Genomic DNA, 57,671 nt, shown 5'->3' with positions numbered 1-57,671 from the left:
AATCGCAGATCACCTGCGATTCCGCCAGATAGCCATGCTCGGTTTGCAGATACGGCACCTTGCCAAGCGGCGAGCATTGCAGCAGCGGCTCTTCCTGGCTCGGAATGGACTCCGATTCCTCGAAGGGCACGCCCTTCTCGTACAACACAACCTTGACCTTGTTGTAGTAGTTGCTGATAGGAAATCCGTACAGCTTCAACATGATGTCTCCCATGCGGCACTGCTGGCGCCTTCGGCTTCGAGGCGCCAGGCGGGGTGCGCGATGTTCATGATGCGTCACAGATGCGCTGTCGCCCTCAGGGCGACGGCTCGTTAGCGGCCGGACGCGACCGGCGGCAAACCGAAGTGTACCGGCATCACGGGTCCATTCGCGAAGCACTGGCGTGACGACGTGTCCCGAAATCCGGCGGCAGCGGCCCTAAAGCCGATGGCGTGCCCATTGCGCGGGCCGACCGCGCAGCGGAACAAGCGCTGGCAGCGTGCGCCAGATCAGCGACAATAGCGGCAACGCATCAGGCGCATCGGTTTGCATTAGTCGCGAACTCGGCAGGAAATTCATTTCCCGACCGACCGGTCGGACGATAGAATGACGAGTCACGTTCGCGTGGCGTCCCCCACGACGTCCTTGCGATGCCGTTCCAGCGGCGCGACCGTACCTGCATGACGATTTCGATCGACGACAATCGACACCAACCTCGAGACACTCCGAATGACTGCATCCTCCGCATCCCCCTCCTCCGGCACGACCATCGACGTATTGGGCATCGTCGGCGCAGGCGCCATGGGCCGGGGCATCGCCCAGATCGCCGCGCAGGCCGGACTGCGCGTCAAGCTCTACGACACCAACGCGAAGGCCGTGCAGGCCGCGCTGGACGCGCTGCGTGACACGCTCGACAAGCTTGCCGCGAAGGGCAAGATCGAGGCGTCGAGTGTCGAGGCGACGATGGGGCGTTTGCAGGCCTGCGGCGCGCTAGAGGATCTGGCCGACTGCCAGCTCGTGGTCGAAGCCATCATCGAGAAGCTCGAGATCAAGCGCGATCTGTTTCGCTCGCTCGAAGGCATCGTGGCGCCCGATGCGATCCTCGCATCGAACACGTCGTCGCTCTCGATCACGGCCATTGCCGCGGCCTGCGAGCGCCCGGAGCGCGTGGCCGGCTACCACTTCTTCAATCCGGTCCCGCTCATGAAGGTCGTCGAGGTCATCGACGGGCTGCGCACCGCGCCCGAGGTCGGCGACGCCCTGCTCGCGCTGGGTCGTCGAATGGGCCACACCGCCGTACGCTGCAAGGACATGCCGGGCTTCATCGTCAATCACGCCGGTAGAGGCATGAACACCGAAGGCCTGCGCGTGGCCAGCGAGGGCATTGCGAGCTTCGCGGACATCGACCGTATCCTGCGCGAGCAGGCCGGCTTCCGTCTCGGCACGTTCGAGCTGCTCGACCTCACGGCGCTCGACGTTTCGCACCCGGTGATGGAATCGATCTATCACCAGTTCTATGAAGAAGCCCGCTTCCGCCCGTCCCCGATCACGGCGGTGCGTTTCGCCGGTGGCCTGCTCGGACGCAAGGTCGGTGAAGGTTTCTACCGCTATGTCGACGGCAAACAGCAGGTGCCGCCCGAGGCCAGCGCACCGAAAACACTGCCGGCGAGCGTGTGGGTAAGCCGTGCCGATTCGCGCGGCTTCGCGGCCGTGGTGGAGTTGCTAGGTGCCACGGGCGTGACCATCGAAGCCGGTGACAAGCCGTCGGACTCGGCGTTGATCGTCGTCACCCCTCTCGGCCTCGATGCGACGACATGCGCGGTCGAACAGGGCCTCGACGCCACGCGCACCGTAGCTGTCGACACGCTGCTGCCGCTCGCGGGCGCCAAGCGTCACACGCTGATGACCACGCCCGTGACCACGGTCGACGCGCGCGACGCGGCACACGCACTGTTCGCGCATGATGGCACGCCGGTGACCGTGATTCGCGACTCGGCCGGATTCGTCGCCCAACGGGTGATCGCCACGATCGTCAACATCGGTGCGGACATCGCACAGCAGCGCATTGCCTCGCCGGGCGATATCGACCGGGCGGTGACGCTGGGTCTGGGCTACGCCAAGGGACCGCTCGCGCTGGGCGACGCCGTGGGCGCGCGCCAGTTGCTCACGGTGCTGCGCAATCTGCAATCGTTCTACGGCGACCCGCGCTATCGTCCGTCGCCGTGGCTCACGCGCCGCGCGCAACTCGGCGTGTCGCTGCTCACCGAAGAACAGTGATCCGGAGATTCGCCCCATGAGCGCCGAACTGCTTGCCGAACGCATCGACCATACGCTGGTGCTGACGCTGTCCAACCCCGGAGCGCGCAACGCGCTGCATCCGGACATGTACGCCGCGGGCGTCGAGGCGCTGGCCACGGCCGAGCGCGATTCGTCGATCCGTGCGGTGGTGATCACCGGTGCCGACAACTTCTTCTGCGCCGGTGGCAATCTCAACCGTCTGCTCGAGAACCGGCAGAAAGACCCGTCCGTGCAGGCCGCGAGCATCGACGCGCTGGCCGAGTGGATCGAAGCACTGCGCGCCTGTCCGAAGCCGGTCATCGCCGCCGTCGAAGGCGCCGCCGCGGGCGCGGGCTTCTCACTCGCCCTTGCCTGCGATCTGCTCGTGGCGGCCGACAACGCCAAGTTCGTGATGGCGTATGTCAAGGTCGGCCTCACCCCCGACGGCGGTGGCTCGTGGTTTCTCTCGCAAGCCCTGCCGCGGGCGCTGGCCACCGAGATCCTGCTCGAGGGCAAGCCGGTGGCTGCGTCGCGTCTGGCGGCCGCGGGTGTGGTCAACCGCGTGGTCGCGCCGGGTCAGGCACGCGCCGAAGCCCTGAACTGGGCTACCGATCTCGCGCAGCTCTCGCCGAACGCCGTAGGCCGTATCAAGTCGCTCATCGAGAGCGGTGCCAGCGATTCCCTCACCTCGCAACTCGGGGCCGAGCGCGACAACTTCGTCGCATCCCTGCACCATGCAGACGGTCTGGAAGGCATCAGTGCCTTCCTCGAGAAACGTCCGGCAAAATACACCTGATCGCGCGAACGACGACGGCGCGGGCGGCACGGGCGCCCCGTGCTCCCCCGCCGTCGTCCCACGCGCGTCCGCCACCCCGGGGTGGCGGACACCGGTATATCCCCATACCCCGTTCAGGAGATTGACCGCATGAGCGCTCTCGGCCACCCCGGCACCGCCGCCGGCCCGCTGACTTTCACTCCGCCCGCGCGTCGCCGCATCTATCTGATGCGCCACGGCGACGTGACCTATTTCGACGACAGCGGCAAGCCCGTCGACGCCGACACCGTCCCCCTGAACGCCCTTGGCCGTGAGCAGGCAAGCGCCGCCGGCCGAGCGTTCGCCGCCGAGAATATCCGTTTCGACCGCGTGATCGTGAGCGGCCTGCCGCGCACGCGCGAGACCGCCGAGCGCGTGCTGGCCGAGACGGGGCAGCGGATCGATATCGAGACGTGGACCTGCTGGCAGGAAATTCGCGCGGGCAGTCTTGCCGACGTGCCGCCGGCCGAGTTGGCGCAGGCGTTCCTGAGTGCCTTCGACGGCCTGGTACCGGAAGAGACCCGCTTCATGAACGGCGAGTCGGTGAGAGAGCTGCTCGATCGCGTGGTGCCGCCCCTGGCGGAGTTGCGTGCCGACCCATCGTGGGACACCGTGCTGCTGGTGCTGCACGGCGGCGTGAACCGTGCGATTCTCTCGCATGCGATGCATCCGGACGGACGGCTATTCCTGGGGCAGCTCGCCCAGACGCCCGCATGCATCAACGCCCTCGACGTGGGCGACAAGCCACAGGACTGGGTGGTACGGTTGATGAACTTCGCGCCGCCGCAGCCGCTGCATCGCGACAACCGGCTCACCGTCATGGAGAAGATCTTCGCGTCGTTCCTGCGCACACGCCGGCGGGACTGAGCGCGGCCGAACGCGGCGCATCTCGCCGGGTAGTCGTCGAGTTACCGAATCGTAGCAATCGTCCCGATCCACGTTGCACCGGAAATGCAGGAGACAGCATGGCCGAGGAGCTTCCACAGGACTTTTCCGCATTCGCGGGCGAGCGCGCCCTGGGTTCGCGCGCGCCTTTCGACGCCGCCGCGCTGGAGCGCTGGCTCGTTGCGAACGTCGACGGCTTCGCCGGGCCGCTCGCCATCACGCAATTCAATGGCGGCCAATCGAATCCCACCTACCGCCTGAGTACCCCCGGCGCGGCGTACGTGCTGCGCACCAAGCCCGCGCCGGCGGCCAGACTGCTGCCGTCCGCGCACGCCATCGAGCGCGAGTATCGCGTGATGGATGCGCTCGCCGGCACCGATGTGCCGGTAGCGCGCATGCGCGGTCTGTGCGAGGACGAAGGCGTGATCGGTCTCGCGTTCTACGTGATGGACTTCGTCGAGGGGCGTGTCCTGTGGGATCCGGCCCTGCCCGGCATGACGGCGCCCGAACGCGGCGCCATCTACGACGAAATGAACCGGGTGATCTCGGCGCTGCACCGCGTGGACTACCGGGCGATCGGCCTCGAATCGTACGGCAAGCCCGGCGACTATATCGCCCGCCAGATTGCGCGATGGAGCAAGCAATACCGCGCGTCGGAGACCGGGACCATCGACGCCATGGATCGCCTGATCGCGTGGCTGCCCGAGCATTTGCCCACCGACTCGCCCGAGCGCACCACCATCGTGCACGGCGACTTCCGGCTGGACAATCTCATCTTCCATCCCAGCGAGCCGCGCGTGCTTGCCGTGCTCGACTGGGAACTCTCGACGCTGGGCGACCCGCTCGCCGACTTCAGCTACCACTGCATGGCCTGGCATGTCAGTCCGGGCGTGTTTCGCGGCATTGCCGGTCTGGATCGGGAGACGCTGGGCATTCCCGACGAAGCCGACTATGTGGCGCGTTACAGCGAGCGCACGGGGATCGCGCGACCGTCGCAATGGAACTTCTACCTCGCCTACAACATGTTCCGCATCGCGGCGATCCTGCAAGGCATCATGAAGCGCGTGAGCGACGGTACCGCCGCGAGTCAACAAGCGCTGGACGCCGGCCGACGCGCCCGCCCGATGGCCGAACTCGCCTGGCAGTACGCCCAGCGCAGCGATGCGCAACGTGCGTAAGGGCGCACCGCGGCTTCACACGCTTCGTGCCCGCTCGATGCCCGCACCGACCCTGATTTACAAAGACTTCGCATGCCCTTCGCACCCATAGTCCGCCACTGACCGGAGACGTCATGGATTTCAGCTACAGCCCCAAAGTCGACGCGTTGCGCGCGCGTCTGAGCGCGTTCTTCGATGAACACATCTTTCCGAACGAGCGCCGCTATCTCGAGGAAATCGACATCGCGCGGCGTCAGGGCGACGCCTGGCAACCGTCGCAGGTCATCGAACGCCTCAAGCCGCTGGCACAGACGGCGGGCCTCTGGAATCTCTTCCTGCCCGACTCCGCGCGCGGCGCCGGCCTCACGAACGTCGAATACGCGCCACTGTGCGAGATCATGGGACAGGTGCCGTGGGCGCCCGAGGTGTTCAATTGCAATGCGCCCGACACCGGCAACATGGAAACGCTGGAGCGCTACGCCACGGACGCCCAGAAGGCGCAATGGCTGGAGCCGCTGCTGCGCGGCGAGATCCGGTCGGCGTTTCTCATGACCGAGCCGGACGTGGCGTCGTCCGACGCCACCAATGTGCAATGCCGGATTCGGCGCGACGGCGACGACTATGTCATCAACGGTCGCAAGTGGTGGTCGACCGGTGCGGGCGATCCGCGCTGCGCGCTGTATATCGTGATGGGCAAGACCGACCCGGACGCGCCGAAGCACGCACAGCAGTCGATGATTCTGGTGCCGGCGGACGCGAAGGGCGTCTCGCGCGTGCGACCGCTCACCGTGTTCGGTTACGACGACGCGCCGCACGGGCATATGGAAATCGTGCTCGACGACGTTCGCGTCCCGGCCAGCAGCATCCTGCTCGGCGAGGGCCGCGGCTTCGAGATTGCGCAAGGCCGCCTCGGGCCCGGACGCATCCACCATTGCATGCGACTCATCGGCCTGGCCGAGCGCGCCTTGTCCCTCATGTGCCAACGCACGCTCTCCCGGGTGGCGTTCGGCAAGCCGATCGCCGCGCAGGGCGTCACACGCGAGCGCATTGCCGAGGCGCGCTGCCTGATCGAGCAGGCGCGTCTGCTCACGCTCAAGGCGGCGTACATGATGGATACCGTGGGCAACAAGGCGGCGCGCGCCGAAATCGCCATGATCAAGGTCGTGGCGCCCAACATGGCGTGTCAGGTGCTCGACTGGGCGATGCAGGCGCACGGAGCGGCTGGCCTGTCGGGTGATTTTCCGCTCGCGTACGCCTACGCGAGCGCACGCACGCTGCGCTTCGCCGATGGCCCCGACGAGGTGCATCGCAACGCCATCGCCAAACTGGAACTGGCACGCCACATGACGGCCGACGGCAACGCTTCGGCGGGCGATGCGCGAGGCTGACCCCGCGCCCGGCAGAAAAAAACGTTCTGTGGTGTAATTTCCGGGCAGTTTTCCCGAGGGTGCCTGATGCGCGCCCTCGTCCTGTTTCGTCATCCGTGTCGTCACGTGCCGGGCGCCTGGCGGGATCGTCGCAGCGCCGGACGGGGAGACCGTCGTCCGCCCGCGCGGCGACACCCCAGACGGCCCAACGAGGAGTCGCAATTGATTCAGGTCTATTCCTGGGCCACGCCGAATGGCCACAAGGTCCACATCATGCTCGAGGAGTGCGGCTTGCCGTACCACGCCCATGCCGTCGATATCGGAGCGGGCGACCAGTTCAAGGACGAATTTCTCGCCATCTCCCCGAACAACAAGATCCCGGCCATCGTCGACGAGGACGGTCCCGACGGCAAGCCGATCTCCCTCTTCGAATCCGGGGCCATCCTGCTCTATCTGGCGGGCAAGACCGGACGATTCCTTCCCGAGGACGTACGCGGCAAGTACGAGACGCTGGAATGGCTGATGTTCCAGATGGGCGGCGTGGGGCCGATGCTCGGCCAGGCGCACCATTTCCGCATCTACGCCCCGGAGAAGATCGACTACGCGATCAAGCGCTACACGAACGAGGCGCGCCGGCTTTATGGGGTGCTCGACAAGCGTCTGGGGCAACACCCCTATGTGGCGGGCGACATGTACACCATCGCGGACATCGCGATCTGGCCGTGGCTGCGCTCCTGGAAAAATCAGGGCGTGGAGTTGTCCGATTATCCCAATGTGCAGAAATGGTTCGAGGCGATCGAAGCGCGCCCGGCCGTGCAGCGCGGTGTGAAAGTGCTCGCCGACGCCCGTAAGCCGCTGCAGGACGACAAGGCCCGTGAAATCCTGTTCGGTGCCACGCAGTACGCGCGACGATAAGCGTCGCGTGGACCGACGAACGGACGATGATTGGCCTGCCGCGAGGCGAAGCGCTGCCGGCGGCAGGCCGACGATCCGCCCGAGATCCGCTTGATATCCGCCGGAGATCCGCCTGGGCTCCGTCGGCCAGGGGCGGCGGATCGCCGGACGATCCGCGACCGGCACGTCGGCGGCGATTGGCCGCCGCAGCGCTGCGGCGCGTGGCAGGGTTTACACTTCGAAACAAAGTGCGGTTTCGCCCGGGCGCGCGCGGTGCTAATCTAGGCGCTGTCCACACGGTGCGTACGCCTTACGGACAAGGGTGAAGCCGGCGAGCCGGTTCCCATCGCTTCGGGCTGGCGCGATTTGCATGCGTCGGCCGCGTCCGGCGCTGGCCGTGCGCCGCCGTCCCCCAGTCGTTCGCAGTTCCTCGCCGCTGGCTTTTGGAAGATCCGGGAGATCCACATATGTCAGGCAAGTTCGAACTCAAGCGCAGCCCCAACGGGGAATTCCACTTTCATCTGCTGGCCGACAGCGGGCAGATCATTCTCTCCTCCGAGACCTACAAGGCGCGCGCGTCGGCGCAAAACGGCATCGAGTCCGTGCGCAAGAACGCCGTCGACGACCACCGGTTCGAGCGCAAGACGTCGACGTCCGGCCGACCGTATTTCGTGCTCAAGGCCCGCAACGGCGAGATCATCGGCCAGAGCCAGATGTTCTCGACCGCCGAGCAGATGGAGGACGGCATCTCGCAAGTCAAACGCGATGCCCCTGCGGCGTCGGTGAGCGATCTGTCGCACACCTGATCCGTAGCGGTATTGCGGCACCGGCAACTGCACCGCGCTTAGCAGGACGTCGTCAGCCAAAAAAACGACGCCACTTGCCTCGTCGGAACTCGCCTCGCGTCGAAATGCAAGCCGGTGCATGTCCAGTTGAATCCCAGAATGTTTGCATGCCGTGGGTCTCGCCTCGGCGCCGGTGACTGATGGCGAATCCCTGCGACTGGCCGGAATTTTCCATGAAGACGACAGGCGTTTAGTCCGGCGCACGCGGCACCCAGCACCTGTCGCAGCCCGTTGTTGTATGCCCTGTCCGAGTGAGAGTCGATGCGCACTTCGAAAGGGGTCACATCGGTCGCTTCGCGTCGCGATGCGATAGTCATGGGCACCTCCCGATTGTCGACTCGATGCCGTTGCATGGCATGAGTGCGCAAACACGGCGAACAACTGTCAACGTTGACAGTTACCCGATACGTCGCGTCCCCGCGAAGGTCTAGCGGACTTGCCCGGATCGGTGTACCGGCAGTCGTCGCCGGAAGGCAAGCGATATCTGGTAGTCCCGCCCGGGCAGGCGCCGCCAACATGGCGCGAACCCAGCCCGTGCCCCGTCGCCGGTTCACGAGCGTCCGATCCCTCTCGCCGGAACCGATATCGCATGCCTCGTCTGAACGCATACCCATCAGTCGTGCCGATTTCGGTGCCAACCGACCGTCGCGCCGATCTTGTCGCCTGCGGATCATCGACCGTGGCCGCCGGCCCGCTCGATGCGCCCAACGGGGCCGACGTCCTCCAGTCGCTCTACACGACGACGCCGCACACCGAAGTGCTGCGCTGGAGATCGGCACTGGAAGACGTCTACGGGAGGTACGCCGGCATTCGCACCAGCCTGCCTCTGTTGCTCAGCGATACGCCCTTGGGCGACATCACGCGCTTTCTCGACGGCGATATCAACCGACTCGCCGACGCGCTCAACACGTTCCCCGAGCTGTCTCGCGGCATTGCGGCGTCATGGGAAGGGGCGTTGGCAACGCGCCGTCCTTACGAGACGCTGGAAGAGATCGCGAGACGAGTGACTTCGCAGCGCAATCTTCGCAGCATTCAGCGCGCGTTCGAGCGAGCGGCGGCGCGCGAGATCGCCACGCAGGCGCAAGACTTCGATGCGCCCGGCGACCGTTGGGTCCATCGCGTGCGCGATGCCTTCCGCTGGTTCATCCTCGCCGGCAGCGGCCACGATCCCCGCTGCGACGGGAGCGCCCCCGCCCAATGGGCATGCACCCTCGCGCAAGACATGAGCGCCGGGCCTCCCGTGCTTCACTTCGAACGGCACGGCGCGGTGGGTGCACTCACCGGATTGCTTTACGCCTACGCCGGCGTGACGCAGATCGCGCGGGAGATCGGTCGTGCCGAACCGCTTCACGTGCTTCAGTCGCGACAATTCGCGCAGGACCTTCGCTTCGCCGAAGCGTTTGCAATGGAGCAACAAGGGTGGCATGCCGGCAGTGCCGGTCCTCGTCCACACGCCAGGTACGCGTGCTCGGCGAGCGCCACGGCCTCCGCGCTCGACGCGCAGTCCCCCCTGTCGGCGACCTCCACCGGCGCATTGTCCTTGCGCGAGGTCATCGGCAATGCCGTGGACGCGTGCCTGGCGTCGCTCGTGAGTGCCGCCAATCAGATCGGGCAAGTGGCACTCGCCCACGATCCCCTGCGGTTCCCTGCCGCTGACGCGATCGCGCCCGCCTCGCCACCTGTTCCCGAACCGAGTTGGCCCGACGAGGCCGTCGCGCATCGGATACGGCATGCCCCACATCACCCATCATCGGTCAGGCACGGCGCAAAAAGCGCCCCCTGGGAACCATCGGAGGCCGTACAACGCCTCACCGCGCTCGCAGACATCCAGACCGAGCGCGACGAAATGCGCACGCGGATCTCGGACACCCTCGCGCCCATGCTGAACCTGCGGAAGTTGCTCCATGAGGAACTGGCACAACACCTCGCACCCGACACGACATCATTCGACCCCGATGCGCTGTATCTGAACCGGTTCCGATATTTCACGCGGCCGGCGCACCTGAATCTGCCCCCGGGCGCATTCGCACGCCGGGGACTGCTCGACTCGATCACGCTGTCAGAAGCCGCCTCCCGGTTCTTTGCGGGACGCGACAAGGTGCGGGACACAACGCTGGAGTACGGCATCTACGCACACAATGTCACCGGGCATCCGTATGCCTTGCCGTCCGACGAATTCCCCGGTCTGTCCGTCGACGGCTTCGTCGCGGCCATCGGCGCGAGCCGGACGCGCTGGAACGCGAACCTCAAGGCAATGGCAACGTCAAGCATCGATACCGCGGGCCTGACCTCGATATACGAATGTGCGCTGAACGCGCTCGAACAGGAGGCGGTGCTCGCTTACAACGCCGGACGGCTCTCCATCGACGGGCTTGCCCTCGCGCAGATCGTCGCGTACGCGCCCAGCTCGGCGCGTCGCGCAGCGTCGTTCGACAGCGCCCTGAGCCACGTCAAGGGATACGGCGTCGCGATCGAGTTTCCCGGGCAGGACACGCCCGTGCACCCGGCCGGCATGTTTGCAATCGCGGAGAGTCCATCGACGCTCACAAGGCATCGGCAACGCGTACTCATGGTCGTTCCTGGCAGCGACTGGCCGCTCAGGGAGTATGCGTCCATGGACAGCCTGCTTGCCGACCTGGCGCGCGGCAACACTTCGCGTCTTTACCGCGAGCTCGTGCGGCGCCTGCCCCTGGACGTGCAGAACGTCGCCGCGGAAAACTCGCCCGGGCGCATTACGTTGCAAACGTGGCAGGAAGATCTTCTACAGATGTCCGTGCAAACCAGCGTTGACGTGATCCGTCGCGACGAGGCCCGCAGTGAGCCGCATCGGCTCGACGATCGTCGCAGTGAGGAATGGATATCGTGGCTGTCGGGCGCCGCGACCGGCACCGATGCCACACCGGCCGGCGACACGTCCCCCGTCGAGACCGGATTTCCGCACAGATTCCCTCCCGACGCGCTGAAACGCAGCGATCGTCTGACGGTCGACCTCACAACGATGCGGCAAGTGCGCCAGCTCGGTCAGTTGCGCCTGGAACTGTCGACGGCCCTGCCCGATATCGAGGCGGGTGCAGGGCAATACATGGCTGACCTCGTCGATCGCCTGGCGGGTGTGGCGATCGATGCGTCCCTCGTCTATCTGCATATCTATCGCAGCGGCATGTCGGCATCGGGTCAGCCAGCCACGGCCACGCACCGACGATTGCAATGCCTCGAGACCTCTTCCCTTCAGCAACTGATGACCGGTCTGGCGAACGGCAGCCGGCAAGCGACGCTGCCCGCCCGCACCGTGGCGATTTTCTCCATGGACGAGCATCCCGTCGGGGCAAAATCGATGGTCATCGGGCAACTAACACCTGCCGCGCTGCTCGCGGCCATCGACGTGAACGCCTTCGTAAACCAGCAATGCGATCTGTTCGATACATTCTGGTCGCAGCGCTCGCACGACGTATATCGATCGCTAAAAGGCGCGTTCATCATCGAATCGTTCGTGCAAGCGCGGGACGGCCGTTTGCCCACGCCGGCGGCGCACATCGCGCAACGGGTGTCCGGCCTCAGCCAGTCGCACACACTGGATCTCGGTGGCATCGACACGCCGGTCACCTCACCCGCGGGTATCCAAACGGGTTGGCTACGCGTTGGCACGGCTGTCTCAGATATCCAGGTCTTCGCCGACGCACACTCCGGCTGGCGGCTCGTCTATGCGCCGAACCTGCTGCCCGGCACGATAGCGGCCTTCGAGACGAGCGCTCAGCTCCGCGACTGGCTGCTCGGGCAGATTCGTATCCCAGACAGCCGCGAACGGCTCGCCAGTGCGTTTACGCTTGCCGATCGGCGCAACGCGCGCGACACGGGCATCTTCGCCATCACTACGCCCGACGCCCATGTCCCGCCAGGTGGACTCGCAATATCCGTCGCCCCATTCCGTCTCGACCCATTCGAGGCCTACTGGCACACACTCCGGGCGAGGGCCGAGACCGAAAACCGATCTGGCTCGCCGCGTGAAGCCGAGGGGCGTCTGGCCAGCCTCCTGCACTGGCTGGCCGCCACCAATTTCGTTACCGGCATGGGCACGTTCATGCGCACCCCATTGCCCGGCATGACACAAATGCATCTGGCCGTTTCGATGGGGAATTTTTTCATTGGCGCCACTTCGCTCGCCTTCGAGGATCCGAGGACTCGCAATGCCGCCGTCAATTCACTGGCTATCGGCGCGTGCGGCATTCCCGTTGGGTGGTACTACGCAGCCAACGCCGCCTTGCGCAGCCGCTTGCAGCGCTTCGTGACGGCCACGCCCCTGCGACGCCTGCACAGGCTCATGCCGAACCTCTATCGCGGCGAGCACGGCATGGTGCTGCGCTCCGGGGACAAGTACTTCGACGTCGAATACTCCGCTCGGGAGCGAACATGGAAGATGGTCGACGTCAAAAGCCCAGGGACGCCCGGCTCCCAGGTTCGGCAGAACGAACACTTCGAGTGGTACCTCGACGACACGCCAACCGTCTCGCCGGCCGCCCATGCAGCGCCGGAAACTGTCTTTCACGAGGCCGTGAATCGCAACTTCCTGGATATCGGTTACCGTTCGAAACTCACCGCACAACGCCAATCGGCATCGCTGGAGCATCGAACCGCCTTTGCCGCCGGACGCCGTGAGGCGCAACAAAGTCCGCTATTGCCGTCGGACACGGCCACGCCGGCGGAACTCCTCAAACTGGACTTCGTCGACCCGTCGCTGACCGATCCGAGGCTGCTTGGTATTCTCTCGCGCAGGATCGAGGAGGCAGAACGGGCCGAAGCGACACTGCGCGCGGCGATGAGCTCACGCATCGTTGCCAGCGAGGTCCGCGCGGCCGGCGGTCAGTTCACGGCACTGCCACAATCCGCCTACGTCAACACCAACGGCGACGGTCACACGGGATTCTGTCTACCGCTGGTGCGTCTGATGGCCGTGGCACGGCACACGGGACGGGAAGCCGAATTGATCGCCAAGCTCGAACGCGCCGTGCTCGCACCCGAGTCGAACGAAGCGCTCGAATTGCGGCAGCAGTTGGCGAAGCTGCACTCCAACGAGGCTGCCAGTGCGGCGGAAACGAACCTCGGGCTGCGCGACATCGGCTCGCTGAGCGATGCCATCCGCAGCGGTCCGGCACATGCCGCCTATATCGTGAGCACGCGCTCGCATTCCCTGTCCGTGATGGTGCAGCCGGGCAACGCCGCCTTCTACGATCCCAATTTCGGATTGGCGGAGTTTTCGCACACGGCGGATGCCGTTGCCGCCTTTGTCGCCCATCTTCAGCGACACGACCTGGCCCGCCTGTATCGGGCGTTCGATGGCGGCGGCGTCTGGCAATTCTCCCTCAGGCGCGCCCATCTCAAGGCGCTCGGCGAGGTCGACGTCGGCGGCAAGACGGTGATGGAGACCGTGCGTGCCGCGCCCGGGTGAGAGACGCTGGCGCTCAGGCGCCGCGCTTGCGGTACAGGCCCGTGCCGCGAAACCGGCAGACTTCCTCACCGTGCTGGTTGGTGGCGGTCCATAACTGGCGCACGATGCCCCGGTCCGGCCGGCTCTTCGATTCGCGCACTTCCAGCGTGCTGCTCGTCACGCTGAGGGTGTCGCCCGGGCGCACCGGCTTGAGCCATTCGATCTGCTCGACCCCCGGCGAGCCCATGCTCGACGAGCGCGACAGCAGCTTGTCGACGTTGAGCCGCATCATGATCCCGCAAGTGTGCCATCCGCTGGCCACAAGGCCCCCGAAGTGCGATTGCGCTCCGGCCGCTTCGTCGATGTGGAAGGGCTGCGGATCGAACTGCTGGGCGAAGCGCACGATCTCCTCGGCCGTGAATGTGTATTCCCCGAGATCGAAAGTGTCGCCCACGGAAAAGTCTTCGAAGTAATACTCAAGCGCTGTCATTCCATCCTCCTGCTTCTCGTGTCTGCAACGATGCACGGGGCGTGGGGTGCAAGGCTCCGTGCGCAACGAATCCTCCTGGACACTGATCTCGATACCGATACGAGACAGCCAAGCGACTATTGCAGCGTTTCCTTCACACTGTCGGGCAAAGGCAACGCCATGATGTCGATGCCTTCCTCGGCAAGCGCTTGCGCCTCTTCACGCGAGGCAGTGCCGCGAATGTTGCGCTCCGGGGCTTCCTGATAATGGATCTTGCGCGCCTCTTCGGCGAAATGACTGCCGACGTCCTCGGTGTTCGCGATCACATGGCGCACTGCCTTCATCCAGAGGGTCTGCAACGCGCGATGCGCCTCCACCGCGACCGGCGGCCGCGAGTCGCCCGCCGGGACCGGCTCGGTACGCGACGTGGCGCCAGACAGGTTCAATCGTGGCGCCGACGGCATGCGTGCCACCGCCGTATCGCCACAGACCGGACACGTGACGAGCCCGCGCGCCTGTTGCGAAAGATAGTCGTCCTCCGAGCCGAACCAGCCCTCGAAGGTGTGCTCGTGGGCACAACGCAGATCGAAAACCTTCATGATGCAATGCATGTCCTCCCGCTCGCGTCGTGCGGGCGCTCGCGGGTGCGGGATCGAAAAATGACCGGAAATCAGCGCAGCGGCGAACGCTCGTTCGGCTGCCAGACTCCAGATAATATCTTTTCCAGCCAGAACGCGCCGATGATCGTTTTGACGTCCGTGATGCGACCGTCGCGCACCCATTGCAGCAATTCGGTGGCGGGCATCCTGAACACGTCCAGGAACTCGCCTTCGTCGAGTTTTTGCTCGCCATGCGACAAATCGCGCGCCAGCCAGATATCAATGAACTCGGTCGAATAGGAGATCACCGGATGGATGCGCGTGAGGTAATCCCAGCGTCCCGCCCGGTACCCAGTCTCCTCGAGCAGCTCGCGCTGGCCGCAGGCCAGCCCGCCTTCGGCGTCGTCGAGCTTGCCCGCCGGCAGCTCCGTCATCACGCGCTCGAGCGGATAGCGATACTGGCGCTCCATGAGCACCTGCCCGTCGTCGAACAGCGGAATCACCATGACCGCGCCCGGGTGCGTCGTATATTCGCGCACCGCCTGCTTGCCATCCGGCAAACGCACCGTATCGCGCTTGATGGTCAGAAACGCGCCCTCGTACACCGTATCTGTCGCGAGACGCGACTCGATCAGATGCTGGTCGTCGACTAGACGTTGGGTCATATGCCCTCCACGGCAAAAAATTGGCGATTCCAAAAGCAAAACGCCGCCCCATGGGCGGCGTCTTGCGAAGCAGACATCTCAGGCGGCAGCCGCCGGTCGATGACGCCACAAATACCGGTAGACGAAGCCCGGAAACGCGAACACGACGAACAGACTCGCCGTCACGGCGTAAAACTCCCATCCCTGCGTGAACACATTGCCGATGCCGGCCTCGATCAGGTAGCCCAGCGCCCCCACTACGAAGTACGCCACCACCATCTCGATCAGACGCCACCACAATGGCTTGACCCGACGCCGTAGCGCGATCACGCCAAACAGGCGCTGGTTCACGAACGGCAGGTTCGCCCCCAGCAAGGCCAGCAGAATCACGAGCGTACCCCCTGCCGACATGCCCATCGCTGTTGTCTCCGTCAGTCCGTTCTTTCGTTCGTTCATTCTTTCGACGGGCGGCGACGCGGTCGATCCGACCACCCGCACCACCGCACCGTCGGCCCGACGCTTGCCCGCTCAGCTGGCCAGCGTCAGTTTGATGGTGCGCAGGCACCAGTCCATCAGCGAGCCGGGCATCAGGCCGAAATACAGCAACGCCAGGCCGTTGAGCGACAGCACGAAGCGCATCGTACCGCTGCCTTGCAGCGCGTTGGTGTCTTCCGGCTTGTCGAAGTACATGAGCTTCACGACACGCAGGTAGTAGAACGCGCCGATCAGCGAAGCGATGACCGCCACGACCGCCAGCCACACCATGCCGGCCTTGACCACCGCCTGCAGCACGGCCAGCTTGGCATAGAAGCCTGCCAGCGGCGGAATGCCCGCGAGCGAGAACATCAGCATCAGCATGACGAACGCAAACCATGGGCTGCGTTGGTTCAGGCCCTTCAGATCCGAGAGGTTCTCGGCTTCGAAGCCCTGACGCGAGAGCAGCAGCACGATACCGAAGGTGCCGAGCGTCGTGAGCAGGTAGATCACACTGTAGAACAGCGACGAACCGTAAGCGTCGGCGATGCCGTCGATCTTGCCGCCGACCACGCCCGCGAGCATGCCGAGCAGCACGAAGCCCATGTGCGAGATCGTCGAGTAAGCCAGCAGACGCTTGACGTTGGTCTGCACGATCGCCGTCAGGTTACCGACCACCAGCGAGAGCACCGACAGGATGATCAGCATCTGTTGCCAGTCGAGCGCCAGCGGCAGCATGCCTTCGACCAGCAAACGCAGCAGCAGCGCGAACGCACCCAGCTTCGGTGCGCCGCCGATGAGCAGCGTGACCGGCGTCGGTGCGCCCTGGTAGACGTCGGGCACCCACATGTGGAACGGTGCGGCGCCCAGCTTGAACGCCAGACCGGCGACGATGAACACCACGCCGAACACCAGCACGATCTTGTTCACCGCGCCGGAGGCGATCACCTCGAAGACCTTGGCCAGTTCGAGCGAACCGGTCGCGCCGTACATCATCGACATGCCGTACAGCAGGAAGCCCGAAGCCAGCGCACCCAGCACGTAGTACTTCATGGCCGACTCGGTCGCGTTCGTCGATTCGCGCCAGACGGCGGCCAGCGCATACAGCGACAGCGACATCAGCTCCAGACCGAGATACAGCGTCAGGAAGTTGTTGCCCGAGATCATCACCGACAGGCCCAGCAGCGAGAACAGGCTGAGGACGTAGAAGTCGCCACGGGCAAGACCGCGCGCTTCGAGATACTTCTGACCGTAGATGAACGTGACGAACGTTGCCAGGCCGCCGAAGGCCTTGAGCAGATTCGACATCGGGTCGGCCACGAACACGTTGCCGAACAGGTAATGCGATGCCGGATCGGCAGCATTGCACGCCCACAGCACGGAGACGACCGCGCTGGTCAGCAACGCCAGCACGTAGTTCAGCTTGCGCGTCTGGCCGAGGAACGCGTCGCACATCATGATCACGAGGATCATGAGCAGCAGGATGGCCTCGGGCAGCGCAGGCAGCAGATTGATGTTTTGCATGATCTAGATTTCCTCCCCGATTACGGCAGCTTGGTCTGCGCCACGTGGGCGAGGAGGTTAACCACTGAGGTGTGCATCAGGTCGGTGAAGGGCTTCGGATAGATACCCATGAACAGCGTCAGCGCAGCCAGCACGGCCAGCATGAAGAACTCGCGCTTGTTGACGTCGACCAGTTCGCGCACGTGATCGTTGGCGATGGCGCCGAAAATCACGCGCTTGTACATCCACAGCGAATACGCGGCACCGGTGATCAGCGAGGTCGCCGCCAGCAGGCCGACCCAGAAGTTCAGCTTCACGGCGCCCAGGATCACCAGGAATTCACCCACGAAGCCCGACGTCGCCGGCAGACCGCTGTTGGCCATCGCGAAGAGCATGAACAGCGCCGCGAACTTCGGCATCGTGTTCACCACACCGCCGTAGTCGGCGATGTTGCGCGAGTGCATGCGGTCATACAGCACACCGATACACAGGAACATGGCGCCCGACACGAAACCGTGCGAGATCATCTGCACCAGCGCACCCTGCATGCCGATTTCGCTGAACATGAAGAAGCCGAGAATCGCAAAACCCATGTGCGCGATCGACGAGTACGCCACCAGCTTCTTCATGTCCGTCTGCACCAGGGCCACCAGGCCGATGTAGACCACGGCGATCAGCGCAAGCGCGATCATGAAGCCCGACAGGTAGTGACTCGCGTCCGGCGCGATCGGCAGCGAAAAACGCAGGAAACCGTACGCGCCAAGCTTGAGCATGATGGCGGCCAGCACGACCGAGCCACCCGTCGGCGCTTCGACGTGGGCGTCGGGCAGCCAGGTGTGCACCGGCCACATCGGCACTTTCACCGCGAAAGCCATGAAGAAGGCCACGAACAGCAGGATCTGCACGTTCATCGGCAGCTTGGCGGCATACCAGTCCGTCAGCGTGAACGAGCCCGTCACGTTGTACAGATAGATCAGCGCGATGAGCATCAGCAGCGAACCGAGCAGCGTGTACAGGAAGAACTTGAAGGCCGCGTACACACGGTTCGGACCGCCCCACACGCCGATGATCAGGTACATCGGGATCAGCGTGGCTTCGAAGAACACGTAGAACAGCAGGCCGTCCTGCGCCGAGAACACGCCGATCATCAGGCCCGACAGGATCAGGAACGCGGCCATGTACTGTGCCACGCGCTCGGTGATCACTTCCCAGCCCGCGATCACCACGATGACCGTGATGAGCGCGGTGAGCACCACCAGCCACAGCGAGATGCCGTCGATGCCAAGGAAGTAGTTGATATGGAAGCGCTCGATCCAGCTCGATTTCTCGACGAACTGGAACGCGGCCGTATCGGCGTTGAAGTTCGAGATCAGCGGCAACGTGACCAGAAAGCTGGCCAGCGAACCGATGAGCGACAGCACACGTGCGCCCCCCGGGTTGCGGTCGTTACCCACCGCGAGGACAACGATCCCCGAAATGATGGGCAGCCAGATGGCCAGACTCAGAAGCGGTAGCGATTGCATTGTTATTGGCTCCCCCTATTACTTGCCGTTCAACGTCACAAACAGCGTCAGGAGCCCGAGCATGCCGATGATCATGGCGAACGCGTAGTGGTAGATGTAACCGGATTGCACGAAGCGGATGACACCGGCGAACCAGCCCACCAGGCGCGCGCTGCCATTGACCACGGCGCCGTCGATGAGACCCTGATCGCCCGCCTTCCACAGGCCGCGACCGATCTTGAGCGCGCCCTTGGCGAAGACCACTTCGTTGATCTTGTCCATGTAGTACTTGTTGTCGAGCAGGTTGTAGATGCCCGAGAACCGGTTCTTCAGCGCTTCCGGAATGTCCGGACGCTTCAGATAGAAGAACGCCGCGAGGAGAATGCCCAGCGCCGACAGCGCGATCGGCAGCGTGCCGAACGAGTGCAGCGCCATCGCCACCCAGCCGTGGAACTCCTGGCCGAGCTCTTCCATCGCCGGGTGATTCTCGCCGATGAAGATCACGTCCTTGAACGCCACGCCCTGCTTGAAGAAGTCGCCGAAGAGCATCGGGGCAATCGCGATGGCACCGATGATGACCGACGGGATGGCCAGCAGAATCAGCGGAATCGTGACGACGGCCGGCGATTCGTGAGGCTTCTGTCCCGGCGCCAGACCATGATGGTGGTCGTGCGAATCCTCTTCTTCCTCGTGGTGCGCGTCGTGATCGAGATGCGCGTGCGCCTGACCGAAACGCTCCTTGCCGTGGAAGACCAGGAAGTACATGCGGAACGAGTAGAACGCCGTGACGAACACACTGGCGACCACGGCGAAGTACGCGAAGCCCGAGCCCGGCAGATGCGAGGCGGCCACCGCTTCGATGATCGAATCCTTCGAGTAGAAGCCCGAGAAGAACGGCGTGCCGATCAGGGCAAGCGAGCCGAGCAGCGACGTGATCCAGGTGATCGGCATGTACTTCCACAGGCCGCCCATGTTGCGCATGTCCTGATCGTGATGCATGCCGATGATGACGGAGCCGGCGCCGAGGAACAGCAGCGCCTTGAAGAACGCGTGCGTCATCAGGTGGAAGATGGCGACCGGGTAGGCAGACACGCCGAGCGCGACCGTCATGTAACCGAGCTGCGAGAGCGTCGAGTAGGCCACGACCCGCTTGATGTCGTTCTGGATCATGCCCAGGAAGCCCATGAACAACGCCGTGATCGCCCCGATGATCGTGATGAACGACAGCGCGGTGTCCGACAGTTCGAACAGCGGCGACATGCGGCTCACCATGAAGATACCGGCGGTCACCATGGTGGCCGCGTGGATCAGTGCCGAGATCGGGGTCGGACCTTCCATCGAGTCGGGCAGCCAGACGTGCAGCGGAAACTGCGCCGACTTACCCATCGCACCGATGAACAGGCAGATGCAGGCCACGGTGATCAGGCGCCAGTCAGTGCCCGGGAACGACAGGGCCGCGACCTCGTTGGCCTTGGCGAACACTTCGCCGTAGTTCAGCGTACCGGTGAAGGCCAGCAGCAGGCCGATGCCGAGCAGGAACCCGAAGTCGCCGACACGGTTGACCAGGAACGCCTTCATGTTGGCGTAGATCGCGGTCGGACGCGTGTACCAGAAGCCGATCAGCAGGTACGAGACCAGGCCCACCGCTTCCCAGCCGAAGAACAGTTGCAGGAAGTTGTTGCTCATCACGAGCATCAACATCGAGAACGTGAACAGCGAGATGTACGAGAAGAAGCGCTGGTAGCCGGGATCTTCGGCCATGTACCCGATGGTGTAGATGTGCACCATCAGCGACACGGAGGTCACCACGCACATCATGGTGACGGTCAGCGTGTCGACGAGGAAGCCGATCTCGAGCTTCAGATCGCCGATGCGGGCCCATTCGTAGACCGTGGCGTTGAAGCTCGCACCGTTCATGACGTCGATGAACGTCATGACCGAGAGGACAAATGCGACCAGCACGCCGAGGATCGTGACCGTGTGGGCGCCCGCGCGTCCGACTTGCTTGCCGAACAGGCCGGCGATCACGGAGCCGACGAGCGGCGCCAGCGGGATCGCGAGCAGCAGGTTGGGATTCAATGTGGATGCCATAACAGCGTTCGCTTTTGTTAACCCTTGAGGCGGTCGAGATCTTCGACGTTGACCGTTTCGAGCTTACGGAACAGGGTGACCAGAATGGCCAGACCGATCGCGGCTTCCGCGGCGGCCACCGTAAGAATGAAGAACACGAATACCTGGCCGGCAATGTCGCCCAGGTAATGCGAGAACGCGACGAAGTTCAGATTGACCGCGAGCAACATCAGCTCGATGGCCATGAGCAGCACAATCACATTTCTGCGGTTGAGGAAGATACCGGTAATGCTGATCGCGAAAAGAATCGCACCCAGCACCAGGTAGTGCGCTAGCGACAACGACATCATCCTGTCTCCTTATTCCGCCGCCGGCGTGTCGGCGCCGGTGGACTGCTGCCGGGCTTCGGCGGGCATCGACACCAGACGCACACGGTCGCGCGCCTTCACGCGCACCTGCTGGCTCGGGTCGGTCTGTTTGTGATCCTTGCGGCTACGCATCGTGAGCGCAACGGCTGCCACGACGGCCACCAGCAGGATCAGACCTGCCACTTCGAAGGCAAAGATATAGTCGGTGTACAGCGCAATGCCCAGTGCCTTCGTGTTCGCCACGTCCGGCGCCGAGACCGCCTTGACCGGCGCACGCGTGGCACCGTAACCGCGCATGAGCACCAGCGCCGCTTCCACGATCATGATCGCGCCGACGGCGCTCGCCAGCGGAATGAACTTGCCGAAGCCGCGTCGCAGTTCGTCGAGGTTGATGTCGATCATCATCACCACGAACAGGAACAGCACCATCACCGCGCCGACATACACGAGCACCAGCATGATCGCCAGGAACTCGGCCTCGAGCAGCATCCAGATCGCCGCGGCGTTGAAGAAGGCCAGCACCAAGAAGAGCGCCGACTGCACGGGGTTGCGCGAGGTCACGACCTTCAGGCCCGAGACCACGAGGATCAGCGCAAACACGTAGAAAAGAAAGGTTGTGAATTCCATAATCACCGGGTGTCGCGAGAATTAGCCAACGTCAATTTGCCGTACCGGGGCGCGCCATCGAGACGCCGCGCCCTGCCCTGCTTAACGGTACGGCGCATCGGCCGCCTTGGCCGCCGCGATTTCGTTTTCGTAACGATCGCCCACCGCGAGCAACATCTCCTTGGTGAAGTACAGATCGCCGCGCTTCTCGCCGTGATACTCGAGAATGTGGGTCTCGACGATCGAGTCCACCGGGCAGCTCTCTTCACAGAAGCCGCAGAAAATGCATTTCGTCAGATCGATGTCGTAACGCGTGGTACGGCGCGTGCCGTCGTCGCGCACATCCGACTCGATCGTGATGGCCATTGCCGGGCACACCGCCTCGCAAAGCTTGCACGCGATGCAGCGTTCCTCACCGTTCGGATAGCGGCGCAGCGCATGCAGGCCGCGGAAGCGCGGCGACAGCGGCGTCTTCTCTTCCGGGAACTGCACCGTCACCTTGCGTGCGAACGTGTAGCGCCCCGTGAGCGCCATGCCCTTGAGCAGTTCCAACAACAGGAAACTGCCGAAAAAGTCCTTCATTGCCCTTACCATGGGATTCCTCTACTCCGTTCGCCTCAGCCCCAGATGTTCCAGGGAGACATGATCCAGACACCCACCACGATCACCCAGACGATCGTCAGCGGCAGGAACACCTTCCAGCCCAGACGCATGATCTGGTCGTAGCGGTAGCGCGGGAACGTCGCACGCACCCAGATGAATACCGACAGCAGCAGGAACACCTTGAACGCGAGCCAGAACACGCCCGGGATGAACGACAGGAAGCCGAACGGCGCACTCCAGCCACCCAGGAACAGCACCGAGGCCAACGCCGAGATGATGATCATGTTGATGTACTCGGCCAGGAAGAAGAGCGCGAAGCCCATGCCCGAGTATTCGATCATGTGACCGGCCACGATTTCCGATTCGCCTTCCACCACGTCGAACGGGTGACGGTTCGTTTCCGCAATGCCCGAGACGAAGTAGATGACGAACATCGGCAGCAGCGGCAGCCAGTTCCACGACAGCAGGTTCAGGCCCATGCCCGCGAACATGCCGTGCTCCTGCGAGCGTACGATGTCCGACAGGTTCAGCGAGCCGGCCGTCATCAGCACCGTGACCAGCGCAAAACCCATGGCGATTTCATACGAAATCATCTGCGCCGATGCACGCATGGCGCCAAGGAACGCGTATTTCGAGTTCGACGCCCAGCCGGCGAGAATCACACCGTACACTCCGATCGACGAAATCGCGATGGCGTATAACAAGCCGGCGTTCACGTCGGCCAGCACCGCGCCAGGCTGGAACGGAATCACCGCCCAGATGGCAAACGCGGGCAGCACGGCCATCACCGGCGCAATGGCATAAATACCTTTGCTGACCTGCGTCGGCGTAATGACTTCCTTGAGCAGCAGCTTCAACACGTCGGCAATCGGCTGGAGCAACCCGCCCGGGCCCACGCGGTTCGGACCGAGACGCACGTGCATCCAGCCAATGAGCTTGCGCTCCCACAGAATGAGATACGCCACGCACAGCAGCAGGATCACGGCCACGACGAGGATGCGGACCAGCGCCCACACCGTCGGCCAGGCCACGCCCAGCAACTGCGTGCCGTATTGATTGATGACTTCGTTCAGGCTCATTTACGCCTTCTCCACCGAAATTTCACCGAACATCGCGCCAAGCGCGGCAGACGCCGGCGTGGCTGCCGGTACGCGTACCACGTTGGCAGGCAGCGATTCCGAGCGCGCGGCCGGCAACGTGACCACGGCGTCGCCCTGACGCACGCGCACGGCGTCGCCGGCGGCCAGGCCGAGGCTGTCGAACAGCGCGGCCGGCAGCGTGGCGCGCAACGCGGCCTTGGCGTCGTTGGTCAGTTGCAGCGACGGGGCACGGCGCACCAGGGCGTCGGCCGAGTAGATCGGCACATCGGCCAGGCGCTCCAGGCCCTGACTCGCCGCCTTCGGCGCGACCAGCGCGGCCTTGGCGCGGTTGTCGAGCGCCGCTGCCGAGAAGCCGGCGAGCGCTTCGTCACGCACCTGCTCGGCGGTGTCCTGCTCGAAGCCTTGCAGCTTGAGGAGGTTGCCCAGCACGCGCAGCACCTTCCAGCCCGGGCGCGTTTCGCCCAGCGCGCGCACCACTCCGTTGAAGTGTTGCGGCAGGCCTTCGGCGTTGATGAACGTGCCAGCCGTCTCGGTGAACGGTGCGATCGGCAGCAGCACGTCGGCGTACTCGAGACCGTGCTTGAACGGCGAGAGCGAAACGACCATCTTCGCGGCGTTGAGCGCGGCGAGGGCCTGCTTCGCGTCGGCCGAGTCGTATTCCGGCTCGGCGTTGAGCAGCAGGTAAGCCTGACGCGGTTGTGCGAACAGTGCCGCCGCGCCGTTGGCATTCGTGGCCTTCACGACGTGACCGCCCACCGTGTTCGCGCCTTCCGTCAGGAACCCCAGCGATGCGCCCGTGATGTCGGCGATCACCTGTGCGATGGCGTGCAGTTGTGCGAATTGCGGGTGCTGCACCACGGCGTTACCGAGCAGGATCGCGCGGCGCTCGCCATTGATCAGCGATGCGGCGATGGCCTTGGCGGCATCGCTGGCGCTCACCCCGGCCAGCTCCGCCGGTGCGGCCACGCCCTTGGCGGCGGCAGCCGCGACGGCAATGCCGGCGAGCTCGCTCACCCAGGCGCTCGGCGCCGCGATGATCTTGTTGGCCAGCTTCACGAGCAGGTCGTCGTCCGCCGCGTGCAGGACATTGAGCTGACCGCCGGCCTTGACAGCCGAGCGCAGTCGCGACGCGAACAACGGGTGATCCTTGCGCAGGAACGAACCCACGACCAGCGCACTTTGCAGCTTGTCGAGCTCGGCGATCGGCAGACCGAGCCACGGCGCGCCTTGCGTGCCGCCCGAGACGTCCGTTTGACGCAGACGGAAATCGACGTTCTCGCTGCCCAATGCGCGCACGAACTTTTGCAGCAGATGAAGTTCCTCGACGGTGGCGTGCGGCGACGCCAGCGCGGCAACGGCGTCGGCGCCGTGGTCGCGGATGATGTCGGTGAGGCCATGGCCGACATATTCGAGCGCCGTCTGCCAGTCGACTTCATGCCACTCGCCGCCTTGCTTGAGCATCGGCCGGGTCAGGCGGTCATCGCTGTTCAGACCTTCGTACGAGAAACGATCCTTGTCCGAGATCCAGCATTCGTTGACCGCTTCGTTCTCGAGCGGGACCACGCGCATGACCTTGTTGTTCTTCACCTGCACCACGAGGTTCGCACCAACGCCATCGTGCGGGCTCACGGACTTGCGGCGCGAGAGTTCCCAGGTGCGGGCGCTGTAGCGGAACGGCTTCGAGGTGAGCGCACCGACCGGGCACAGATCGATCATGTTGCCCGACAGCTCGGAGTCGACCGTCTTGCCGACGAACGACGTGATTTCCGAGTGCTCGCCGCGCCCCAGCATGCCGAATTCCATGACGCCGGCCACTTCCTGGCCGAAACGCACGCAGCGGGTACAGTGGATGCAACGCGACATCTCTTCCATCGAGATCAGCGGGCCCACGTTCTTGTGGAACACCACACGCTTTTCTTCCTGGTAACGCGATGCCGACTTGCCGTAACCCACGGCCAGATCCTGCAACTGGCACTCACCGCCCTGATCGCAGATCGGGCAGTCGAGCGGGTGGTTGATCAGCAGGAACTCCATGACCGATTGCTGTGCCTTCACAGCCTTCTCGGAGTTCGTACGCACGATCATGCCGTTGGCCACCGGCGTGGCGCAGGCCGGCACGGCCTTCGGGGCCTTCTCGACCTCGACCAGGCACATGCGGCAGTTCGCCGCGATGGAGAGCTTCTTGTGGTAACAGAAGTGGGGAATGTAGGTGCCGTTCTTCTTGGCAGCCTGGATCACCATGCTGCCTTCGGGCACCTCGACCTTTTGGCCGTCAATTTCGATTTCAACCATAGCGGTTCAATGCCAAGCGTCAAAAGGGATTAGTGAGTGCCGACCAAGCAATGCTTGTGCTCGACGTGGTAGGCGAACTCGTCCCAGAAGTGTTTGAGCATGCCGCGCACCGGCATCGCCGCGGCGTCGCCCAGCGCGCAAATGGTACGGCCCATGATGTTCTCGGCCACCGAGTTGAGCAGGTCCAGATCTTCCTTGCGGCCTTCGCCGTGCTCGATACGGTTGACCACGCGCCACAGCCAGCCGGTGCCTTCGCGGCACGGCGTGCATTGACCGCACGATTCCTCGTAGTAGAAATACGACAGACGCAGCAGCGAGTTCACCATGCAGCGCGTCTCGTCCATCACGATCACGGCGCCCGAACCCAGCATCGAACCTGCCTTCGCGATACTGTCGTAATCCATCGTCGTTTCCATCATCAGCCCGGCTGGCACGACCGGCGCCGACGACCCCCCCGGAATCACGGCCTTGAGCTTCCTGCCACCGCGCATGCCGCCCGCGAGTTCGAGCAGTTCGGGGAACGGCGTGCCCAGCGGCACCTCATAGTTGCCCGGCAGCTCGACGTCACCCGACACCGAGAAGATCTTGGTGCCGCCGTTGTTCGGCTTGCCCATTTCCAGATATTGCTGCGGACCGGTAGCCAGCAGGAACGGAACGGCAGCGAATGTCTCGGTGTTGTTGATGGTCGTGGGCTTGCCGTACAGACCGAAGCTCGCCGGGAAAGGCGGCTTGAAACGCGGCTGGCCCTTCTTGCCTTCGAGCGATTCGAGCAGTGCGGTCTCTTCGCCGCAGATGTACGCCCCGTAACCATGGTGGGCGTGCAACTGGAACGAGAAGTCGGTACCGAGGATGTTGTCCCCCAGATAGCCGGCTGCGCGTGCTTCCTCGAGCGCCTCTTCGAAGCGTTCGTACACTTCGTAGATTTCGCCGTGGATGTAGTTGTAACCGACGGTGATGCCCATGGCGTAACCGCCGATGGCCATGCCCTCGATCAGCGCGTGCGGGTTGTAGCGCAGAATGTCGCGATCCTTGAACGTGCCCGGCTCGCCTTCGTCCGAGTTGCAGACGAGGTACTTCTGGCCCGGGAACGCTCGCGGCATGAAGCTCCACTTCAGACCGGTCGGGAAGCCGGCACCACCACGACCCCGCAGGCCCGACGCCTTGACGTCCGCGATGACCTGCTCCGGCGTGATGCCCTCCTTCAGGATCCGTGCGAGCTGCTGGTATCCACCGCGCTTGACGTAATCTTCGAGATGCCAGTTCTCACCATTCAGATCGGCGAGGATCAGCGGTTTGATGTGACGATTGTGCAGCGACGTCATGCTTTCTCTCCGGCAGCGGCCTTGGCCTTGAGCTCATCGAGGAGCGCGTCGACCTTCTCTTCGTTCATGAAGCCGCACATGCGATGGTTGTTCACCAGCATGACGGGCGCATCGCCGCAAGCGCCCATGCACTCGCCTTCCTTGACCGTGAAGAGACCGTCGGGCGTGATGTCGTTGTAGTCGACACCCAGCTTTTCCTTCAGATAGTCGGCCATCTCCTTGCCGCGCGTGAGCTGGCAAGGCAGGTTCGTGCACACGGTCAACTTGAACTTGCCCACCGGGCTCGTGTTGAACATGGTGTAGAAGGTTGCCACCTCTTGCACCGCGACTGCGGGCATCTCGAGGTAGTCCGCCACGAACTGCATGACTTCGGGCGACAACCAGCCTTTCTCGACCTGCGCTACGGCAAGGGCGTGCATCACTGCCGACTGTTTTTGGTCGGCAGGGTATTTGGCAACGGCACGGTCGATTTTCTTCAGGGCTTCGGGAGAAAGCATTTCCGATCCGACGGTTCTCTAAAACGTTATCCCCGCTCGTGCCAGTGCGGGCAAGTCGATGTCTCGACCGCCCGCAACTCACAGGCACGGCAACTGGAACGGCAATGGTATCGACCTGCGAAACCCTGCCGAATTAAAACCTGCGGGCGCCCGGGGCGCCCGCTGCGCGTTTAGCGATCGATCTCGCCGAACACGATGTCCTGCGTACCGATGATTGCCACCGCATCGGCAATCATGTGTCCCTTCGCCATCTCGTCGAGCGCCGAGAGGTGGGCAAAGCCCGGCGCGCGAATCTTCAGGCGGTACGGCTTGTTTGCTCCGTCCGACACCAGATAGATGCCGAACTCGCCCTTCGGGTGCTCGACGGCGGCATACGTTTCGCCGGCGGGCACATGGAAGCCTTCGGTGAAGAGCTTGAAGTGGTGGATCAGCTCTTCCATGTTCGACTTCATTTCCACCCGCGACGGCGGCGCCACCTTGTGGTTGTCGGTGATCACCGGCCCCGGATTCGCACGCAGCCACTTCACGCATTGGCGAATGAGGCTGGCCGACTGACGCATCTCCTCGACGCGCACCAGATAGCGGTCGTAGCAGTCGCCTTCCTTACCCACCGGGATATCGAACTCGAGGCGGTCGTACACTTCGTACGGTTGCTTCTTGCGCAGATCCCAGGCAATGCCCGAACCGCGCAGCATCGCACCGGAGAAACCCAGTTGCATGGCACGCTCGGGCGACACCACGCCGATACCCACCAGTCGCTGCTTCCAGATACGGTTGTCAGTGAGCAACGTTTCGTACTCGTCGACACACTTCGGGAAACGTGTGGCGAAATCTTCGATGAAATCGAGCAGCGAACCCTCGCGAGCCTCGTTCATCTTCTTGATGGCGCGCTCGTTGTGGAACTTCGAGGCACGATATTTCGGCATCGAATCCGGCAGATCGCGATACACGCCACCCGGACGGTAGTAAGCCGCGTGCATACGCGCACCCGAGACCGCTTCATACACGTCGAACAGATCTTCGCGCTCACGGAAGGCGTAGAGGAACACTGCCATCGCGCCCACGTCGAGTGCATGCGAGCCGATCCACATCAGGTGGTTCAGCACGCGCGTGATTTCGTCGAACATGACGCGGATGTATTGTGCGCGAATTGGCACGTCCACGCCGAGCAGCTTTTCGATCGCCATCACATAAGCGTGCTCGTTGCACATCATCGACACATAATCGAGACGATCCATGTACGGCACGGACTGCAGGAACGTCTTCGATTCGGCGAGCTTTTCGGTCGCGCGGTGCAACAGGCCGATGTGCGGATCGGCACGCTGGATCACTTCGCCGTCCAACTCGAGCACCAGGCGCAGCACACCGTGCGCTGCCGGGTGCTGCGGACCGAAGTTCAGGGTGTAATTCTTGATGTCTGCCACAAGGCCACCTTAATGTTTCAGACCGGCGTAATGCGTTTCGCGAATGATGCGCGGCGTGATTTCGCGCGGCTCGATCGTCACCGGCTGGTAGATCACTCGCTTCTGCTCCGGGTCGTAACGCATCTCGACATAACCCGAGGTCGGGAAGTCCTTGCGGAACGGGTGACCGATGAAGCCGTAATCCGTGAGAATGCGGCGCAGATCCGGGTGTCCTTCGAACACGATCCCGACCAGATCGAAGGCCTCGCGCTCGAACCAGTTGGCCGAACTCCAGACGTCGATAACCGATGCCACGACCGGCAGATCGTCTTCCGGCGCAAACACACGAACGCGCAGGCGCCAGTTGTGGGTGAGCGACAGCAGATGAGAGACGGCGGCGTAGCGCGGGCCGTCGTAGGCGCCGTCGCCGTAGGCCGAATAGTCCAGGCCGGCAACGTCCATCAGTTGCTCGAACTTGAGCTCCGGATGATCGCGCAGCGTGCGCGCGACGTCGAGATAATCACTCGCCTTGACGGTCAGCGTGAGCTCGTCGAGGGCTTCCACCAACTGCTCGGCGCGAGCGCCAAGCACGTTTTGCAGGGTGGTCTTGAGTTGTTGTAGTTTAGACATGGGCGGTAGCGGTTATTTACGCGCGATCGTCGCAGTCCGCTTGATCTTCGACTGCAACTGGATGATGCCGTAGACCAGCGCCTCGGCCGTCGGCGGACAGCCCGGCACGTAGACGTCGACCGGCACGATGCGATCGCAACCGCGCACCACCGAATAGGAATAGTGATAGTAGCCGCCGCCGTTCGCGCACGATCCCATCGAGATCACCCAGCGCGGCTCCGCCATCTGGTCGTACACCTTGCGCAGCGCGGGCGCCATCTTGTTGCACAGCGTGCCGGCCACGATCATCACGTCCGACTGACGCGGGCTCGGGCGGAACACCACGCCGAATCGGTCCAGATCGTAGCGCGCCGCGCCGGCGTGCATCATTTCAACGGCACAGCAGGCCAGACCGAACGTCATCGGCCACAGCGAACCCGTGCGCGTCCAGTTGATGAGTTTGTCAGCCGTGGTGGTGACGAACCCTTCGCGCAAAACCCCTTCGATGCTCATATGCTTACCCTGAATCCTTCTGCAATGCAGCCAGTGACCTTGGCGGCCTTATTCCCAGTCGAGCGCACCGCGCTTCCACAGGAAAACGAAACCGACGAGCAGCTCAAGCAGGAAACCCATCATGGAGATAAAGCCCACCCAGCCGATATCGCGCAGGGCGACGCCCCACGGAAACAGGAATGCCGTTTCGAGATCGAACAGGATGAAAAGGATGGCGACGAGATAGTAGCGCACATCGAACTTCATGCGCGCGTCTTCGAAAGCCTCGAAGCCGCACTCGTACGGAGAGAGTTTTTCGCTGTCGGGTTTGTTGGGGCCGAGGAATTTACCGACCCCAATCAGTACCGCCCCAAGACCGCCACCTACCAGAAGAAACAGCAGGACGGGATAATAGGTTCCGAGGTTCAACTCTACCCTCTTTCGGTTAGTTCAAAGAACCGCTCTCGTCGATGGCGTGGGGACCGGAAAGCGGATGAACGGTGAGCACAAAATAAAATGCCAGCCAAAGCATGATCGCAAGGCTGGCATCGGAGAACTGTGGTGCCGACGGCGAGACTCGAACTCGCACAGCTTTCGCCACTACCCCCTCAAGATAGCGTGTCTACCAATTTCACCACGTCGGCATTCAAATTCTGCAATCCGCTGTCACTTACGAATCGCTTCAAGACCGCTATATTAGCGCCCTTCAGCATTTTGTTCAATGCACAAATCGAATTTTTTTCTACTTTCTTTACAGCTTATTACTTGTCAAAAACGCGCCGAAAATCACTTCGGCACGTCTTGCGGATTCACCGCCGAGGCCGGGGCCGGAACACTCGCCGCAGCAGGCGCCGAAGCCGAGGCCGGCGACGTCGCCGCCGGCAAATTGCCAAGGACACCGATATTTGCCGCCGGCTTGTAGGAGCCGAGATACGTCAACCCCAGCGTCGTCACGAAGAACACGGCCGCCAGAACCGCCGTGGTGCGCGACAGGAAGTTGGCAGAGCCCGACGCCCCAAAGAGACTGCCCGACGAACCGCTGCCGAATGCAGCCCCCATGTCGGCGCCCTTGCCATGCTGCAACAACACCAGACCGATGATGCCCAGCGCGGAAAGCACCTGCACCACGATCAACAACGTTTTCAACAACCCCATCTCATCACCCGTGTAGAAGAACCCGATTTGCAGTGCATTTTGTTGCACCGCGTCATGACTATTTCGCGCCGTTACTTTGAACGGCGACGACCTCAGCGCGACAGGGCTGCCTCGCAGATCGCCAGAAAATCGACTGCCTTCAACGCCGCGCCGCCGATCAGACCACCATCGACGTCAGCCATCGAAAACAGCTCGGCCGCGTTGTCCGGCTTCACACTGCCACCGTACAACACCGCCACATCCGATACCGCCTCCCCCTTCGCGCGAAGCAGCGAACGCAGGTGAGCGTGCACCTCCTGTGCCTGGGCCGACGTCGCCGTCTTGCCCGTGCCGATCGCCCAGACCGGCTCATAGGCCACCACGATCTGCACGGCTTGCTCCGGGGAGAGGGATGCGAGCACCGCGTCGAGCTGACGCGTGACCACGGCCTTCGTCTCACCGGCCTCACGTTCGGCCAGCGTCTCGCCCACACACACGATCGGCGTCATGCCGGCGTCGAGCACACGAGCCACCTTGGCGGCCACGCTCGCATCGGTTTCGCCGTGATACAGGCGTCGCTCCGAGTGACCAACGATCACGAAGCGTGCCCCGAACTCGGCGATCATCGTCGCGGCGACCTCGCCAGTGAAGGCACCGCTCACGTGAGCGGACACATCCTGCGCGCCGAAACCCAGCACTTGCCCGGACAGACGTACCTGGCACTGCGCGAGATAGGGGAACGGCACGCACACGGCCGCGCTCACCCCCGGCGCACTCAGCACCGGCGAGGCCAGCAGGTCGCCCAGCAATGCCTCGTTGCCGGCCAGGCTGCCGTGCAGTTTCCAATTGCCCACGACGAGCTTGCCAGCCTTGCGGCTAATGGTGCGAGCCGAAGCTGCGGTACCAGTTGTCACGCCTTATCCCCCAATGCGTATGGACGAAAAACCTCTCATTCTAGTGCGTCTGGGGCGTGGGGGTCAATTTCGCCGGTTTTCGAACGCAAGAATCCGCGTGATTCCGGGCTTTCGCGCGGATTCTCCTCGCCAACCGACGAGGACATGCTCACCAGGTCAGAACGATCTTGCCGACGTGCGTGCTCGTTTCCATCAATGCATGGGCCTTGTCCGCCTGCTCGGCAGGGAACGTCTGATAAATCACCGGACGGATCTTGCCCGCAGCGAACAGCGGCCAAACCTTTTCGTGGAGCTGCTTCGCGATCGCGGCCTTGAAGGCCACGGAGCGCGGACGCAACGTCGAGCCGGTCACCGTCAGCCGGCGGCGCAGCAACGCCCCCATATCCAGCGTGGCCTTGCTTCCGCCAAGCAGCGCGATGATGGCGATGCGACCATCGAATGCGAGCGCCTGAACTTCGCGCGGCAGATAGTCGCCCCCCACCATGTCGAGCACCACGTCCACGCCGCGATCCTGGGTGAGCGCCTTGGTCACCGCGACGAAATCCTCCGTCTTGTAATTGATGCCGCGCTCGGCGCCGAGGGCCTCGCAGGCACGCGCCTTGTCGTCCGAGCCCGCAGTCGCGAACACGCGATGACCGAGCGCCACGCCGAGCTGGATCGCGGTCACGCCGATGCCGCTCGTGCCGCCCTGCACGAGCAGCGTTTCCTTCTCGCCGGATTCGGTTTCGCCGAGATGGGCGCGATCGAACACATTGCTCCACACCGTAAAGAACGTCTCAGGCAGCGACGCCGCCTCCACGTCCGAGAGCCCGTCGGGCACCGGCAGCACCTGTGCGAGCGGTGCGGAACAGTACTCGGCGTAACCGCCGCCCTGCACGAGAGCGCACACGCGCGAACCGATCTTCAGGCCCCAACGGTTGTCCGCACCGTCGAGCGCGCCCTCCACGATCTCGCCGGCCACTTCGAGCCCCGGCAGATCCGACGCCCCCGGCGGCACCGGATACTGACCGATGCGCTGCAGCACATCCGGACGGTTCACGCCCGACGCGCTGACCTTGATGAGCACTTCGCCCGCCTTCAGTTCGGGGCGCGGCCGCTCGGTGAGCTTGAGCACTTCCGGTGCACCGTACTGACTGATCTCAATGGCCTTCATCGTGTCTGTCCTCGTTCCGTTGTCTGGTTGACGATGGTTGCGCGCCCCGCCCCGCAGCGGCGGCCTGCGCCGGCGACACCGCACCCTCGTCCGTGAAAATGATGTCGAGCCGGTACCTTATCACCGACTGGGTCGTTGCGTTGCCCGCCAGCGCGGTCAACCCGAAGGATCGCGATTTTTCAGGAATATTCGAGACGTCGGCCTCAGACGATTCCGAGGCATGACACGGAATGACGCGGATCGACGTGCGCGCTGCATGCGATCGGCTCGATCTCATGCAGCGCGCCGGGTTGGCCCCGGACGGGGCGAGTCTGTCGCGCGCGGCCACCGGACGCCACCGAGCGTACTCAGCCCGCGCCTTCCGCCCCCTCGTCGATCAGTCCATGCCGAATGGCGTAGTCGATCAGCTCTGCGGCGTCGTCGAGCGCAAGCTTGTGCAGGATATGTGCGACGTGCAAGGTGATTGCCCGCTCACTGGCATGCAGCGCATGAGCGACCTCATTGACGGCCAGGCCATCGACCAGCATGTGAAACACTTCGTTTTCGCGAACCGACAGGCGCCGATGCCTTGGCTCGTCGTCGCCCAAATCGGTGCTTTGCCGCGTGTGCGCGCCCCGATGCGATGCCCGCGGTGGATCACGGCGCGCCCCTGGGTCGCGCCACCCTGCGTCGGAAGCCGCCCGCGTTGCTGCCCGGCTTCGTCCGCCTTCGAGTTTCATGCCCGCCTCCATTTTTGAACACTGACTCACCCGAACCGTGCGCCGCGACGCGCAGCTCACGAACGGCGTCGACCATTGTGCGACAAGGAATGCGTGCCCGTAACTTCGGGGAAGCTGATCGCAACAGCGCGCCCGATTGTCTGCGTCTAACAGGCGCGCCTCGGCGTGCTACCTACCGGCGCAACGCCCGGCAATGCATCGACCGCGATGCGTGCCCCCTCCGGTGAGCGCTCGCTCACCGGCTCACCCGGCTCACCCGGCGCGCATGGAAGCGTCGCCCGAGCGCTCGGTGCCGGCGGCACCATCAACGCTCCCGGCCAGCACGAAAAGACCGCGCCCGCCATGCTTGGCGTCGTACAACGCCCGGTCGGCCGCCTCGAACAGCATGTCGGGCGTCCTGTCCTCGCCGCTCGCCACCATCGCCACGCCCACGCATGCGCCGACGGTCACTTCCCCCACCGAGAGCGCCATCGGTCGCGACGCGGCATCGAGAATCGACAACGCCGTGCGCTCGACATCGCCCTCATCGAGAACGTCGCGCATGATCACGGCAAACTCGTCGCCGCCGAAGCGGGCGAGGACGTCGCCCTCTCGCACACTCGCCACGAGCCGCTTGGCCAGACGCCGCAACAACTCGTCGCCCAGCGCGTGCCCCCAGGTGTCGTTGACGAGCTTGAAGCGGTCGAGGTCGACGAACAGCAGTGCCTGGGCGCCCGCGCCTTCGCGCGCGCGGCGAACGGCGGCGGCGAGCGCCTGGTCGAAGCCCTTGCGATTGAGCAGCCCGGTCAGGTGGTCGGTGTGCGATTCGCGTCGCCAGCGCCGCTCGTTGGTGCGCTCGACGGTGATGTCCCGCACGAACAGGTGTACGCCGGCGAGCACATTTTGCGTCGCCCACTCCGGCTGATAGCTCACTTCGAAGCAACGGTAGGCGGCGCCTTCGCCGAAGTCCCATGTGAACGTGGCCGCGTCGCCCGCAAACGCCCGCGCGAGATGCGGCGCGAATTCGCGGTACAACGAGACGCCAAGCAATTCGCGCGCGGTCGCCCCCAGGATCTGATCACGCCGGCGACGCAGACGCGTCTCGCACGCGCGGTTGACGAACGCGAATCGCTCGTCGCCGTCGAGATACGCCACGAGGTACGGCACACGGTCGGCGATTTCCTGCATGCGACGCACGCTCGCGCGTGCTGCCTCGCGCGACACTTCGAGCGCCTCGGTGCGCTCGCCCAGTCGCTCCATCATGTCGCGAAACGCATTGGCCAGCGCGCCGATCTCGTCGGCACGCTGCACCGGCAATGACTGCGCCGCCCGCATGTCGCCCGCACTGCGAGCCACCAGACCACGGAGCTGGTCGAGCGGGCGCAGCAGGCACCGCGCCACGCACCACATCACCAAGGCCGTCATTGCGATCGCCGCGATCGCCAGCAAGATGACACGGCGACGCACGCGTGCCAGGGGATCGAAGGCTTCCGCGCCGGGCAGCACGGCCACGACCGTCCAGCCGGTCGTGGCCATCGGTGCGCGCGCGACCAGCGGATGCATATGCAGCAATGCGTTCGATCCGACGTCGCGCACGCCGCACAAGGTCTGCGCCGACCCCACGGGCGAGAGGATCTTGGTGACGTCGGCCTGGATCACATAGCGCGGCGGACTGTCGTTGGAGATGAGGCAATACCGCCCTGTCTGGCCGACCGCGTTACTGGCCAGATCGACAATGAAGTTCTGCCGCAGCAAGTTGACTGCGCCGCCGATGACGCCGATCAGTTTCCCCTGCTTGTCGGTGACGGGCACAGCCAGCACGATGCCGGGCGAGTTGGTGATCTTGCCGGCGATCACGTTCGACGCCGCCTGCGGCGCACCCGCAAGCAATTGCCGGAAATAATCGCGGTCCGCAATGTTGATGGTGGTGGCCGCGAAGGTCGAATCGAAGCGCATGCGTCCGTCCGGGTCGGCCACGAAGAGCGTGTTGAACGTCTCGGGCATCGACACGGACATGTTGGCGAACGCTTCGAACTGAGCCGGCGTCAACGCGCGAGGATCGCCGAGATTCCTCGCCATGCGGTGCAGGGCGAGGAATTTTGCGCGCATCTTGTCGTCGAGCTGATCGGCCACGAGCCTGACCTGCGTGTCGAGCTGAGCCTGCAGCGAGTTTCGCAATTCACCATAGACGAAAAACTCGATGCCCACGGCCACGCCGACGATCAATACCATGGAGACGAGCGCGGTCATGGCCGCAACCCGCCCCTTCAACGACTTCACCATGCTGGCCCGTACGAGAGTAGCTTTATGCTGCTTTTGGTTTTTGGTTGTTTTTTGCGAGAGCTTACCACCCGAAACGGCACATTTTGGGGAAACTTGAGCAAATTCGACATTCGCGCGTCACCCCTTGCGCGACACCGGAAAGCGACATCGGAGGGCCCGCGATACCGGCGCTTGCCGAACCCGTCGTAAAATTGCGCATCCAACGCGCCACGAGGGCGACGGGCGGGACACCTGCCCCATGCGGCAAACGCACTGCCGCACCGCCCGCCGCTTCGTGACCCGACTCGCCCGACCCGATGGAATTCATGACGAGCACCCAAGCCCAAGACACCCCAGCCGCTCCGGAAACGATGAAGCCGACGCCTCCGATGACGCCGATGATGCAGCAGTACACGCGCATCAAGGCCGAGCATCCGAACATGCTCGTCTTCTATCGCATGGGCGACTTCTACGAGCTTTTTCACGACGACGCCGCGAAGGCCGCACGCCTGCTCGATCTCACGCTCACCGCGCGCGGCCAGTCCGGCGGACAACCGATCCGCATGGCCGGCGTGCCGCATCACGCGGTGGAGCAGTACCTCGGCAAGCTGGTCAAGCTGGGCGAGTCGGTGGCCATCTGCGAGCAGATCGGCGACCCGGCCACCTCGAAGGGGCCGGTGGAGCGCAAGGTTGTACGCATCGTCACGCCGGGCACGCTGACCGACGCCGCACTGCTCAGCGACAAGGTCGATCAGTACCTGCTCGCCGTTCAGATCCCGGCCGCACGTCGCGCGAGCGAGCGCGTTGCCGGTCTCGCCTGGCTGTCGCTGGCGAGCGGTGAATTGCGATTGATGGAAATCGCCGCGGACAAGCTTCCGCGCGAGCTGGAACGCATTCGTCCGGCCGAGACGCTCGTGCCCGACAGCGCCCTCGAGACGTTCGAGGGCTTCCCCCTTGGCACGACCACGCGCGTGCCCGACTGGCACTTCGACACAGCCGCCGGCACCCAGCGCCTGCGCGATCAACTGGGCGTGGCGAGCCTCACCGCATTCGGCTGCGATGGCCTGAATCCGGCGCTCGGCGCGGCCGGCGCCCTGCTCCAGTACGCAGCCGCCACGCAAGGGCAGTCGCTGCGCCATGTGCAAAGTCTGAACGTGGAGCGGGAAGCGGCCTATATTGGCCTGGACGCCGCCACACGACGCAATCTGGAACTCACGGAGACGCTGCGCGGCACGGAATCTCCGACGTTGCTCTCGCTGCTCGATACCTGCGGCACCACCATGGGCAGCCGTCTGCTGCGCCATTGGCTGCACCATCCGATGCGCGATCAGCAGGTGCCGCAGTCACGTCAACTGGCCATCGCCACATTGCTCGAAGGCCCGGGTGCGTGGCGTGCATTGAACAGCGAACTGCGCAACGTGGCCGACGTCGAGCGCATCACGGCGCGCCTGGCCCTGCTCACGGCGCGCCCGCGCGACCTGTCCAGCCTGCGCGACGCCCTGCGCCGCCTGCCTGAGCTGCATACGACGTTGCGCGCCGTGGAAGCCCGCTCGCCGTTGCTGGCCATGCTGCACGAGGACCTCGCGATCCCCGACGCCGCCCTTGCCCTGCTCACCAGCGCCATCGCCGAAGAGCCCGCCGCGATGCTGCGCGACGGCGGCGTCATCGCCCGCGGCCACGACGCAGACCTCGACGAGCTGCGCGACATTTCGGAGAATTGCGGCCAGTTCCTCGTCGACCTGGAGACACGAGAACGGGCGCGCACCGGCATCAACAATCTGCGCGTGGAGTTCAACAAGGTTCACGGTTTCTACATCGAGGTCACCCGCGGGCAGACGGACAAGGTGCCCGACGACTATCGCCGCCGCCAGACGCTCAAGAATGCCGAGCGCTACATCACGCCCGAGCTCAAGGCGTTCGAGGACAAGGCGCTGTCCGCGCAGGAGCGCTCGCTCGCGCGCGAAAAGATGCTTTACGACGCGCTGCTTCAGGATCTGCTGCCGCACATCACCGAGTTCAAGCGCATTGCCCAGGCGTTGGCGCAACTCGATGTCCTCGCCGCACTCGCGGAACGCGCCGAGACGCTCGGCTGGGTCAAACCCGAGCTGGTGGAGGACCGTGTCGTCGACATTCGCCAGGGACGTCACCCGGTGGTCGAGCAACAGGTCGAGCGGTTCATCGCCAACGATTGCTCGCTGGGCGATGCCCGTCGGCTGTTGTTGATCACCGGCCCGAACATGGGCGGCAAATCGACGTTCATGCGTCAGACCGCGCTCATCGCCCTGCTCGCCTACGTCGGTTGCTACGTGCCGGCCGAAGCCGTGCGCCTGGGTCCGCTCGATGCGATCTTCACGCGCATCGGCGCCTCGGACGATCTGGCGGGCGGGCGCTCCACTTTCATGGTGGAAATGACCGAATCGGCCGCGATTCTGCATACGGCGACCGAGCACAGCCTGGTGCTGATGGACGAGATCGGGCGCGGCACGTCGACTTTCGACGGGCTCGCGCTCGCCTGGGCGATTGCACGCCATCTGCTGGGCCACAATCGATGCTACACGTTGTTCGCCACGCACTACTTCGAACTCACGCAGTTGCCTGACGAATTCCCGCAATGCGCGAACGTTCATCTGTCGGCAGTGGAGCACGGCGAGGGCATCGTGTTCCTGCATGCCGTGCAGGATGGGCCGGCGAGCCAAAGCTACGGCCTGCAGGTCGCGCAGCTTGCCGGCGTGCCGATGCCGGTGATTCGCGCGGCGCGCAAGCACCTCGCGCTGCTCGAGCAGCAGGCGCTGGATCCGGCGGCACCGCAGCTCGATCTGTTCGCGCCGCGCGCGACGCTCGACGACGATCGGCGCGCGGACGATGCCGCCGGGTCGCAAGACACCGCGCTCGCCCACGGCTCGGGACGCGCAGCGCTGGACCCAGCCGCCGAAGCGACGCTGGCCCGCCTGGCGCAAATCGATCCCGACGATCTGCGTCCGCGCGAAGCGCTCGACCTGCTGTATGAACTGCGAGGCCTGATGGACGGCCTCGCGAACGGCTGACGCCTCGTGTCGACCGTGCATCGCGCGCCCGCTGCCAGCTTGCCGCCTGTCGGCCGGCGGGCCGCGCGCGTCGTTTGCTCGGCGGTGTTCGCGCTCGCCTGGGTCACCATGCTCGCCTTGCCGTCACTGGCGTGGGCCGCGAAGGCACGCGAGCCCGCGAAGGCTGCCACCAGGGCGTCGGTCAAAGGCCCCGCCAAGCCGCCGCCGTTCGAATTTGCCGTGCTGGGCAACACTCCCTTCGGCAATGCGGAAGTGCCCGTGTTGCGAAGCGTGCTGGCCAGCATCGGCGACAGCGCGGCAGCGTTTGTCGTGCACACGGGCAACCTGAAGGGACCGACGGAGTCGTGTCGCGACGATCTCATCACGCAGCGCCTCGGTCTGCTCGCCAGCTCCCCCAAACCGCTGATCTATGTACCGGGCGCCAACGACTGGGCGGACTGTCAGCGCCCCGGGGACGGAGGCTACAACCCGGTGGAGCGTCTCGACTTCCTGCGCGACCATGCATTCGACGACGACGCCCTGCTGGGACCCGGCCCAGTCGGCTACGCGCAGTTCGACCTCACGCGCCAGAGCGACATGGCACGCTTTCGCCAGTACCACGAGAACGTGCGATGGTTCTATCGCGACGTGGTGTTCGTCGGACTGAATCTTCCCGGCAACAACAATAACTACCGATCCGCCGGAGGACGCAACGGCGAGTACGAGGACCGCGTGATCGCCACGCGCGTGTGGTTGCAGCACGCCCTCGTTTATGCGAAGCAAAAGGAAGCACGGGGCATCGTCGTCATCGCGGCGGCGGATCCGCAGTTCGAGCCGGCGAGCAGCGGCGGGCTTCGCGGCATCTTTTCCGACCGCGCCGGGCGGCGCGGCGTGGACGGGTACAAGGACTTCCGCATCCAGTTGCAACGACTCGCGGCGCGATTCAAGGGGCCGATCCTGCTCATCGATGGCGGCAGGACGATGCACCACGCACAGCCGCTGCGCGACGCGCACGGCGCGCCAGTGAAGACCTTCACGCAGTTGAGCACTTTCGGATCGCCGACGACGAACCGTTGGGTGCGGGTGCGCGTCGATCCTCGCACACCCCAGTTGTTTCGCTTCGAGAGCGAACGGTTACCGCCGAACAGCAATGCGGCGCCAGGTAATGCGCGAAATGGGGCGGCGCCCGTGCCCGCCATCACGCCCAATCCGGAGCCGGAGAAATCGCAGTCCGCACCGACAGCGCCGTTCGCCCCCTCTGACGGCGTGTCAGGGACCGCGCCGACCGCTGTGCCCTATTCCTCGCTCTACCCCACGCCGGGGGCTTCCGCGACCCACGTGAACGGCATGAGCTCGGACCCGAACCAGGGCGTCATGCCGATCGGCCCGTCGCTCATTCGCGAAGGCGCCACGCGCGGCGCGACGCACCGCAACTGACAATCGGCGCGCACAAAACGCAAACGCCGGGTTCGGCACATTGCGCGAGGCAATGCGCCGAACCCGGCGTCCGATCCAACTTGGCATGCGCGATCCGTTCGCCCGCATGCACCGTACCCGAGGCGCGAATCGCCCGTCTGGCAATCCGAAGCGCCGAGACTCAGTGCAGCGTGGGAGCGTCGTCTTCGTCTTCGTCGACGATTTCGAGACCCGATGCACCGTGCGCGTGCTGATGCTCGACTTCTTCTTCCGTTGCAGGACGCACGTCCGCCACCGTCAACTCAAAGCGCAGCGCCATGCCGGCGAGCGGATGGTTGCCGTCGAGCACGACCTTGTCGTCCGCCACATCGGTCACGGTGTAAATGAGCGTGTCCGCTTCGTCATCGCCGTCTTCCGGCGTACCCTCGAACTGCATGCCGACTTCAAGCGGCTCGGGGAAACGGCTGCGCTCTTCGACCTTGATCAGCTCCGGATCGTAGTCGCCGAAGGCATCGGTCGGCTCCAGTTGCAGGTGCGTTTCGTAGCCGACGTCCTGTCCATCGAGCGCTTCCTCGATCTTGGGGAACGTGCCATCATAGCCGCCGTGCAGATAAACCATCGGCTCGGCGCCGCTTTCCTCGATCAGGTTGCCCTGAGCGTCCGACAACTTGTAAGTCACCGAGACGACGGTATTCTTTTCGATCTTCATCAAACTCTCCGAAAAACAGCCCGCATTATACGCGCAGCCGTATGACAGCGACCCGGCAATCGATCGGAGCCAAGCCTCGACATCCGCATGACGACTTCCCGCCCCTCCTCGCCCCCGCTCGGCGGCCTCACCCCCGATGCGTTCATGAAGCGCTATTGGCACAAGCGCCCACTGCTCATTCGGCAGGCGATTCCCGGCTTCCTGGCGCCGCTCTCGCGTGAGGCGCTCTTCGCCCTCGCCGCGCAGGACGACGTGGAATCGCGCCTCATCACCCACGCGCGCAAACGCTGGACCCTCGAGCACGGACCGTTCGACGCCGACTCGCTGCCGCCGCTATCGCGCAAACAGTGGACACTGCTCGTGCAAGGCGTGAACCTTCATGCACCCGCCGTCGACGCCCTCATGCAACAGTTTCGCTTTATTCCCGACGCCCGTCTCGACGACGTCATGATCAGCTACGCGACCGATGGCGGCGGTGTCGGCCCGCATCTCGATTCCTACGACGTCTTCCTGCTGCAGGCGCACGGCCAGCGACGCTGGCGCATCGGGCCGCAGCGTGACACGACCTGGCAGGAGGGCGTACCGTTGCGCATCCTCCGGCACTTCGAGCCAGAACAGGAGTGGGTACTCGAACCTGGCGACATGCTCTATCTGCCACCTGGCTATGCGCACGACGGCGTGGCCCAGGGCGAATGCATGACCTACTCGATCGGCTTTCGCGCGCCGCTCGAACAGGAGATGCTGCAGAACTTCCTGTACTACCTCGCGGAGAACGCGCCGGAGCTCGCATTCGCCCGTCATTTCGCCGGCCGATATGCCGACCCGAAGCAGCCGGCTGTCAAACACCCCGCCGCACTGCCCGACGCGATGGTCGACACGCTCGCCGCACAGCTGGAGAAAGTCCGCTGGGGGCGCAAGGAGGTGGAAGATTTTCTGGGTTGCTGGCTGAGCGAGCCGAAGTCGCATGTGTTTTTCGACCCGCCGACATCTCCCGTTTCGCCCGGCCGATTCGCCCGGGAAGCCGCGTCGCGAGGTATCGCACTGTCGCCGAAGACCCAATTGTTGTATCGACGCAACCGATATTACGTGAACGGCGAGCCGCTGGAAGCCCCCGCCAGTGCGCGATCGGCGTTGCGCGCGCTCGCCGACAAACGTCGACTCAATGCCGAGGAATGTGCGAATTTCGAGCAAAAAGACCAAGAAATCGTCGAAATTATGTACGATTGGTATGCGTCGGGCTGGGTACAGATTTCCGCCGACCCGGGGCCGGCGCGAAAGTTGCGTGCCGTAAGGAAAAAAGCGGGGTAATTGCGCGAGTTTGACGTGACGCATTGGGGAAAACCCAATATAATTTCTCGCCAAGCAGCTTGCATGACCAAGGGTAATCCTCAATTGCCAATGTCTCGCAATCGGCTTTGCGCTGGCAAGAGCGTATTACCGTAACTAATTATTCATTCGCTTGTCTTCTACCATAAAAGGACGTGATCATGAAGAAGTCTCTCCTCGTCGCTTCGTTGTTGGCTATCGCCCTGACCGCCTGCGGCAAGAAGGAAGAAGCCGCTGCTCCGGCTGCTGACGCTGCCGCTTCGGCTGCTGCGGCTGCTTCGGACGCCGCTTCGGCTGCTGGCGCTGCTGCTGATTCGGCTGCTTCGGCTGCCGGTGCTGCTGCTGACACGGCCGCTTCGGCTGCTGGTGCTGCTGCTGACGCCGTTGCCTCGGCTGCTGACGCTGCTGCCAGCAAGTAAGCTCTCGCTGCCGCAAGGCAGCTGAGACAAAAAAGCCGGTCATTCGACCGGCTTTTTTATTGTCTTGCGCGCCCACGTTCTGTTCCACTCGTCGCGAACCCATCGCGCTCAGGCGTCGGCTAACACGTCAACCAATCGAAGCCTCCCGCTTGGGTGGCCACGAGAATCTCCGTCGCCTCGCCACCGATCACAGCCGACATCGCCGTCATGGCCAGTTCCGGCGTATTGTTCTGCTCGCTCAAATGCGCACAGATCACACGTTGCAATCGGGTACGGTCGATCGCCCCGAGAATCTCCGCCGCCGAATCGTTGGCCAGATGCCCATACGTGCCGCCAATGCGCGCCTTGAGCGACGGCGGATACTTGCTGTTGGCCAGCATTTCGCGGTCGTGATTGCACTCGAGCACCAGCGCGTCACAGCCACCCAGCGTGGCGATCAGATGGGCGGTGGGGCATCCGGCATCCGTGAGCACTCCCAGCCGGCGCGCACCATCGGAGAAGACGAACTGGAGCGGCTCACGCGCATCGTGAGGCACCGTATAGGGATGAAGCTCGATCGCGCCGACCGCTAGGCGTTCATCGGAGCGGCACCAGCGTACCAGCGCATCGTCGGCGTCCACCTTGAGCGTGGCATGCGCCTTGACGGCCTGCCCCGTGCCCCAACTCATGATGAGCGGGATCCGATACTTGCGTGTGAGGGAGAGCGCACTGCCGATATGGTCGGCGTGCTCGTGCGTGATGACGATGGCGTCGAGCGACGCCACGTCGACCGAGCGAGCCGCCAGGCGTCGCTCGATCTCTCGCATCGAGAATCCGCAATCGAGGAGAATACGTGTCGTGGAGGCGCCTTCCGACGCCTCCACCAGCAGGGCATTGCCTTCGCTGCCGCTGCCTAGACTGGCGAACCGCACGCCCCGCCTTAACGGAGCTGGTTACCGATCACACTGATGATCGTCTGGGCGATCTGCGAGTTGTCGACGTTACCCTTGTCGTCGAGCACCTGCACACGGGTCTGGTTGTCGCCGCGCCCCTGCACGTTCACGCTGTACTTCTTCGCCTTCTTGCTGTCCTGCACTTCCTTCGCATGGAACAGGCTGTAGAAGAAACCGTTGTCCTTGGCGAGCGTGGCCGGGTCAACGTAGCTCACGAAGTACAGCCCCTTGGCGCGATCGCGATCGTCCACGGTGAAGTTACCGCGATCGAGCGCCACGCCCACGCGGCGCCATGCACGGTCGAACGGTTCGTTGATGTCGAGATAGGCCGCATCGGCCGTCTTCACGACCTGGGTCGCCGGCGCACCCGGCTTGGCGCTTTCCACCTGTGCCTTGGCCTGATCGGCCTGCGCACCGAAGCGCTGCATCAGCTTGGTCAGCATGATGGCCTCGAGACCCGGATCGTTCGGCGCCGGCTCCCACTTGGTCGTGTCCTTTTGCGAGTTCGTGAACACTTCGACCATGCGACGATGCGTGATGTAGACATCCGTGCCGCCGTTCGGATCACGCTCGACACGGGTGCGGAAGCGGTCGCGCTCGCCGGTGGAGTACAGGCCGTCGAGGACCTTGCCAAGCAGATCGCGAATGATGTCCTGGTTGAGCTTGGCGCGGTTTTCCGCCCAATCGGTTTCCATCACCCCCGTGTCGGGCGAATCGATGGTCAGCACGAAGCCGTTTTCCTGCCAGAACTCACGCAGCGTCGGCCACAGGTCGCCGGCGGGCTTTTGAATCACGAGCCAACGCTCGTTGCCGTCGCGCACCACCTTCATACCGGGCACGTCCGGCAGCACGGTGGTCGAGGGGTTGGCTGCCACCACCTTCTGCTGATTCTCGTAATTCGACAGCGTGGCGGTGCCGCCAGGCGTCACGTACTTGCGATCGACGGACTGGACGTTCGTCAGATCGGGCGGCACATCGAGCGAAGGGCCGGTCTTCGAGCTCTTGTAATCGACCTTGTCCGACGACAGGGCGCTCGAGAGCGAGCTGCATCCGGCAACGAGGGCCAACGAGGCAATAGCGGCCCATGCCAGCACGGGACGAGCTACGGAATTACTGACGATTCGTTTCATGAGTCGCAAAAAAAGGGATGGGCAACGCACCCGGGTGCCTGAACGACAGCTTAGACAACGGCAATGTTGGCCGACTTGAGGGCAGCGAGTACCGTTTCGTGGTACGGCTGCGCCAGCGGCGTGAGCGGCAGGCGAATGCCCGACGCGATCATGCCCATCTGTTGCAACGCCCATTTCACGGGGATCGGATTGGCTTCGACAAACATGGCACGGTGCAATTCGAACAGCTTGAATTGCCATTCCCGGGCCTTGGCCACGTCGCCGGCCAGCGCGGCCGCGCAAAGCTCGTGCATCGCGCGCGGCGCCACGTTGGCGGTGACCGAGATATTACCCTGCCCGCCCATGAGCATCAGCGCCACGGCGGTCAGGTCGTCGCCGCTGTACACGGCGAAGCTCTTCGGGGCGCGCCGGATCAGGTCGATACCGCGATCCAGGTTGCCGGTGGCGTCTTTCACGCCGATGATGCCGGGCACCTGCGCCAGACGCAGCAGCGTTTCATTGCTGGCGTCGGCGACCGTACGGCCGGGCACGTTGTAAAGAATCACCGGAAGCTCGACGGCTTCGGCGATCGCGCGGAAGTGCTGGTACTGCCCTTCCTGCGTCGGCTTGTTGTAGTACGGCACGACCTGCAGCGATGCGTCCGCACCGACCTGCTTCGCATGCTTCGTGAGTTCGATGGCCTCGGCGGTCGAGTTCCCCCCCGTGCCGGCGATCACCGGCACCTTGCGGCCGCGCGCCTTGCCGGCTTCGGCGGTTTGCTGCACGGCGATCTCGATGAGCTCGCAATGCTCTTCGACGTTGACCGTCGGCGATTCGCCCGACGTACCGACGATCACAATGCCGTCCGTGCCTTCGTCGACATGCCAGTTGATCAGGTTGCGCAGGGCTTCACGGTCAAGGCTGCCGTCCTCTGCCATCGGCGTGACAATCGCGACAATACTGCCTTGAATCGGAGTTTGGGTAGTCATGGTTGATCGAACAATTCAGCGATAAGGGTGGATTGTAGCGGATTACGAAGCCGCCTCGTACAGCGCGGCGCTTGCGGGGTTTTCCCCGGGGACCGCGCGCGTGGCGCACAGACGCTGCACGCAGGCCGCGCGCGGCGCCGGCAGCGTGACATCCTCGAAGCCCGCCACTCGCAAGTTCGCCTCACCCGCCAGATCGAGCAATTCGCCCGGTGCCAGCAGAAACAGCGGATTGGACGGTTTCCCGAATTTTTCGTTTCCCCGCGCGAACGTCTCGTAAATCAGCACCCCGCCCGGCGCAACACTGGCGCCAATGACGCCGAACAGCGGCCGGTGCAGGTAGTTCGTGACGATCACCGCGTCGAACGTTTCCCCCGGTGCGAACGGCCACGGCGCCCCTTCGAGATCGGCCGCGAGCGTCGTCACGTTTGCGAGCGTTGACATGGTGGCAAGCGCAGCCGCGTCGCGGTCGACCGCCGTTACAAGTGCGCCGCGCGCAGCCAGCCATCGCGCGTGGCGCCCGTGGCCGCACGCCAGGTCGAGCACGCGAGCGCCGGGCGCGATCAGATGCGCCCAACGCGCGACCCACGCCGACGGCGCACCCGTGCCATGCATCGTTCCCGCCACGGCCGAATCCGTCATGAATACTGAAGTCCCATGGCTTCGCGCACATCGCGCATGATTTCCTGCGCCGACTTGCGAGCCTTTTCACAGCCGTCTGCCACGATGGCGCGCAGCAGCGACGGATCGTCCATGTATTTCTGTGCGCGCTCGAGCATCGGTTGCTGCTCGCGCAGAATGCCTTCGATGACCGGCTGCTTGCACTCGATGCAACCGATTCCGGCGCTGCGACAGCCCTTCTGCACCCATTCACGGGTGTCGTCGTCGCTGTAGACCTGATGCAACTGCCACACCGGGCACTTGTCCGGATCCCCCGGATCGGTGCGACGCACGCGTGCCGGGTCCGTAGGCATCGTGCGCACCTTCTTCGTGATCGATTCTGCGTCTTCGCGCAGGCCGATGGTGTTGTTGTAAGACTTCGACATCTTCTGGCCGTCGAGCCCCGGCATGCGGGATGCCGGCGTGAGCAGCGCCTGCGGCTCGACGAGAATCAGCTTGCGCGCGCCCTCCAGATAACCGAACAGCCGCTCGCGGTCGCCCATCGACAGCGACTGGGACTCGGAGAGCATCGCGCGTGCCTGCTCCAGCGCCTCCTCGTCGCCCTGCTCCTGGTACCCGGTACGTAGTTCCAGATACAGCTTCGCGCGCTTGCTGCCGAGCTTTTTCGCGGCGGCAAGCGCCTTTTCCTCGAAGCCCGCCTCGCGGCCATAGAGATAGTTGAAGCGGCGCGCGATTTCCCGCGTCATCTCGACGTGCGGCACCTGATCCTCGCCCACCGGCACATGCAGCGCACGATAGAGCAGGATGTCGGCGGCCATCAGCACCGGGTAACCAAGGAAGCCGTAGGTCGAGAGGTCCTTTTCCTTGAGCTTCTCGATTTGCTCCTTGTACGTCGGCACACGTTCGAGCCAACCGAGCGGCGTGCTCATGCCGATCAGCAGCGCCAGTTCAGCGTGCTCGGGCACCTTGCTCTGGATGAACAACGTGGCCTGATTCGGATCGATCCCTGCGGCAAGCCAGTCGATGAGTACGTCCCACACGTTCTGCTCGATGACTTCCGGCGTTTCGTAGTGCGTCGTGAGCGCGTGCCAGTCGACTACACAGAAGTAGCACGGATACTCCGACTGGAGCTGAATCCAGTTCTTGAGCACGCCGTGGTAGTGACCGAGGTGCAGGCGACCGGTCGGTCGCATGCCGGAGAAAACGCGTTCGGGGTACATGGTCTCGTTATCTTGTGCGAAAACTTCAGGAAATCAGCAACGTCAGCGGCGTGAGCATCCACACGATGCAGTCTCGGCCCCACTGGATGAGCGGCCACAACCACACACGACCGAGCACGCCACTGACCACCAGCGCCATCACGATGAAAAAGCCGAAGGGTTCCACGCGCGAGAGCGTATAGGCCGCGCGCGCGGGCAACAGCGACACCAGTACGCGGCCGCCATCGAGCGGCGGCACGGGAAACAGGTTGAACATGCACATCACGAGGTTCACCAGCACGCCCGCCTGCGCCATCATCATGAAGAACGGCTCTTGCACGCCGGCCACCTGCAGGCCGACGCCGAACACGGCCCAGAGAATCGCCTGCGCGAAGTTGCACAGCGGACCGGCCAGCGCCACCCAGATCGTATCGACGCGCGGATTGCGCAGGCTGCCGAACGCCACCGGTACCGGTTTGGCGTACCCGAAAAGGAACGCGCCGCTCGTCATGAAGTACAGGGCGAGCGGCACGAGTACCGTGCCGATCGGATCGATGTGCTTGAGCGGATTGAGCGTCACCCGCCCCATCAGGAAGGCCGTTGGATCGCCAAAATACTTCGCGACGTAGCCGTGGGCCGCCTCGTGCAAAGTGATTGCGAAGAGGACGGGGAGCGCGTAGACCGCAATGGTCTGGATCAGGTCTGCATTCATAGCCGACTATTGTAGCAAGCCGGCCTGCGCGCCAGTATTACCGCATATTGCAACGTGCGACGCATCGCCCCCCGTCACGACAGGCCGAACGGCGCGAGCGAACCTCGTCCGCGACGCAACACCTCCGGCGGCGTGACAGTCAGATCCACCACGGTCGACGGCTCCTTCGGACAGGCGCCGCCATCGATGACGAGATCGAGCTGCTTTTCCAGCCGCTCGCGGATCTCCTCGGGGTCGTTCATCGGCTCGGTTTCACCCGGCAGAATCAGCGTGGTGGCCAGCAACGGCTGGCCCAGCGTCTCGAGCAACGCCAGCGTGATCGCATGTTCCGGCACACGCAGGCCGATGGTCTTTCGAGACGGGTGCGAGAGGCGTCGCGGCACTTCCTTCGTCGCCTCGAGAATGAACACATACGGCCCCGGCGTGGTCGCCTTGATCAGGCGGTACTGCCGGTTGTCGACGAGGGCGAACTCGGCCAATTCCGATAGATCACGCACGAGCAGCGACAACATCTGCTTCTCGTCGAGTCCGCGAATGCGGCGCAGGCGATCCACGGCATGCTTGTCGTCGATGTGACAGGCGAGCGCATAGCTCGAATCGGTAGGCATCGCCACGATGCCGCCCTTGTCGATGATCTGGGCGGCTTGCTTGATGAGTCGTGACTGCGGATTTTCCGGATGGATCTGGAAGAATTGCGACATGGCGTCGTGAAGTTACTGCCAACGGCTCCAGATGGGCGTGAGATCGTCGGGCAACGGCGGCAGCTTGCCGAGCAGCGCGCGGCTCTCGGTCGGTCCATGGAAGTCCGAGCCGCGCGACGCCAGAAAACCGTACTGACGCGCGACGTCGGCATACTCGCGGTATTGCTCCGGCGTATGACTGCCGGTAATCACTTCGATCGCCTCGCCGCCCAGGGCCTTGAACCGGTCGAACAGTGCCCCGAATTCGAGCGGCGAGAACTTGTAGCGTCCGGGGTGGGCCACGACGGCGATCCCGCCCGCGCCGAGAATCCATTGCACGGACTCCTCCAGCGTCGCCCAACGATGCGGCACGAAGCCCGGACGACCCTCCGCGAGATATTTCGTGAACACGTCCGACACCGATGCGCATTTGCCGATTTCCACCAGATAGCGCGCGAAATGCGTTCGCGAGATCAGGTCCGGGTTGCCGACGTAACGCAACGCGCCCTCGTACGCGTTCGGGATGCCCGCCGCCGCCAGTTGATCGCTCATCTGCTGGGCACGGGTGGCCCGTCCGCCGCGCGTGGCGGCCAGTCCGTCAATCAGCGAGGGATTGTCGGGGTCGATGTTCAGCCCGACGATGTGCACCGTACGGTTCGCCCACGTGACCGAGATTTCCACACCGCTCACGTAGCGCATGCCCAGCGCTTGTGCGGCCGCCCGAGCCTCGCGCTGTCCGCCGACTTCGTCATGATCGGTCAGCGACCACAGGTCGACACCGGCCTCGAACGCGATCTGCGCCACTTCCGACGGCGCGAGCGTGCCGTCCGACACCCTGGAATGACAATGAAGATCCGCGTTGAGCATGATGTGCCGCCGGGCAATGCGACGTCTGATCGACCAGACACCGGCGCGTGACGTAGTAATGACGGCTTCATTCTACCGCTCAAGTGCACTCGACGCGAGTGACCCGCCGACGCCCTCGCCTACGTTGCGCAGAAGTCGTCGATCAGCCGCGCGACTTCCTCGGGCTGATCGTGATGCAGCATGTGGCCGGCGTCGGCCACGAAGGCCTCCGTCAAATTCGGAAAGACCTCGAAACGCGCGCGAAAGACGTCCTTGCCCTGCGCTCCGGCGAAGTGCTGCAGCACGTCGGACTCCGTCGCCTCGACGTGCAACACCGGCGCGCTCACGTTGCTCCATACGGCCTGGGCTTCTTCGAGTCGGTAGGGATACGGATTCGCCATCTTGTGCGCGGCGTCGGCAAGCAAATGCCATTGACCGTCGGCGGCCCGTCGCGCCCAGCATTGCGCGAGCCAGGCCGCGCGCTCCGGCGTGAGGCGTGGGTTGGTCCGGCGCAGTCGGGCGGCCACGTCGTCGAGCGACGCGTAGGCTCGCAACGTGGGCGGCGCCTGCAGGTCGTCGAGCCAGCGGCCCAACTGGCGGATGGCGGCAGTGGCCGGCGCGGGCGGCAAACCGAAGCCCTCGAGGTTCACGAGGCGGCGCACGCGCGCGGGACGCACCCCCGCATACAGACAGGCGACATTGCCGCCCATGCTGTGTCCGATCAGATTGATGGCTTCGCCGGGTTCGGCGTACACGTCGAGGAGTGCCTCCAGGTCGGCCAGATAATCCGGGAACCAGTAGCTCTCGCTGCGCCCCTCGGCCACTGGCCAGTCGGTGAGGCCGAAGCCGCGCCAGTCGGGTGCGAGCAAGTGCCAGCGTCGGGCCAGCGTCTGCGCGACAAACTGGAACGACGCCGAAACGTCCATCCAGCCATGCAGGAGAAACAGCTTGGGTGCACCGGGCGTGCCCCATTGTCGGACATGATGGCGCAGACCGCGCACGGTCAGGAACTCGGATCTCGAATCAAGCATGACGCTCACGGATACTGAAGATCGAAACGATTGAGGAACGTCGAGTATATCGGCTGCGCCGCGGCATCAAAAATGACGCTACGTGCCCGCCTGGAGTGCGGCGAGTTCGGCGTCGTCGAATCCCGCGGCACGGCGCGCTTCCAGATTGAATGGCCCGCGCAGGCGCGGCGCGTTGTACTGGGCCGCCAGCCGGGCATACGTCGCGACCGGCTCGCAGCCCGCACGCTCGCAGCCCCAGCGATACCAGCGATTGCCGATGGCGACGTGGCCGATTTCGTCGCGCAGGATGATGTCGAGGATCGCCGCACCGGCGCTGTCGCCCGCGCTGGCCAGCTTGGCCTTGATGGGCGGGCTGGCATCGAGGCCGCGCGCCTCGAGCGTGCGCGGCACCAGCGCCAGACGCGCCAGCCAGTCGCCCGAGGTGCGGCGCGCCATCTCCCACAGGCCGTCATGGGCAGGAAAGCAGCCGTAGTAATACGACTCGCCCAACGTCGTCAGATGTTGGGCGAGCAACGAGAAGTGATAGGCCTCCTCGGCCGCGACCTTGAGCCAGTCGTCGTAATACGCCGGCGGCAGGCCGTCGAAACGCCAGAGGGCATCGAGGGCGAGGTTGATGGCGTTGAATTCGATGTGGGCGAGCGCATGCAGCAGCGCCGCGCGCCCGTCCACCGACGTGACAGCACGCTGCTTGAGCTCACGGGGCGAGACCAGTGGCGGGGCGTCGGGACGCCCGGGGATGCCGGCTTCGCGCTCGCCATCGCCTGCGCCTTGGTCGTTCAACGCAACGCCGTCGATGCCGCCAGGCGGGCGCCACGGCGCGATCCGGCGCGACGGGTACCAACGCATGGCGCCCGTACGGACGGCGTCGCGCAGCGCGCTCACTCCGGCGGCTTTCCCGTATGGGTCTCGCTGGCGCAGCAAGGCCAGCGCGCGTTCGCGAGCGCAATCGGAATCACTGGCAGCTTTCGGAAGGTCTGGAATGCCGCCGGCAGCGGCGGTCCCCGGGGTGTCGCCGCCGGGCGCGGGAGTGAAGTCGGCCATGACGTTACAATAACAATTTCGTCGATTCTAACCGCGAAGCGAAGCTGCCATGCCGATCTATAAACTTGGAGACAAGACCCCGCAGATCCACGAGAGTGCTTTCGTGGCCGACACCGCGACCATCATCGGCGAGGTGATTCTCGCGGAGAACAGCAGCGTGTGGCCGGGCGTGGCGATCCGCGGCGACAACGAGCCGATCCGGGTCGGCGTGGGCACCAACGTTCAGGAGGGTGCCGTGCTGCACGCGGATCCGGGATACCCGCTGACGCTGGCCGAAGGCGTGAGCGTGGGCCATCAGGCCATGTTGCACGGTTGCACGGTGGGCGAGAACTCCCTCGTCGGCATTCAGGCGGTGCTGCTCAACGGCGCGGTCATCGGGCGCGACAGCCTGGTGGGCGCCGGCGCGCTCGTCACCGAAGGCAAGACATTCCCCGACCGCTCCCTGATTCTGGGCGTGCCCGCCAAGGTGGTGCGAGCGCTGACCGACGAGGAAGTCGCCAACCTCAAGCGCAACGCCGACGTATACGCGGCGCGACGACAGGTCTTCAAGGAGCAACTGGTGCGCATCGGCTGAACGCACCGACGGCGAGCGGCATGCGCTGGCCGTCCGGCGCACGGCCTGCCGCGCCGGCGTGTTGAAAATGCGGCGCGCGCCCCCAGATAACGCAATATTGACGCGCCGATCTTCGGCTTTCGTGCCAATTCGGGGCCATTTACCCGGTGTCCCGGCGATTGCGGCGGCCCCAGTGCGCCTCGCCTTCGATCGCCGCCCGCCACACTGACCGCCGTTGCCGCATTTTTCAGGAATTCAACCGTGTCCGACCAACTTCAGAAATTCATGTTCGACGCCGCCCCGGTACGCGGCGAGTACGTCAGCCTCGACGCCACCTGGCGTGCCGTACTGGAGCGTCACGACTACCCGCCGGCGGTGCGCCATCTGCTGGGCGAGATGATGGCGGCGGCCGCGCTGCTCACCGCGAACGTCAAGTTCGACGGTGCCCTCATCCTGCAACTGCACGGTGACGGCCCGGTGAGCATGGCCGTGGTCGAGTGCAACGCCGACCTGACGATGCGCGCCACGGCCAAGTACACCGGCGACATTCCGGACGACGCCACGCTCAAGGCGCTCGTCAATGTCCACGGTCGCGCGCATTTCGCCATCACGCTCGACCCGCGCGAGAAGCAACCTGGCCAACAACCGTATCAGGGCGTGGTGCCGCTGTCCGACGAGCACGGCGCACTGCCCGACATGGCCTCGGTCCTAGAACACTACATGCATCATTCGGAGCAGCTCGACACGCGTCTGTGGCTGGCTTGCGACGACAACCACGCCGTGGGCATGCTCCTGCAGAAGCTGCCGGGGCATGGCGGTACCGCCGGTACCGGCGCCGAGCGCGCACCGGAACTCGACGAGGATACGTGGAACCGCGTCTGCCAGTTGGGCAACACGCTCCAGCGCGACGAAATGCTGAGCACCGACCGGGAGACCATGCTCCACCGTCTGTTCTGGGAGGAGGCGGTACGCGTGTTCGAACCACAGGTCACGTCGTTTCGTTGCACCTGCTCGCGCGAGCGCGTGGCCAACATGTTGCGCACGCTCGGGGAAGCCGAGGTCATGAGCGTGTTCGACGAGCGTCCGAACGTCGAAGTCGCTTGCGAGTTCTGCCGTCAGACGTACCATTTCGACAAAGTGGACGCCGCGCAATTGTTCACCGAGCAATCGCACGCCGCGCCTTCCGCGCAGCATTGATTCACGCCAATATCGCGGGAGCGGACGGAACCGCGGACTCAGTACCGCATGGAACCGCAAGCCAGGCCAGTGAATCTCAATGACAACGTCGGCCTGCGACGTCGGACGGTGCAATCGCGCCGCGACGCCGCGGGTCGATCCGACACGCCTTCCCACACTCGATCAGGCACTCGCCCGGGGAATTGACGCATGCAGGCATTCGGTTCCATGGCTCACTCGGCTGTCCGGCCCGCCGCCGCGGCGCTGGGCGTGGCCTTCATGACGCTCCTTTCCGGCTGTGCGCAATGGCAGTTGCCGCCACCCGATGCACCGGCGGCGCGCCTGCCGACGACGCAGGCGGCGCCGGCCCTGAGCGACGCGCAGGCGCAGGACCTGTCGCGCCTGAACAAGCGCATCTACGATGAGCAGGAATCGACCATCGAGCGCGAACGCGCGCAGCGCGCCTACGAAAATGCCATGCGCACCTACTACAACAGCAATGCCTACTTTTACGGCGGCTGGGGCAGTCCCGGATGGTATGGCCCAGGGTGGTACGGGCCGGGGTGGTACGGACCGCGCTCGTCCATCGGGGTGGGTATCGGCTTCTGAACCGGGCCGGAAATGGCACCCCGCATGACAACGAAAAAGGCGCTCCCCGAGGAACGCCTTTTTGCGTATTACCGTCTGCGCGCCGCGCCAGTGAAGATCAGTGATGTTGCGCCTTGTGCGCCGATTGCGCCTTGCCCTTCGACGGCGACGCGGGCGTCGCGGCGGGCGCCGCGGCCCCCACCGACTTGTGCGCGGGCTCGGTCGACGAGACGAGCGGCGCGTCGGCCCCCGAGGCACCTTGCGGGCCACCGGCGCCATCCGGACCGACGAACTGCACGAACACTTCGCCGTCCTTGACCATGCCCAGCTCGAAACGAGCACGTTCTTCGATCGCCGAGGTGCCGTCCTGCAGATCCTGCACTTCGCCGGCCAGACGATCGTTACGTTCCTTCAACTGCTCGTTCTTCTGCTGTTCGGCGCTCAGCTCGTCGCGCAGTTCGTGCACGTACAACCAACCACCGTGGCCGAACCAGAGCGGATACTGGATCGCCACGAGCAGCAGCACCAGCACCAAGGTCACCATTCGCATGCTTTCGCCTGGCAAGAATTCCGGGAAACGTGCCGCGACCGACGTCGCGGCCCCTCTCCCGGGGAAACGGAATTAGCGCAGATTGTAGAACGTTTCCTTGCCCGGATACGACGCGATATCGCCGAGATCCTCTTCAATGCGCAGAAGCTGGTTGTACTTGGCGATACGGTCGCTGCGCGAGAGCGAACCGGTCTTGATCTGACCGGCGTTGGTGCCCACCGCGATATCGGCGATCGTCGAGTCTTCGGTCTCGCCCGAACGGTGCGACACCACAGCCGTGTATCCGGCGCGCTTGGCCATTTCGATGGCCGCAAACGTCTCGGTAAGCGTTCCGATCTGGTTGATCTTGATGAGGATCGAGTTGGCCACGCCCTGCTCGATGCCTTGCTTCAGAATCTTCGTATTGGTCACGAAAAGATCGTCGCCAACCAGCTGCACCTTCTTGCCGAGCTTCTCGGTCAGGATCTTCCAGCCGGCCCAGTCGTCTTCCGACATGCCGTCCTCGATCGAGACGATCGGGAACTTGTCGCACAGGTTGGCGAGGTAATCCGCGAACTCTTCCGAGGTCAGCGACAGGCCTTCACCGGCCAGCTCGTACTTACCGTTCTTGAAGAACTCGGTCGAAGCGCAATCCAGTGCCAGCAGAACGTCGTCGCCCAGGCGATAGCCGGCGCTCTCGACGGCTTGCTGGATAGTGGTCAGGCACTCTTCGTTCGAGGCGAAGTTCGGGGCGAAGCCGCCCTCGTCGCCCACGGCCGTGCTCATGCCCTTTTCCGCGATCAGCTTCTTGAGCGCGTGGAAGATCTCCGCGCCGCAACGCAGCGCTTCGCGGAAGCTCGACTGGCCGACCGGCATCACCATGAATTCCTGGATATCCAGGCTGTTGTTGGCGTGTGCGCCGCCGTTGACGATGTTCATCATCGGCACCGGCATTTGCATGGCACCCGAACCGCCGAAGTAGCGATACAGCGGCAGGCCGGCTTCCTCGGCGGCGGCCTTGGCCACAGCCATCGACACGGCCAGCATGGCGTTCGCACCGAGGCGCGACTTGTTGTCGGTGCCATCGAGCTCGATCAGGGTCTTGTCCAGAAAAGCCTGTTCGGCGGCGTCCAGGCCCATGATCGCCTCCGAAATCTCGGTGTTGATATGCTCGACAGCCTTCTGCACACCCTTGCCGAGATAGCGACCCTTGTCGCCGTCACGCAGTTCGATGGCTTCGCGCGAACCGGTCGACGCGCCCGACGGCACTGCCGCGCGGCCCATCACACCCGACTCCAGCAGCACGTCGCACTCGACCGTCGGGTTGCCGCGCGAGTCCAGCACTTCGCGCCCGATGATATCTACGATTGCACTCATGTATTCCTCGGTATCTGTAAGACAAAAACGCTAAAGGGAACCTGCTTGGCGCCGCGATCCGTCACCTGCCGTCGTCCAAGTCGGGCGCGCAAGCCCGTGCGAGCCGCGTGCGCCGAATCCTGACATGGACGCCAATACCGCACTTGTGCGCGCACCGGCAAGGGCAATACGTAGACGGGGGAACAACGGCGCCTCGAATTGAGGCACGGCGGCCTGTGGGATGACATCGATGTCGACGGTGCGCTCGGCGTACGGCACGCGGGCATCTCCTGAGGGCTCGCCCTCGCGACGGCCACTGCGACCGCTGCGCGACAAGCTTAACGACTCGACGCCATGCTGCCAAGGCGTCTGACCGCTATACCCGTCCTGTGGGCGAGCTGATACTGGCCCCAGGACGGTGTGTCTCATTTCAGTTGAAATTATTTTCCAGAAACTCACCCTGCTTCACTGCCGCGTCGATGGTCTTGAGCGTGGTGAGCAGTTCACGCATGCGGCCCAGCGGCACGGCGTTGGGGCCGTCCGACAGCGCGCAGGCCGGGTCAGGGTGCGTTTCCATGAACAGTCCCGAGACGCCCACGGCTACGGCAGCTCGCGAGAGCACCGGCACGAACTCCCGTTGACCGCCCGAGCTGGTGCCCTGGCCGCCCGGCAACTGCACGGAGTGCGTGGCGTCGAACACGACCGGCGCACCGGTCTCGCGCATGATCGCCAGCGAACGCATGTCCGACACCAGATTGTTGTAGCCGAACGAGACACCGCGTTCGCAGGCCATGAAGACGTCGTCGGGCAGGCCGGCTTCGCGCGCGGCGTCGCGCGCCTTGTCGATGACGTTGATCATGTCGTGCGGCGCGAGAAACTGGCCCTTCTTGATGTTCACCGGCTTGCCCGACTGAGCGCAGGCACGAATGAAATCGGTCTGGCGGCACAGGAAGGCCGGCGTCTGCAGCACATCGACGATGGACGCGGCCACTGCCACGTCCTCCTCGGTATGCACGTCCGTGAGCACCGGCACGCCGAGTTGACGACGCACCTCCTCGAGGATC

At 64.3% G+C, this 57,671-nt stretch carries 53 protein-coding genes and 1 tRNA gene (2 of these 54 running past the window's edge); 15 read left to right on the top strand and 39 right to left on the bottom strand.

Features of this window, described 5'->3' with window-relative positions; translation table 11 throughout:
• On the bottom strand, positions 1-202 hold the 5' portion of the coding sequence (locus PMO31116_RS12830) for a glutathione S-transferase family protein (protein ID WP_150567044.1). The gene continues 455 nt to the left of window position 1, outside the view; 202 of the gene's 657 nt are visible here — the first part of the coding sequence; the start codon lies at positions 200-202; the stop codon falls past the left edge of the window.
• A 507-nt stretch (positions 203-709) separates the two neighbouring features.
• On the opposite strand from PMO31116_RS12830, the gene PMO31116_RS12825 reads away from it, so the two are divergent.
• The 8 genes from PMO31116_RS12825 (at position 710) to PMO31116_RS12790 (ending at position 13,662) form a co-directional block, all read left to right on the top strand.
• Positions 710-2,257, top strand: coding sequence for a 3-hydroxyacyl-CoA dehydrogenase (locus PMO31116_RS12825; RefSeq protein ID WP_150567043.1), 1,548 nt, complete (start codon positions 710-712; stop codon positions 2,255-2,257).
• A 16-nt stretch (positions 2,258-2,273) separates the two neighbouring features.
• Positions 2,274-3,053, top strand: a complete 780-nt coding sequence (locus PMO31116_RS12820; RefSeq protein ID WP_023596626.1) for an oxepin-CoA hydrolase, alternative type — start codon at positions 2,274-2,276, stop codon at positions 3,051-3,053.
• A gap of 168 nt (positions 3,054-3,221) precedes the next feature.
• A complete protein-coding gene (locus PMO31116_RS12815) occupies positions 3,222-3,938 on the top strand; it encodes a histidine phosphatase family protein (RefSeq protein ID WP_174971266.1) in 717 nt (238 codons plus the stop codon).
• 98 nt (positions 3,939-4,036) lie between these two features.
• A complete protein-coding gene (locus PMO31116_RS12810) occupies positions 4,037-5,134 on the top strand; it encodes a phosphotransferase (RefSeq protein ID WP_150567042.1) in 1,098 nt (365 codons plus the stop codon).
• 113 nt (positions 5,135-5,247) lie between these two features.
• Positions 5,248-6,501 carry an acyl-CoA dehydrogenase family protein gene (locus tag PMO31116_RS12805; RefSeq protein WP_150567041.1) on the top strand — a complete coding sequence of 418 codons (1,254 nt, stop codon included), beginning with the start codon at positions 5,248-5,250 and terminating at the stop codon, positions 6,499-6,501.
• 201 nt (positions 6,502-6,702) lie between these two features.
• Positions 6,703-7,395, top strand: coding sequence for a glutathione binding-like protein (locus PMO31116_RS12800; RefSeq protein ID WP_150567040.1), 693 nt, complete (start codon positions 6,703-6,705; stop codon positions 7,393-7,395).
• A gap of 446 nt (positions 7,396-7,841) precedes the next feature.
• A complete protein-coding gene (locus PMO31116_RS12795; RefSeq protein WP_150567039.1) occupies positions 7,842-8,180 on the top strand; it encodes a YegP family protein in 339 nt (112 codons plus the stop codon).
• 628 nt (positions 8,181-8,808) lie between these two features.
• Positions 8,809-13,662, top strand: coding sequence for a dermonecrotic toxin domain-containing protein (locus PMO31116_RS12790; RefSeq protein ID WP_150567038.1), 4,854 nt, complete (start codon positions 8,809-8,811; stop codon positions 13,660-13,662).
• A 13-nt stretch (positions 13,663-13,675) separates the two neighbouring features.
• Here PMO31116_RS12790 and PMO31116_RS12785 read toward each other — a convergent pair whose 3' ends face one another.
• The 24 genes from PMO31116_RS12785 to PMO31116_RS12670 all read right to left on the bottom strand — a co-directional run bounded on the left by PMO31116_RS12785 (position 13,676) and on the right by PMO31116_RS12670 (position 36,376).
• Positions 13,676-14,131, bottom strand: a complete 456-nt coding sequence (locus PMO31116_RS12785; protein WP_150567037.1) for a MaoC family dehydratase — start codon at positions 14,129-14,131, stop codon at positions 13,676-13,678.
• A 116-nt stretch (positions 14,132-14,247) separates the two neighbouring features.
• A complete protein-coding gene (locus PMO31116_RS12780; protein WP_150567036.1) occupies positions 14,248-14,709 on the bottom strand; it encodes a DUF1178 family protein in 462 nt (153 codons plus the stop codon).
• A 71-nt stretch (positions 14,710-14,780) separates the two neighbouring features.
• Complete coding sequence (locus tag PMO31116_RS12775) at positions 14,781-15,374, bottom strand: NUDIX domain-containing protein (RefSeq protein WP_150567035.1); 594 nt, start codon at positions 15,372-15,374, stop codon at positions 14,781-14,783.
• A gap of 78 nt (positions 15,375-15,452) precedes the next feature.
• A complete protein-coding gene (locus PMO31116_RS12770; protein ID WP_150567083.1) occupies positions 15,453-15,764 on the bottom strand; it encodes a DUF2818 family protein in 312 nt (103 codons plus the stop codon).
• A gap of 117 nt (positions 15,765-15,881) precedes the next feature.
• Positions 15,882-17,351 carry an NADH-quinone oxidoreductase subunit NuoN gene (gene nuoN / locus PMO31116_RS12765; RefSeq protein WP_150567034.1) on the bottom strand — a complete coding sequence of 490 codons (1,470 nt, stop codon included), beginning with the start codon at positions 17,349-17,351 and terminating at the stop codon, positions 15,882-15,884.
• A 20-nt stretch (positions 17,352-17,371) separates the two neighbouring features.
• Complete coding sequence (locus PMO31116_RS12760) at positions 17,372-18,853, bottom strand: NADH-quinone oxidoreductase subunit M (protein ID WP_150567033.1); 1,482 nt, start codon at positions 18,851-18,853, stop codon at positions 17,372-17,374.
• 18 nt (positions 18,854-18,871) lie between these two features.
• A complete protein-coding gene (nuoL, locus tag PMO31116_RS12755) occupies positions 18,872-20,923 on the bottom strand; it encodes an NADH-quinone oxidoreductase subunit L (RefSeq protein WP_150567032.1) in 2,052 nt (683 codons plus the stop codon).
• Positions 20,924-20,940: 17 nt separating this feature from the next.
• A complete protein-coding gene (nuoK, locus tag PMO31116_RS12750; protein ID WP_023596640.1) occupies positions 20,941-21,252 on the bottom strand; it encodes an NADH-quinone oxidoreductase subunit NuoK in 312 nt (103 codons plus the stop codon).
• A 9-nt stretch (positions 21,253-21,261) separates the two neighbouring features.
• The gene (locus tag PMO31116_RS12745) at positions 21,262-21,897 is read right to left on the bottom strand and encodes an NADH-quinone oxidoreductase subunit J (RefSeq protein ID WP_023596641.1); all 636 of its coding nucleotides are present in this window, start codon (positions 21,895-21,897) and stop codon (positions 21,262-21,264) included.
• 81 nt (positions 21,898-21,978) lie between these two features.
• Entirely contained in the window at positions 21,979-22,470 is a 492-nt protein-coding gene (nuoI, locus tag PMO31116_RS12740) for an NADH-quinone oxidoreductase subunit NuoI (protein WP_024788717.1), read from the bottom strand.
• A 23-nt stretch (positions 22,471-22,493) separates the two neighbouring features.
• Complete coding sequence (nuoH, locus tag PMO31116_RS12735) at positions 22,494-23,558, bottom strand: NADH-quinone oxidoreductase subunit NuoH (protein WP_023596643.1); 1,065 nt, start codon at positions 23,556-23,558, stop codon at positions 22,494-22,496.
• Positions 23,559-25,871 carry an NADH-quinone oxidoreductase subunit NuoG gene (nuoG, locus tag PMO31116_RS12730; protein WP_150567031.1) on the bottom strand — a complete coding sequence of 771 codons (2,313 nt, stop codon included), beginning with the start codon at positions 25,869-25,871 and terminating at the stop codon, positions 23,559-23,561.
• 29 nt (positions 25,872-25,900) lie between these two features.
• Complete coding sequence (gene nuoF, locus PMO31116_RS12725) at positions 25,901-27,193, bottom strand: NADH-quinone oxidoreductase subunit NuoF (RefSeq protein ID WP_150567030.1); 1,293 nt, start codon at positions 27,191-27,193, stop codon at positions 25,901-25,903.
• Complete coding sequence (gene nuoE, locus PMO31116_RS12720; protein WP_023596646.1) at positions 27,190-27,690, bottom strand: NADH-quinone oxidoreductase subunit NuoE; 501 nt, start codon at positions 27,688-27,690, stop codon at positions 27,190-27,192. Before nuoE ends, nuoF begins: the two co-directional genes overlap by 4 nt.
• Before the next feature lie 170 nt (positions 27,691-27,860).
• A complete protein-coding gene (locus tag PMO31116_RS12715; RefSeq protein ID WP_023596647.1) occupies positions 27,861-29,114 on the bottom strand; it encodes an NADH-quinone oxidoreductase subunit D in 1,254 nt (417 codons plus the stop codon).
• A 9-nt stretch (positions 29,115-29,123) separates the two neighbouring features.
• Positions 29,124-29,723, bottom strand: a complete 600-nt coding sequence (locus PMO31116_RS12710) for an NADH-quinone oxidoreductase subunit C (RefSeq protein ID WP_150567029.1) — start codon at positions 29,721-29,723, stop codon at positions 29,124-29,126.
• A 12-nt stretch (positions 29,724-29,735) separates the two neighbouring features.
• Positions 29,736-30,215 carry a NuoB/complex I 20 kDa subunit family protein gene (locus tag PMO31116_RS12705; RefSeq protein WP_010807413.1) on the bottom strand — a complete coding sequence of 160 codons (480 nt, stop codon included), beginning with the start codon at positions 30,213-30,215 and terminating at the stop codon, positions 29,736-29,738.
• Between the two features lie 48 nt (positions 30,216-30,263).
• Positions 30,264-30,623 carry an NADH-quinone oxidoreductase subunit A gene (locus PMO31116_RS12700; protein WP_010807414.1) on the bottom strand — a complete coding sequence of 120 codons (360 nt, stop codon included), beginning with the start codon at positions 30,621-30,623 and terminating at the stop codon, positions 30,264-30,266.
• A 130-nt stretch (positions 30,624-30,753) separates the two neighbouring features.
• Positions 30,754-30,838 (bottom strand) — tRNA-Leu (locus PMO31116_RS12695).
• Between the two features lie 142 nt (positions 30,839-30,980).
• On the bottom strand, positions 30,981-31,349 hold the full coding sequence (gene secG, locus PMO31116_RS12690) for a preprotein translocase subunit SecG (protein ID WP_150567028.1): 369 nt from the start codon (positions 31,347-31,349) through the stop codon (positions 30,981-30,983).
• 92 nt (positions 31,350-31,441) lie between these two features.
• A complete protein-coding gene (gene tpiA, locus PMO31116_RS12685) occupies positions 31,442-32,209 on the bottom strand; it encodes a triose-phosphate isomerase (RefSeq protein WP_150567082.1) in 768 nt (255 codons plus the stop codon).
• Between the two features lie 181 nt (positions 32,210-32,390).
• The gene (locus PMO31116_RS12680) at positions 32,391-33,395 is read right to left on the bottom strand and encodes an NAD(P)H-quinone oxidoreductase (protein WP_150567027.1); all 1,005 of its coding nucleotides are present in this window, start codon (positions 33,393-33,395) and stop codon (positions 32,391-32,393) included.
• A gap of 347 nt (positions 33,396-33,742) precedes the next feature.
• On the bottom strand, positions 33,743-34,114 hold the full coding sequence (locus PMO31116_RS24285; protein ID WP_281350157.1) for a response regulator transcription factor: 372 nt from the start codon (positions 34,112-34,114) through the stop codon (positions 33,743-33,745).
• Between the two features lie 252 nt (positions 34,115-34,366).
• Positions 34,367-36,376: a sensor domain-containing diguanylate cyclase gene (locus PMO31116_RS12670; protein WP_150567025.1), complete on the bottom strand. Its 2,010-nt coding sequence runs from the start codon at positions 36,374-36,376 to the stop codon at positions 34,367-34,369.
• A gap of 350 nt (positions 36,377-36,726) precedes the next feature.
• Here PMO31116_RS12670 and mutS point away from each other — a divergent pair, with 350 nt between their 5' ends.
• Both mutS and PMO31116_RS12660 read left to right on the top strand, forming a co-directional pair.
• On the top strand, positions 36,727-39,399 hold the full coding sequence (gene mutS, locus PMO31116_RS12665) for a DNA mismatch repair protein MutS (RefSeq protein ID WP_150567081.1): 2,673 nt from the start codon (positions 36,727-36,729) through the stop codon (positions 39,397-39,399).
• A gap of 6 nt (positions 39,400-39,405) precedes the next feature.
• A complete protein-coding gene (locus PMO31116_RS12660; protein ID WP_150567024.1) occupies positions 39,406-40,815 on the top strand; it encodes a hypothetical protein in 1,410 nt (469 codons plus the stop codon).
• A 160-nt stretch (positions 40,816-40,975) separates the two neighbouring features.
• On the opposite strand, the gene PMO31116_RS12655 is transcribed toward PMO31116_RS12660, so the two are convergent.
• Complete coding sequence (locus PMO31116_RS12655; RefSeq protein ID WP_023596656.1) at positions 40,976-41,503, bottom strand: FKBP-type peptidyl-prolyl cis-trans isomerase; 528 nt, start codon at positions 41,501-41,503, stop codon at positions 40,976-40,978.
• A gap of 87 nt (positions 41,504-41,590) precedes the next feature.
• Between PMO31116_RS12655 and PMO31116_RS12650 the strand changes: the two genes are divergently transcribed.
• Positions 41,591-42,811 (top strand): ribosomal protein uL16 3-hydroxylase, encoded by a 1,221-nt coding sequence (locus tag PMO31116_RS12650; protein ID WP_150567023.1) that lies wholly within the window; start codon positions 41,591-41,593, stop codon positions 42,809-42,811.
• 179 nt (positions 42,812-42,990) lie between these two features.
• Positions 42,991-43,248 carry a hypothetical protein gene (locus PMO31116_RS23685; RefSeq protein ID WP_174971251.1) on the top strand — a complete coding sequence of 86 codons (258 nt, stop codon included), beginning with the start codon at positions 42,991-42,993 and terminating at the stop codon, positions 43,246-43,248.
• 119 nt (positions 43,249-43,367) lie between these two features.
• Here the strand turns inward: PMO31116_RS23685 and PMO31116_RS12640 are convergent, their stop codons facing one another.
• The 10 genes from PMO31116_RS12640 to PMO31116_RS12595 form a co-directional block, all read right to left on the bottom strand.
• Complete coding sequence (locus PMO31116_RS12640) at positions 43,368-44,159, bottom strand: MBL fold metallo-hydrolase (protein WP_150567022.1); 792 nt, start codon at positions 44,157-44,159, stop codon at positions 43,368-43,370.
• 8 nt (positions 44,160-44,167) lie between these two features.
• Entirely contained in the window at positions 44,168-45,310 is a 1,143-nt protein-coding gene (bamC, locus tag PMO31116_RS12635) for an outer membrane protein assembly factor BamC (RefSeq protein WP_150567021.1), read from the bottom strand.
• 50 nt (positions 45,311-45,360) lie between these two features.
• Positions 45,361-46,278, bottom strand: coding sequence for a 4-hydroxy-tetrahydrodipicolinate synthase (dapA, locus tag PMO31116_RS12630; RefSeq protein WP_150567020.1), 918 nt, complete (start codon positions 46,276-46,278; stop codon positions 45,361-45,363).
• A 42-nt stretch (positions 46,279-46,320) separates the two neighbouring features.
• Complete coding sequence (locus PMO31116_RS12625; RefSeq protein ID WP_150567019.1) at positions 46,321-46,917, bottom strand: class I SAM-dependent methyltransferase; 597 nt, start codon at positions 46,915-46,917, stop codon at positions 46,321-46,323.
• On the bottom strand, positions 46,914-48,116 hold the full coding sequence (locus PMO31116_RS12620; protein WP_150567018.1) for a tryptophan--tRNA ligase: 1,203 nt from the start codon (positions 48,114-48,116) through the stop codon (positions 46,914-46,916). The genes PMO31116_RS12625 and PMO31116_RS12620 overlap by 4 nt, the downstream gene beginning before the upstream one ends.
• A gap of 25 nt (positions 48,117-48,141) precedes the next feature.
• Positions 48,142-48,807, bottom strand: coding sequence for a site-2 protease family protein (locus tag PMO31116_RS12615; protein WP_150567017.1), 666 nt, complete (start codon positions 48,805-48,807; stop codon positions 48,142-48,144).
• Positions 48,808-48,881: 74 nt separating this feature from the next.
• Positions 48,882-49,508 carry an L-threonylcarbamoyladenylate synthase gene (locus tag PMO31116_RS12610; RefSeq protein ID WP_150567016.1) on the bottom strand — a complete coding sequence of 209 codons (627 nt, stop codon included), beginning with the start codon at positions 49,506-49,508 and terminating at the stop codon, positions 48,882-48,884.
• Between the two features lie 12 nt (positions 49,509-49,520).
• On the bottom strand, positions 49,521-50,354 hold the full coding sequence (locus PMO31116_RS12605) for a 3',5'-nucleoside bisphosphate phosphatase (protein WP_150567015.1): 834 nt from the start codon (positions 50,352-50,354) through the stop codon (positions 49,521-49,523).
• A 119-nt stretch (positions 50,355-50,473) separates the two neighbouring features.
• Positions 50,474-51,364 (bottom strand): alpha/beta fold hydrolase, encoded by an 891-nt coding sequence (locus PMO31116_RS12600; RefSeq protein ID WP_150567014.1) that lies wholly within the window; start codon positions 51,362-51,364, stop codon positions 50,474-50,476.
• Between the two features lie 78 nt (positions 51,365-51,442).
• On the bottom strand, positions 51,443-52,405 hold the full coding sequence (locus PMO31116_RS12595; protein WP_150567013.1) for a ferritin-like domain-containing protein: 963 nt from the start codon (positions 52,403-52,405) through the stop codon (positions 51,443-51,445).
• Between the two features lie 49 nt (positions 52,406-52,454).
• On the opposite strand from PMO31116_RS12595, the gene PMO31116_RS12590 reads away from it, so the two are divergent.
• The 3 genes from PMO31116_RS12590 (at position 52,455) to PMO31116_RS12580 (ending at position 54,743) form a co-directional block, all read left to right on the top strand.
• Positions 52,455-52,979 carry a gamma carbonic anhydrase family protein gene (locus tag PMO31116_RS12590; RefSeq protein WP_150567012.1) on the top strand — a complete coding sequence of 175 codons (525 nt, stop codon included), beginning with the start codon at positions 52,455-52,457 and terminating at the stop codon, positions 52,977-52,979.
• Between the two features lie 240 nt (positions 52,980-53,219).
• Positions 53,220-54,155, top strand: a complete 936-nt coding sequence (gene hslO, locus PMO31116_RS12585; RefSeq protein WP_150567011.1) for an Hsp33 family molecular chaperone HslO — start codon at positions 53,220-53,222, stop codon at positions 54,153-54,155.
• 207 nt (positions 54,156-54,362) lie between these two features.
• Entirely contained in the window at positions 54,363-54,743 is a 381-nt protein-coding gene (locus PMO31116_RS12580; RefSeq protein WP_150567010.1) for a hypothetical protein, read from the top strand.
• Positions 54,744-54,840: 97 nt separating this feature from the next.
• Here PMO31116_RS12580 and ftsB read toward each other — a convergent pair whose 3' ends face one another.
• From ftsB to kdsA, 3 genes are all read right to left on the bottom strand, one after another.
• On the bottom strand, positions 54,841-55,272 hold the full coding sequence (gene ftsB / locus PMO31116_RS12575; RefSeq protein WP_150567009.1) for a cell division protein FtsB: 432 nt from the start codon (positions 55,270-55,272) through the stop codon (positions 54,841-54,843).
• Positions 55,273-55,344: 72 nt separating this feature from the next.
• On the bottom strand, positions 55,345-56,628 hold the full coding sequence (gene eno, locus PMO31116_RS12570; protein WP_023596672.1) for a phosphopyruvate hydratase: 1,284 nt from the start codon (positions 56,626-56,628) through the stop codon (positions 55,345-55,347).
• 409 nt (positions 56,629-57,037) lie between these two features.
• Positions 57,038-57,671: the 3' portion of a 3-deoxy-8-phosphooctulonate synthase gene (gene kdsA, locus PMO31116_RS12565; protein WP_150567008.1), read on the bottom strand. The gene runs 221 nt beyond the window's last position; the window shows 634 of its 855 coding nt (coding positions 222-855); the start codon falls outside the window, past its right edge; its stop codon occupies positions 57,038-57,040.

This window comes from Pandoraea morbifera (assembly GCF_902459575.1).
GTDB classification, from domain to species: domain Bacteria; phylum Pseudomonadota; class Gammaproteobacteria; order Burkholderiales; family Burkholderiaceae; genus Pandoraea; species Pandoraea morbifera.
Note: the sequence above shows the minus strand (reverse complement) of the source record. Positions and strands in the feature narration are given on the sequence as shown.

Coding starts and splice junctions, on each gene's coding strand:
- PMO31116_RS12605 (WP_150567015.1), bottom strand. CDS start 50,354: ATGCTCAACGCGGATCTTCATTGTCATTCCAGGGTGTCGGACGGCACG.
- bamC (WP_150567021.1), bottom strand. CDS start 45,310: ATGAAACGAATCGTCAGTAATTCCGTAGCTCGTCCCGTGCTGGCATGG.
- PMO31116_RS12795 (WP_150567039.1), top strand. CDS start 7,842: ATGTCAGGCAAGTTCGAACTCAAGCGCAGCCCCAACGGGGAATTCCAC.
- nuoH (WP_023596643.1), bottom strand. CDS start 23,558: ATGAGCCTGAACGAAGTCATCAATCAATACGGCACGCAGTTGCTGGGC.
- PMO31116_RS12620 (WP_150567018.1), bottom strand. CDS start 48,116: ATGTACCCCGAACGCGTTTTCTCCGGCATGCGACCGACCGGTCGCCTG.
- PMO31116_RS12595 (WP_150567013.1), bottom strand. CDS start 52,405: ATGGCCGACTTCACTCCCGCGCCCGGCGGCGACACCCCGGGGACCGCC.
- PMO31116_RS12705 (WP_010807413.1), bottom strand. CDS start 30,215: ATGAGCATCGAAGGGGTTTTGCGCGAAGGGTTCGTCACCACCACGGCT.
- PMO31116_RS12825 (WP_150567043.1), top strand. CDS start 710: ATGACTGCATCCTCCGCATCCCCCTCCTCCGGCACGACCATCGACGTA.
- PMO31116_RS12785 (WP_150567037.1), bottom strand. CDS start 14,131: ATGACAGCGCTTGAGTATTACTTCGAAGACTTTTCCGTGGGCGACACT.
- PMO31116_RS12770 (WP_150567083.1), bottom strand. CDS start 15,764: ATGTCGGCAGGGGGTACGCTCGTGATTCTGCTGGCCTTGCTGGGGGCG.
- PMO31116_RS12590 (WP_150567012.1), top strand. CDS start 52,455: ATGCCGATCTATAAACTTGGAGACAAGACCCCGCAGATCCACGAGAGT.
- PMO31116_RS12820 (WP_023596626.1), top strand. CDS start 2,274: ATGAGCGCCGAACTGCTTGCCGAACGCATCGACCATACGCTGGTGCTG.
- nuoI (WP_024788717.1), bottom strand. CDS start 22,470: ATGGTAAGGGCAATGAAGGACTTTTTCGGCAGTTTCCTGTTGTTGGAA.
- PMO31116_RS12775 (WP_150567035.1), bottom strand. CDS start 15,374: ATGACCCAACGTCTAGTCGACGACCAGCATCTGATCGAGTCGCGTCTC.
- PMO31116_RS12780 (WP_150567036.1), bottom strand. CDS start 14,709: ATGAAGGTTTTCGATCTGCGTTGTGCCCACGAGCACACCTTCGAGGGC.
- PMO31116_RS12810 (WP_150567042.1), top strand. CDS start 4,037: ATGGCCGAGGAGCTTCCACAGGACTTTTCCGCATTCGCGGGCGAGCGC.
- nuoG (WP_150567031.1), bottom strand. CDS start 25,871: ATGGTTGAAATCGAAATTGACGGCCAAAAGGTCGAGGTGCCCGAAGGC.
- nuoK (WP_023596640.1), bottom strand. CDS start 21,252: ATGATGTCGTTGTCGCTAGCGCACTACCTGGTGCTGGGTGCGATTCTT.
- nuoE (WP_023596646.1), bottom strand. CDS start 27,690: ATGCTTTCTCCCGAAGCCCTGAAGAAAATCGACCGTGCCGTTGCCAAA.
- nuoL (WP_150567032.1), bottom strand. CDS start 20,923: ATGGCATCCACATTGAATCCCAACCTGCTGCTCGCGATCCCGCTGGCG.
- PMO31116_RS12650 (WP_150567023.1), top strand. CDS start 41,591: ATGACGACTTCCCGCCCCTCCTCGCCCCCGCTCGGCGGCCTCACCCCC.
- nuoF (WP_150567030.1), bottom strand. CDS start 27,193: ATGACGTCGCTGCACAATCGTCACATCAAACCGCTGATCCTCGCCGAT.
- PMO31116_RS12600 (WP_150567014.1), bottom strand. CDS start 51,364: ATGCTTGATTCGAGATCCGAGTTCCTGACCGTGCGCGGTCTGCGCCAT.
- secG (WP_150567028.1), bottom strand. CDS start 31,349: ATGGGGTTGTTGAAAACGTTGTTGATCGTGGTGCAGGTGCTTTCCGCG.
- dapA (WP_150567020.1), bottom strand. CDS start 46,278: ATGACTACCCAAACTCCGATTCAAGGCAGTATTGTCGCGATTGTCACG.
- mutS (WP_150567081.1), top strand. CDS start 36,727: ATGAAGCCGACGCCTCCGATGACGCCGATGATGCAGCAGTACACGCGC.
- PMO31116_RS12625 (WP_150567019.1), bottom strand. CDS start 46,917: ATGACGGATTCGGCCGTGGCGGGAACGATGCATGGCACGGGTGCGCCG.
- PMO31116_RS12680 (WP_150567027.1), bottom strand. CDS start 33,395: ATGAAGGCCATTGAGATCAGTCAGTACGGTGCACCGGAAGTGCTCAAG.
- PMO31116_RS12655 (WP_023596656.1), bottom strand. CDS start 41,503: ATGAAGATCGAAAAGAATACCGTCGTCTCGGTGACTTACAAGTTGTCG.
- PMO31116_RS12615 (WP_150567017.1), bottom strand. CDS start 48,807: ATGAATGCAGACCTGATCCAGACCATTGCGGTCTACGCGCTCCCCGTC.
- PMO31116_RS12710 (WP_150567029.1), bottom strand. CDS start 29,723: ATGTCTAAACTACAACAACTCAAGACCACCCTGCAAAACGTGCTTGGC.
- PMO31116_RS23685 (WP_174971251.1), top strand. CDS start 42,991: ATGAAGAAGTCTCTCCTCGTCGCTTCGTTGTTGGCTATCGCCCTGACC.
- PMO31116_RS12760 (WP_150567033.1), bottom strand. CDS start 18,853: ATGCAATCGCTACCGCTTCTGAGTCTGGCCATCTGGCTGCCCATCATT.
- PMO31116_RS12790 (WP_150567038.1), top strand. CDS start 8,809: ATGCCTCGTCTGAACGCATACCCATCAGTCGTGCCGATTTCGGTGCCA.
- ftsB (WP_150567009.1), bottom strand. CDS start 55,272: ATGCGAATGGTGACCTTGGTGCTGGTGCTGCTGCTCGTGGCGATCCAG.
- nuoN (WP_150567034.1), bottom strand. CDS start 17,351: ATGCAAAACATCAATCTGCTGCCTGCGCTGCCCGAGGCCATCCTGCTG.
- PMO31116_RS12805 (WP_150567041.1), top strand. CDS start 5,248: ATGGATTTCAGCTACAGCCCCAAAGTCGACGCGTTGCGCGCGCGTCTG.
- PMO31116_RS12745 (WP_023596641.1), bottom strand. CDS start 21,897: ATGGAATTCACAACCTTTCTTTTCTACGTGTTTGCGCTGATCCTCGTG.
- PMO31116_RS24285 (WP_281350157.1), bottom strand. CDS start 34,114: ATGAAACTCGAAGGCGGACGAAGCCGGGCAGCAACGCGGGCGGCTTCC.
- PMO31116_RS12580 (WP_150567010.1), top strand. CDS start 54,363: ATGGCTCACTCGGCTGTCCGGCCCGCCGCCGCGGCGCTGGGCGTGGCC.
- eno (WP_023596672.1), bottom strand. CDS start 56,628: ATGAGTGCAATCGTAGATATCATCGGGCGCGAAGTGCTGGACTCGCGC.
- PMO31116_RS12610 (WP_150567016.1), bottom strand. CDS start 49,508: ATGTCGCAATTCTTCCAGATCCATCCGGAAAATCCGCAGTCACGACTC.
- PMO31116_RS12670 (WP_150567025.1), bottom strand. CDS start 36,376: ATGGTGAAGTCGTTGAAGGGGCGGGTTGCGGCCATGACCGCGCTCGTC.